A 57,671-nucleotide genomic window follows, 5' to 3' on the forward strand; every position below is an offset into this window, starting at 1 on the left:
AAACAAGAGAATCGTAAGAAGGTTCATTTAGTTAAAATCTACTTCGAGAACGCACTATTTTGTAGAAAAATTCCCAATTTTTCCAAGAACGATTAATTTATTCAAGAAACCAGCTTAAATTATAGAGGTATGAATTATTCAGGTTTATATATGATTTTAGGTTTTCTACCCATCGACCGTCTTATAGGTGGGGAATTTGGAGAGATATTTAGTCAAAATTACTATCGAGAAATTTTCTCTCAACCGATGATTGACTATATTCTCAATAACGATTGGATGTCGAATATCGGCATTGCTGTTGGAATTGTATTGGTTAGTGTCATACTAATATTCTTAGTTATTCAACTGAGAAACAGAAGGGAGTTGAAACCAATATGAAATTCATACAATTAGTTTGGTTTCATTTTAAACGCATATGCCAAAATTTTGGTCTCATCTCCATGTCTTTCATCATGCCGTTATTTATGGTCGGTGGTTTATTATTTATCACCACCTCTGATACGAATGCAATCTTAAGTGAAGAGTTTGTTATCGTAAATGATTCGGAGTTTGTCGAGGAGAATGTGTACCCAAGACTGAGTGAGAATTTACAAGCTAACTTTACGTCAGATTCTAAAAGGGCCTTTGAGCAATTGGAACAAAGTGAGTTAGCGATGATTTATGAAATCCCCGTTAACTTTCCAGAGGAAGGTTCCAGAATTAAAACGCGTAGTATCAATGGAGAAAATAATGATATATTCTTTGAATCTGAATTTACCTCTGTATTGAGTGAAGTAATGACAGAGAATGCTTTAAATGAAGCTGAGTTAGACTTTGAAAAAATTCAAGTTGCTGAACCAAGTATCAAACAAAGTTATACTCCCATTGACGGAAATTTAGTCATCGTAGTTTTTATGACTATATTCTTTATGAGTTACGCAAGTAGCTTAGTGAGTGCTGATTTGAATAAATTAAGAAGTGATGGAGTTTTAACCCGAAGTATTGTAACCAATGCACGAAGTTGGCAAATATTAGGCAGTGTTTTAGCAGCTTTCTCGCTTAATAATTTTATCTCTGCGATGTTAGTTATCTTGCTTATTTGTTTGATATTTGGAATTACAATAACGCAACTTCCAGTGATAATCGCTGCAATTCTTGCTTTTTGCATCTTTAACGCTGGCTTTACGATGGTACTATTCAGATTATTTAAAAATGATCAAGTCATCCTAATGGTAGGTATTGTCTTATCAATCGTCTTTGTGTTCTTAGGCATAGGTATTATAGATATACCAGGCTTGTCATTTTTCGAATATGTCTCACCATTTTATTGGTTGTTCGAATCATTGGATACAGGAGCAATCTTACCGAATATTCCAGTCATTGCGTTATATGGCTTGGTATTATTTACTGCAGGAAGCTTTAAAGTTGAAAGGTTAGTGAGAAGCTAGATAAATAAAGTGTGACTTGTGTAAATAAAAACAAGTCACACTTTTTTGTAGTTGAATGTATTAGGAATTTTCCTTTAGTTCAAGTTCAACAGAAATTATGAGTTCATTAATTGTTTTTTCATAAGCTCGACCTAATGTGTCGTTATTAAAACGATAGAGACACAATTTTTACACTCTGACTAATAAACAATTGATCTAACAGTTAAAAAGTAAGTATAAAAATATAACTTTACTTTAACTCTCAAGAGAATCTATAAAATCTTTTAATGCTTTTTTATGAGCCTGTGCAATGGAAAAAGCCTCTAAATTATACATGATATCTATGGATTTTTGAGCGATTTTAAGTCCATCTTCTATATTACCTTGCGCTATTGTTAACTTGCCTTTTAAATAGTTAAGTTTAGTTATTTCATAAAAATACTTGGTATTAATCAAATCTTTCATTATATTATCAATTAAGTCATTAGCGAATAATAACTCATTTTCTCGTATTAAATGATTTATAAAATTTATATATATTAAAACTACTGAATGTTTATAATTTTCTTTTCCAACATATTGGCTAGCAGATTTCTTAGATTTTTTTATTAAAATTTTATTTATTTTTAAAGGTATGAATTTAATGAAATTAGCATAAAGATGTATTTCATAATTACCCCAATTGTCATTATATAGGAGATATTGGCTAATAATATTGATTTCAGATGTGTTCAATGGTGTATTACTATATAAATTTATAGATTGTTCAATAAATATTCTAAAATGAGTATAAAATATGCTGTCGAAATTCTCTTTTTTTTCGTTTAATTCTTCTAATTTTTTATTCAAAAAGTAAATATCTTCATTTACTAATCCAGGGGCTAAGCTATTTAAAAACTCATATATTGAAACAGAATTGTAAAATGAAGCTAATCTATAAAACTCTTCAGGGCTTACCTTTAACCTTTGAAGTAAAGCAAATAATTTATCAGCTGAAATGCCAGATTTACCAGTTTCAAAATTTGAAAGAAATGGTTGTGAAACAATACCTTTGGCAGTATCTTTTAAAGTTAATTGTTTTTCTAATCGTAAATTTCTGAAAATTGGTCCTAATGATTGCATATGAATTTATCCTTCCCAAATAAATTAAAGTAAAATTAAATTATTAAAATCATAAAATGGTTGCATGATACTATAGAGTTGTTAAAACTCAAGAGGTGTAAGTATTAAAAGTAAGGCGTTAAAGCTTATTTGTCTGATTTTAGTGTGTTTAATTTCTGTTGATGGGTTTCAAAATGGCCAATTTATACCTACTGATGATGACGAAGTAATAGTGCTCCCAGAATGAGTAATATTGAGGAATAAAGTTTTATTGATTCCACATTAGTATAACTGTTACAGGTTTATTGTTATTTAGTTATCATTGTTATGCGACTCAATGATGATATTTGAATTTTGCAATAGAAGGAAAATTCAAAAGTATACATTAACAATTATACTTAAAAATTATATATTTTAAAAGGAGAATTCTGATGTTCGATTATATAAAAGATACGATATTAGAAAATAAGATATTAATAATTATTTTCATTATATTCATAATTATTAGAAGTCTTATATTTCCGTTCTATAGTATCGAAGGAGCTTCAATGGATTATACATTAGAACATGGAGAGAAGGTAATTGGAACAAATTATTTTGAAATCGATCGATTTGATATAGTCATTATGGATGTTCCAGAATTAGATAAGTACTATATTAAAAGAATTATTGGAATACCAGGTGATCGTATTGAATACAAAAATGATGAACTTTATATAAACAATGAGTTGGTAACAGAGCCATATTTAGAAACTAAAAAAGAAGAATGGTTGCAGTTTACAGAAGATCTTATTATTGAAAAAGTACCTGATGATGAATATTTTGTCCTAGGTGATAATCGGCGAAATTCAAAAGATAGTAGAGATATGGGAACTATACCTAAAGAAAATATTTTATCAGAAGCATTACTTATTTATTGGCCATTAAATAAAGTAAATTTAATAAAATGACTAAATAAACCATGTAATACTTTAAACTTACATAGAAAAGTATACTAGAGATTCACAAAAATATTCAAGAGGAGCACAAATGTTAATGCTAAATTAGATTCAACAATATTTGCTAGATAAGTTTCGGCACTTTATTTCATAAAAAAATAATTCAGTTATACTTTTACAGTATCAATTGAATTGGATGATGAAAGGTGAACGAAAAAAAGATGAGTATTTATCACGAAATCCATCGATTGCATCGATTGGGATTCAACAAAAGTCAAATTGAACGAAAGGTTGCGTAAATCGAGATACGGTGAGAAAATATCTAGAAAAAGACTTTGAGGAAATGACTGAATGGACATATACATTACAAAATCGAACCAAGAAAATGGATCCTTACGCAGATATTATTCTTGAGTGGCTGAAGGAGCTTAGATACTTCTATTACTTTCAAAATCAGCTTATATTTCAAGATATTTATTTTTCAGTTTGAATATATAACTATAAATTTGTAATTAAATAAAAATGAGATAGGAGACTAGAACATGAAAAAATAGTATTAGTATTGGGGATTATAGGTTTTCTGGTAGGAATGCCAGTGCATGAGGTTGAAACTGTAAGTGCTCAAGAAGTTGAATCCTCAAGTGAAGTAAATAATTCCGTTCCGAATAGTCAAGGTATTTACGTAAATGTATATGAAACCTTTTGGTTTCCACCTTCAAGCATTATTTACGATAAAAATGGGCTATATGGAACATTATATTTTAATGATAGAGTGAGCAATGACTTTTTTTACAATGCTTATAAATATTCTGGATGGGTTTATCCAAAAGGTGGTGGACCGTCAGTAGGATATAGTGTTATACCTGAATCAGAATAATTAAGCGTAATCGATTTTTTCCTTATTAATCAGTTTTAGATTAGAATTTGAATTTTACCAAGTTCTAATCTTTTTGTATGTTAAGATTAAGAACATAAAGGGTTTATGAAAAATTGATTTAGAAAAAAACATACTATTATAAATTGCGAAGCGTTGATTTAATAATGTATAAAGGAAGATAATATTGAATAGAAAAATTTTAAATTCATTTGTATGGAAATTACTAGAGAGAGGTGGAGCTCAGGCTGTACAAGTATCCATGCAACTCATTTTAGCTAGATTACTTGGTCCTGAAATTCTAGGAAGAATGGCTATAATATTAGTATTCACTAATATTTTTTTAGTTTTCATAGAAGGTGGATTCAATACTGCACTAATCCAGAAGAAGAAAGTGGATGCATTAGATTATTCAACAGTTCTAGTATTCAGTGTATTGGTGTCGATATTTTTTTATCTATTATTATATGTATTGGCTCCCATTATAGGAAACTTTTACAATGATAATGAACTCAGTACAATCATTCGAATTTTAGGCGTTGTATTGTTTCCACTAGGTTACATTTCAATCCAAATTGCTTATATATCTAGAAATCAGAATTTCAAACCACTTTTCTTATCAAGCTCGATGTCCTTGTTTATTTCTGGTGGTGTTGCTGTTGTATTAGCACTAAATGGTTTTGGTATATGGGTTTTAGTGATACAGCAAATTATAAGTAGTTATTTAAACCCGATATTATTAAATCGTATCATTAAATTTAAAGTGAATCTTAAATTCTCACTGAATCGCCTTAGGAGTATGTTTAAATTTGGGATTGGTATATTGGCAGGTAACTTAATCTACAGTCTTTATTTGGATTTGAGAAAATTATTAATTGGAAAAGTATATAGTACCGAAGATTTAGGTTTTTATCAAAGAGGTGAGCTAATACCAAAATCAGTCGTCACAAACTTTGATAAAGTTTTACAAAGTATTATTTTTCCAACGCTATCTTCATTACAAGATGAACACAGCAAAATGAAGCATATAATAAAAAAGACGATGGAAGTCTCAGCTTTTATTATTTATCCCATAGGTATTGGTTTATTTATAGTCTCTGAGCCGTTAATCATTGTTATATTAACGGACGAATGGCTGGAGGCGGTACCGTATTTAAGGGTATTTGCGATAACGTATGCTTTATGGCCCTTACTTTCATTAAATTTACAGTCAATTAAGGCACTTGGTAAAAGCGATTTAATTGTAAAAATGGAATTTACTAAAAGGGTCGTTGGTTTATTACTGATTATTATTACTCTCCCATATGGGCCTTATTATATCGCTTTAGGAACTTTGATAGAGAGAATTATTGAATTGTTTATCAATGCGTATCCCAATAGGAAATTGATTAATTTTACACTCTCTGAGCAGTTTATGGTAACATTACCCTCATTAACTTCAGCTATTGTGATGTTAATCATCGTTTACCCAATAAATTTTTTAACGATCAGTATGTACTATAAGTTAATCTTAGAAATTTCATTAGGCATCATTGTATACTTACTTGCCTCAACGCAAATAAATAAAAATTTGTTGAAATATTTTATCAAAGTGCTTAAACAAAAATGAGTATTTGTTTAATGGTTGATGATAGGAAATTGAGTTAGAATTGTAGGTAATAAGTAACCCATCAGTTGCGAGAAGTTATTCGTGAAAAAATTGGATAAACTATATTATTTATAATATGATGTTAAAGCGTTTTAACAATGGAATGGCTCTATTGATTAGTGGGAGGGTGGTCATCGCTAATAAGAGAGGCTTATTATTTCCTACCGTATCTAATTGAGGAAGAAGGGCACTGTAGATGAGTGGCATGCTTTCTAGCAGCAGTGGATATCATAACCACATCGATCGATTAGATATCGCCTGTAATAAACGTTTATATCAATGCTAATATAGGTAATGATTTTAGTAAAATAGAATGGAGGACATCATGAATCGAATGACATGGATTGGTTTGATATTATTGACCGCTGCACTTTTAATAGGACGTTTTTACCTATTTTGAATACCTGGATAACTGATATCTTATTAGTGTAAAGGGCAATTATAAAATGTCAAGTCTGTCATTCATACTGAAAGAGAGTCTGCGATTAACTTAGAACAAGAATTGCAGCAAATCATCCAATCTTTCACCACAGCACCGGTTGACTTTACTTACCGTAATACTAAAGCTCTGACTAATCAACTAACACATTCGATTGTTACGATCGTGACAGAGGCCTTTACGAATATTAATAAACATTCTGATGCGACCGCTGTAACCATTCGCTTTATTGAACTAGTTGATAAATGGACTTTACTTATCTTAGATAATGGGAAGAATTCCAGTCATAAAGATAGCCCATTAAAATCAGAGGGGATCGGACTTTTGAATATGGAAGAACGTGTGAAAATGTTAAATGGGACGCTATTTATAAGCAATGAGAAAGGCTTTAGAATATTCATTACAATACCTATGGAGGAAATGGAAGAATGAAGATTATAGTTATCGATGATGATGCGATGGTAACAAATGGTATTAAGACCATTATCGAGATGGCCACTCAAAACAATGACAATCCTTATAAAGTAGTAGCAACTGGTAAGACTGGGGAAGATGCACTAACATTATATCCACTACACAATCCTGATATAGTCTTATTAGATATTCGCATGCCGATTATGAATGGCATTGATGCAGGGCGAACCCTAATGCTAAGATTATTTACTTAACTACATTCTTGGAAGATGAGTATATAATTGAAGCGTTAAAGATAGGGGCTAAGGGTTACTTAATGAAGACAGACTTCGATAGCTTAATACCAGCAATTGAAGCTGTATCTAACGGACATAGAGTATACGGAGATGAGATTGTCGCAAAGATTCCATCATTTCTATCCTCAGATCAGAAAAAAGAAGGGCAGAATCAAATAGAACATCAATCCCTCAGTGAACAAGAAGTGGAGTTAATACATTGGGTAGCCCAAGGATTAAATAATAAAGAAATTGCTGAGCAAATGCACTTCTCAGAAGGAACAATCAGAAACTACTTATCGAACCTATTAGAGAAGTTAGAATTAAGAGACCGCACACAACTAGCGATTTATTATTTTAAGAATATGGGGGAGTAGGAGGAGCCAAGTGATTGCTTCTTTTTTTGTTTGATGAGCTAGGAACCTAGGTATTCAGGTTGAGTAACCTAGATTTTTTTGATGCAAAGAGAGGATGCAATCGGATTTGTTGAAATTGATGCTTACTAAAAAATGTAGGATACAAAAATGTTGTATTAGATATTAATAAGCAGTTAGTAGTTTCTTCTTTTAGGAATTTTCCTTTAGTTCAAGTTCAACAGAATTTATCAAATTATTGATTGTTTTTTCATAAGCCCGACCTAATGTGTCATTATTAAACTGGTAGATGATATCAATAGCGCGGTCTGTGTATTTTTTGCCTTCAGTAATCTTGCCTTGCGCAATCATTGCTTTGCCTTTTAGGTATTGTAATTTATTGATCTCATAGAAATAAGGTGTATTGTTTAAATCATCAAGCAGTTCGTTAATCATATCAATTGCTAGAAATGTTTCTCGTTCCTTAATTAATTTATTGATGAAGTTAGTTTGGATGATAACAACAGAGTGCTTATAATTTCCTTCATCAACATAATTGGCTGCAGATGTCTTAGCTTTCTTTAAGAGAAGCCTATTAATATCTAAGGGGATAAACTTAATAAAGTTAGTGTAGAGATATACTTCATAGCTCCCCCAGTAATCATTGGCCATCAAATAATTGATGATTGTGTTTGTATTTGTTTGATTGATGGGTAGATCAGTTAAGTGATCGATAAAGTGAGTTATAAGGATTTTGTAGTGAGTATAGAATAAGGAATCATATTTATTTTTATTCTCATCAAGCTCAGTTAATTTTTGATTAAGTAGGCGTACATCATCATTACGAAAAGCGGGTGTTAAACTCGCAATAAATTCTTGAATCGGTGTAGAATTATAATTAGACACTAAACGGTAGAACTCTTTGGGATCAACTTTTAATCGTTGAAGTAAAGCTAATAAGTTGGAGGCAGAAATATCATTTTTTTCATTTTCAAATTTAGAAAGAAAAGAGACAGATACAATATCCTTACTAACTTCTTCAAGAGTTAAGCCTTTCGATTTTCGAATTCGTTTAAAGAGTGGACCAATATGCTGCATGATATATACTCCTTTGCGTTTGAACTATAGTCAAATATTAGAATATGTTAATAATACTTATGATAAGATGAATTTATAAAATGTCAAGGAAGGATAATATAATCAAGCTTAAGTTTTTTACTGCCGTCTGTTTTTTATTAGTCACTCTCAATATCACTAGTTATTCAAAAGTAATATCATTTCCAATGGATGATGATGATTATGTCCCGTATATTATTAAACATTTATGACTTAAAAAGATCTTTAATAATATATTACAAGGAGAAGGTTGATGTTGGTTCTACTTTTTCTTAGTTCAATGTAACTTAGAATTCAATATACTATTCAAAATATTTAATTAGAACTATGCCAATTGTCATTAAAAAGTTCAGATAATTATTAGTAATCGATAAAATAAGTAACTGAATGTACATTAGGAGGAAAAAGATGAATAAATTAAGAAGTAACAATTATAAAATATTTAGATTATTAATTCTTGCGATAACATTAATTCAGCTTGGGACATTCACTACAACGGTATCTGCTAAATTAGTTCTCATATCATATAGATATGATGAAAACAAAATTACTGGAAATCTTACAAATTATCATAATTATTTATATCGCGATGTTCCAGATAATGCATATATATCTTCAACGATAACTCGTATTGTAGAAGAGGGATGGAATTACATTAGGTTTGAGAAAATTAATAATTATAATTGGTGATTTATGTAGTTTAAGTAGGTGTCATCAGTGATTGAGTTATTAGACATACCCATTAAATTTAAAAGTCCATTCTAATAAATGTTAGTGTTACGTTCCAAGAGGGCAATTTTTATGGTCTTGGTGGAGCCAATGGTTCAAGAATGAGCTCAGTCCTTAATGCTATAGTTAAGCTAATTGAGTATGAAGGATAGATTGAAGTGAGTGGTCTAAACGTAACGCAGGCTCAAAGTTCTATTCAAAAGGTAATGTATTTAGAATATTCCGAGTGGTTTGACTATAACTTAACAGCAATGGACTACCATAAGCTATATTCAAAATTATGGAAGTCTGAGCTTGACTTGGATGGAGAGATTAATTATTGGGGCATGAAAGACTATGTCAATCGAAAGATTGACAAATACTCTTTAGAAATGCGGAAAAAACTACTGCCAAGTTTATGTGCACTTTCCTCGGCAAGATATCTAATTATGGATGAACTGATTAACGACTTAAACTAGGATACAGTTGTCTTGTTCAAACGGTGGCTGGAAAAAAATATCAGGAAAACAAATCTTATTTACTTCGCACTATCATGATACTATTTTTGAATTGTGTGATGCGGTGTAGGAGATTGAAAACTATCAATTGAAGCCTGTAGAGCAGTGAGGAGGATAATCCATGATATTGTTAGAGTTTTATAGTAAAAAAATTTACCGTAATAAATTTAATTTGATTCTATTGGTGATTTTAGCTGTAATTATGGGACTTTCACTTTATTTTAATAACAATTCCAACTCACTGATTTCTACTGTTAAGATGGAGCAAAATGATTTAAAAGCGATGCAAAGCAATATAGCTAATAACGCAGAACAAAATGCAGCTTTTACAGAACAGATAGAAAATAATGAGCGGTTTTTTCATATTATGAATCAGGAGAGTATTCAAAAGCCTATGCGACGCGAATTGAAAAATTAGTCAAGATTAGAGAAATTAGTGCTAACACTACTAATATTGAAAGCGATTTAAGGGTTTTAGATGAGATAATAGCGGAGTTAGAAGCACTGGCTGAACATAACCTAGAGTATGATTCTGTCTTTACCCCAACCAAAGGATTTAACTTTATGGCCTATTCAACAGTTAATTCTCTGGTGCCGTATTTGTTAATTCCATCTTTAATATTAATAATGACTAGTTTGTTTACTGACTCTTATAAGCGTAATCTTAATATTGATCTGACGTATCCACTTAAGTTAACAGAATTAAGAATGAGTAAATTTGTCACTGCCTTATTCTATTCAATCATCAGTTACTTAATCTATATGTTAGTCAGTTTTGGGTTGTCTTCATTAATTTCTGGAATAGGGTCTTTTAATTACCCATTAGTAGCTTATGGTGAAGATGGCATATCAATGCATGTTTACGATACATTGACTATTATGCTAGGAAGTATTGCCATACATTTCTTATTGTTAGTACTATTGGTATTACTTGTTTTGTTGCTTTCAGATTATATCCGTAATCGTCTCTATTTATTTTTTGTAATTTTACTGATTGTCTATTCTCAAGTTTTAGTTGTACCTTTAATTCCGCCTTTATATGGAATAAGTCATTTATTTCCTTTCTACTATTTAAATGCGAAGTCCATCATTAGTTATGAATCAGCTTTCTTACTAGGTAATTTAAATTTGAATTTTAAAACAGGTATATTAGTGATTACAGGTTATATTGTTTTATTATCTTCGATAATTTTTACGAACAATTTTAAAAATCAGAAAAGGATGGAGAATTAAAATGAAAAAATTACTATGTTTATTATTTGTATTAGTTACAATTACAAGTGTAGGAGCTACTTCAGCTAGTGCACAAGTTACAAAAGAGGTTATAAGTTCTTACTATTATGAATATAATAAGTTCACTGGTAATACTAGAAATTATGGGTATACATGGATTTTTGTGCCTGCCTCAGCATACATCACTGAAATTGCTGACAATTTTATTAGTGAGAATTTAACTTATATCACTCACAAAAGAAATTACTTTTATTCAAGATATAACTAAAAATTTCATATAACTATTCAATGATTAGTACTATAAAGAATATTTACAAACTTAATAGATTGTGACAACTATTCTTTAGTTGATCACAAAATGTTTTGTTGCATTTTAGAGTGATTTGGTACATTCAAGATGATATTTAATACTATTACTATATAATTGTATTAGTAGACAATGGAGAATAGGAATTACTAAATTTAAGAATGTTCATTAAAATTGTTTCTTGTCAGTATTATCAGGGGAGGTATCATCAATGATTCAGTTATCGGATGTATCCATTCAATTTGAAGAGCCCATTCTAACGAATGTTAGTGTTACATTCCAAGAAGGGAAGATTTATGGTCTTGTTGGAGCTAATGGTTCCGGCAAGAGCTCAGTTCTTCGTGCTATTGCAAGGCTAATCAAGTATGAAGGGAAGATTGAGGTAGGTGGTTCAAACGTAACGCAGGCTCAGAGTGGATTTCAAAAGGTAATGTATTTTGAACATTCTGAGTGGTTTGACTATAACTTAACAGCAATGGACTACCTTAAGCTATATTCAAAATTATGGAAGTCTGAAGTAGAGTTGAAAGAAGTGGTATCTTATTGGGGTATGGAAGATTATGTTAATCGCAAGATTGGCAAATATTCTTTAGGGATGCGCCAAAAACTACTGCTAAGTTTATATGCACTTTCTACGTTAAGATATCTGATTATGGATGAACCGACTAATGGCTTAGATAAAGATGCTGTTATTTTATTCAAACAATGGCTAGAAAAAGAAAAAGTATCAGGCAAACTCATTGTATTTACCTCACACTATCATGATACTATTTTTGAATTGTGTGATGCAGTGTATGAGATTGAAAACCATCAATTGAATCTCGTAGATCAGTGAGGAGGGTAAGCTATGATATTATTAGATTTTTATAGTAAAAAGATTTATCGGAATAAGTTCAACTTGATCTTATTAGTGGTTCTAGGGGTAGTTATGGGTGTGTTGTTATATTTTAATACCTTATCCAATACGCTAGCTCTCTTTGTTGAATCAGAGCTTGGGGCTATGAACGAGCAACTAGCTACGACGACGAATCAAGAACAAATCGCATCTATTGAACAACAGATTGAAAATAATGAACTGTTTTTAGCTTATTATGAATCGGGTCAATATTCTGAAGCCTACAAGACGCGAATTGAAAAATTACACAGAGTAAGAGATATTACAGTGAGAACAACGAATAATGATAGCGAATTAAGACAATGGGATGAATCAATTGCTGAGCTTGAAGTACTTGCAGAGCATAACCTGCAATATGACTCAGTTCATTCTCCAACAAAAGGCTTTCAATTTATGACATATTCGACAGCCAATTCTTTGATTCCTTACTTATTAATCCCTTCTTTAATACTAATAATGGCAAGTTTGTTTACTGATTCTTATAAACGTAATCTCAATATTGATCTAACTTATCCACTTAAGTTAACAGAATTAAGAATGAGTAAATTCACCACTGCTTTATTTTACTCTGTAATCAGTTACTTACTTTATATGTTAATAAGCTTTGGTCTTTCCTCGTTAATCTCCGGGGTAGGGTCTTTAGACTATCCATTCGTAGCTTATGCTAAAGATGGTATATCAATGCATGTTTATGATACGTTGACCATTTTACAAGGAAGTATCATCCTACATTTCTTATTGTTAGTACTACTAGTCTTACTCGTTTTGTTGCTTTCTGATTATATCCGTAATCGTCTTTATTTATTCTTTGTAATGTTATTGCTTGTCTTTTCTCAAGTATTAGTGATACCTTTAGTTCCGCCATTATATGGTATAAGTCATTTATTTCCTTTCTTGTATTTGGATGCGAAGTCCATAATTAGTTACGAATCAGCATTCTTGCTGGGGAATTTAAACTTGAATTTCACCACTGGTATTATAGTGGTTGTGGGGTGGATTGTTGTCTTAGCTGCGATGATTCTTATAAAAGATTTGAAGAAACAAAAAGATATGTAATGCTAACTAGTATAAAAAATACATCGATCCATAAGAGAGCAAATCTCTATGAATTGATGTATTTTATTTATTAATATTCAGTTTGGTTATCTTGGCGTTGTCTTTTTTGCTCATTGGAGATAGCTAATAATTTATCACGTAGGTCATTTTCCATCTCAAGCAATTCTTGCTCTGCCAAACGGCGTTGTTGACGGCCTGTTTGTTGAATCTCTAATGTCTCTTCTAAAGTACTAATTAGATTGCTTTGCGTTTTGCGTAAGGTATCGATATCGATGACACCACGTTCTGCTTCACGAGCAATGTCGACAGTGCTTTGTTTCAACATTTCAGAATTCTTAAGTAACAAGTTGTTCGTTGTCTCAGACACTTGGCGTTGTGATGTGGCCGCGTTTTGTTGTCTAAGTAAGGCTAGGGCAATCGTAATTTGGTTCTCCCATAATGGGATAGCCGTATGGATGGATACTTGAATCTTTTCTGCCAGAACTTGGTTCGTGTTTTGAATCATTCGAATTTGTGGTGCTTGTTGAATAGTCATTTGACGTGTTAAGCGTAGATCATGTGTTCGCTTGTCCAAGCGGTCTAAGAATTGATTTAAGTCGTTCACTTTTTGAACTTCCATTTGATCTTGAGACTGACGTGCTTTTTCGATAGCTGCTGGGATGACTTCGTTTTGAAGTTGTTCCATCTTAACTTCTCCAGCAGCAATGTAGACATTTAAAGCGTCAAAGTAATCTTTATTCTTGTTGTAGAATTGTTCAAGCATTTGGTTGTCATTAAGCAATTCAGTTTTTTCGCGTTCAAGTCGAATGGCCACACGGTCAATTTGGCTCCCAATTTGTTGGTAACGCATTTGAGTTTCAGTAATTGAACTCTTTACACGTTTGAATACACGTTGGAAGATGTTTGGTTCAGCCGTTAGTTGACGTGGGTCAGATTCTTGTAGTTTAGTCATTAACTCTGTAAGAACATCACCGACTTCTCCCGTATCTTTTAATTGGACTTGTTGAAGTATTGAACGAGAAAATTCACTTAATTTTTTCTGAGCGTTTGATCCATAAGCGATGATGGCACCCATGTTCGCTTCATCAATTTGCTTAGCTAAGTCTTGCGCTTGTTTTTGACGATGCTCTGGTAAACGTTCAATTAACTTTTCATTGGATACTTGACGTTTAGCAAGCATTTCTTGATCAGCTAGGTCTTTTTCTAGCGTTTGCTCGATAGTTTCATCGAAGGGATTGGCTAGTAATTCATCAAATTCAGATGATTCTTGTTGCGTTGGTTGAACGGGATCATTGATAGAACCGTGTTCTTGTTCTAATAGTTCGTCGAATAAGTCTTTTTCTTCAGTCATATTTTTCTACTCCTTCGTCTCGATGTCATCATCTTTGTCCATATTATTCCAATCTTCTAATATTTCATCAACCGATTTAGACGGTTCATTTGCTTGCTGGCGATTTAAAGTACGGTTAGCTAAATTAATCTCGTCATCTAAATCTTGGTAAGTTGCTTTGTGGAAGCTAATATAATCTTCAGTTAAGCGTTCAGCTAATTCTTCAATCGTTTGAGCACTTTTTTCTAGAATCAGATACGTTTGTTTGTTCTTAGCAATGTGTTCGCTCACTTCATTGTATTTCTCAGTTAAATCATCTATGGAAGGGAGAATACGGTATATAACATCTCCGGCTTCACTGAAGCGTTTAGGTTCTTTGACAATATCTTGAAAGAATTGCTTACTTATTTCAATCGTATTGTGTCTAACATCAATGGCACGTAATTTAGCAGTAGCGTTCATTTGTTTTTCAATCGAGATAATATGCTCGCGTGTTTGGGCTAATTGTTCTCTAAAGTATGAGATTTCTTCATTAGATAAACCAGCTTCTTGATAATGTTGAATTTTATCTGTTGCTTTGGATCTATAAAAAGGGTTTTTAGTAAAAGATTTTGGCTGATTCACAAATATCTTATCAATGATAAAAGTCATAACTCCAAACCCAAAAAGGGTGGTTAGACATAAGATAAAGAGTGATATTATATTATTTATCATATGATAATCAACTTCAAAAATCGCATTAAGACCTGCCCCCGCAAGACTTAAAAGCGAAAATAAATAGACAATGGTTTGTAAGACATGAGGACTGTCATTAGTTAGATGGTTATATAGACGTGATAATGTTGAAATTGAGCCAAGGGTCATAACGATGACGATGGCTAGGTAAATAAGTGAATAGGGTGAAAATGTTGAGCCGGATAGCAGTATCCCAAGAAATAGTAAAATTACAATAATCATGGGAACATTTCTGTTCTTGCGACTTGATTTATTTGTATGTGGTCGTTTCATAATTAATCCTCCATTTAATTTTTTCTTTTTCATGTTCATCTTAACTAAAGTTTATCATAGAGCATTGAATCATTTATCGGACTAGAGACCCATATTTAAATATTGGGCATATAAATTTAACCGAAAAGTCATGCATTACACACAGAACATGTCTATACTTACAGTTAGAGAAGAATGAAAGGTGGATTGAAGTCTTTACTTGTATTATACAGGAAGAGGCGCTACAATTTGTCTTATATTTATTAGGAGGTACATGATGTATTCGAATCCAGAACATATCCCATTCTTACAAGATGAAGCTTTAAAAGAAAGTGAATTAATCTATGATGGGGCAATCTTACAATTATATCGAAATCAAATCGAATTAGAGAACGGGCAACTTACTTACCGTGAATTAATTAATCATCAATCAGCAGTCGGTATTTTAGCGATCACACCGCGTGATACTGCAATACTTGTGAAGCAATATCGACCTGCAGTAGTCGATCACATTATTGAGATACCTGCGGGTTTAAGAGATTTTATTGAGGGTAAAGAAGAAGATGCACTCCTAGCAGCTAAACGTGAACTTGAAGAAGAGACAGGCTATCAGGCGAACGATTGGACGGAATTAGGGAGTTATTATGTGTCTCCAGGCTTTATTAATGAAAAGGTAACCGTATTTGTTGCGGAAGGCTTAATTAAAGTCGAAAATCCACTTGCTCAAGATGAGGACGAACAGATTGAATTAGTTGAATATAATCGTCAAGAAGTGAAGACAATGCTCGATAATGACAAAGTGAGGGATATGAAGACTGCACTTGCTTTAAATTACTGGCTATATCAAAAGGGTGAATAAAATGTTTAATAGAAAACGAAATAATGACTATGAAGATTATTTAGATTATGATAATAATCAAGAAGAAGAGCTGGAATTTGATGAAACACGTGAGTATCAAAACAATCCAGATGAAACATATGAGGAGAATCAGTGGCCGAGTGAAGAGGATTACTCCTATTATCAAGAGCAACAAGATGACTTCAATCCTGAATATGAAACAAGAAGTCAAAGGTATGCAAATGATGAACAAGAAATTCCATATGAAACAAATTATGAAAGTGAAATACCAGAAGAATATACAGAAGATAATGACGAGCAAGAAGAATCAATAACGAGTCAAAACAAGGCAATGCCTAGACGTGCGAAGTATAATGCACGGATTGATCGCTTCTTAAACAATGGTATTATCATTGTTGGCGTATTATTAATTATCGTGTTAGTCATTGCATTCTTACTATAAAATACATAAAAGAAAGAGGAATAATTATGATTATTGGGCTAATTGGAGCGATGGAAGAAGAAATTCGCGAGTTAAAAAAAACGATTACAAATCAAGAACACACTGAGCAATTCGGTGTAGAATTTATTAAAGGTAATTTGGAAGGCAAAGAAGTTGTTCTCGTATTATCAGGGATTGGGAAAGTAAACGTAACAATCACAGTGACATTATTAAAGCAATTATTTAATGTGACACATATTATTAATACAGGATCAGCTGGAGCACTGGACTCTGCCTTAGAAGTTGGAGATATTGTAATTGCCCATTCATTAACTTATCATGATGTCGATGTAACCGGCTTTAATTATGAGCTTGGACAAATGGCTGGAATGCCAGCGCAATATTATCCAGATACTGAAATGGTAAGAATAGCTCAAAATGCATGTCGTGAGATTGGCTTAGAACCTTATATCGGACAAATTGTTTCGGGTGATCAATTTGTTTCTAAACAAGAACAGAAGTTAGAAATATTAAATAATTTCCCGTTAGCGCGAGCAGCTGAAATGGAATCTACTGCGATTGCTCAAGCTGCGTATGTTATGGATGTCCCATTTGTTATTATTCGTGCGATTTCAGATTCAGCTAATGATGAAGCTTCAGTTACATTCGATGAATTCATTGTTACTGCAGGTAAAGTATCTGCCACAATGGTGATGGCAACTGTTGCAGCCTTATAATATATAATGTAATGACAAAACCTCCTAAGAAATTAGGAGGTATTTTTGTGGATTAACAAAACTTCAATAGCGTTATTTATTAAAATAAAATTAAAACTCTTGACTTAAAAGATTATATATCTTATTATAAACTCATAAATAAAACAGATTATTCCAAAGGACGAAGAGATAGGCAAGGCTATGAAAGAGAATTTGCGGTAGCTGAGAAGCAAAGCATAGCCCCCTATGAAGACACACCCTTTGTATAATAATCAAGGTTGACCCTTTATCGTCAAAGTAATTCTATTACTTGCTGAGATAATTATTGCGAAATAATTATAAAAAAAGGTGGGACCACGTCGTAGACGTCCTTTAATCCAATTGGATTAAAGGACGTCTTTTGTTGCTTTGATTTATAAAAAGGAGATAAGAAAATGAAAAAATTTGTATCAAAAATTAGTATGGTATTTGTCGCTCTATTGTTATTATTATCCGTTTCAAAGCCAAGTTTTGCACAAGAAATAAATAAAGATGAAGGGGTAGTCATTGGTTTCGATGACACTTTTGCCCCTTTTGGTTTCAAGAATGAAGCAGGAGAAAATGTTGGTTTTGATATTGATTTAGCCAATGAAATTCTAGGTCGGCTGGATGTTGAATATTCTTTCCAGCCTATTGACTGGAGTATGAAAGAAACAGAGTTAAATACTGGAAACATTGATATGATCTGGAACGGTTATTCAGTGACACCACAACGTGAAGAAGTTGTCCTATTCTCAGAGCCATATATTCAAAACCGTCAAGTGATTGTTGTTAAAGCGGATAGTGATATTCAATCCAAAGAAGATTTTGCAGGTAGATTAATCGCAACTCAAGAGCAATCTGCTTCACTAGAAGCGATTATGAATGAAGCTGACTTTGCCGAAGCACTAGATGGCGCTCAACCAGTCACATATCCAACGTTTGTAGAAGTATTTAGTGACTTAGATAATGGCCGGGTAGAAGGTATTGTTGTTGATGAATTATTAGCAACTTACTTCCTAGAGCAAAATGGGACAGCAGATCAATATCGAATTTTAGAAGAGAACTTTGGTGAAGAAGATTACGCAGTCGGTTTTCGTAAGACAGATGAAGCGTTTGTTGAAGAGTTTAATGCTGTGTTAGCAGAAATTATTGAAGATGACACATTTACAGAAATTAAATCACAATGGTTTAGTGATGTAGATAGCGAATAATATAACTAATGAGTAAGCTATAAGGAGCGAAAAGAAATGAACTTATCAATGTTACAACCCCTATATAATGGTTTCGTTACAACCTTTCAATTTTTCATATTCACGCTAATATTAAGTATTCCCCTAGGGTTAATTATTGCCTTATTAGCGCAGAGATTTTCGAAAACATTAGGGCTAATAGTGAATGGGTACGTTTATCTTTTTCGCGGAACGCCTTTATTGCTTCAAATGATGTTTATGTTCTTTGGTCTTCCATTTATTGGCATAGTGTTAGGGCGGTTTGAAGCCGCCCTCATTACTCTAGTCTTGAATTATGCGGCTTATTTTGTTGAGATTTTTAGAGGCGGTTTAAATGCCATTCCAAAAGGGCAGTATGAAGCCTTACAAGTTCTTTCAATCAATCGTTTCAATGGGTTGAAAAACGTCATACTTCCACAACTATGGAAGATTGTCATGCCATCCGTGGGGAATGAAGTCATTAGTCTAATTAAAGATACATCATTAATCCATATTCTAGGTTTAGAAGAATTATTAAAAGTAGGTCGGACAATGTCGAACCAACAAGCCAGTTTAATGCCCTTTGTTTATGTAGCCATTATCTATTTATTATTTACAGGTGTGACAACATTGGCGCTGAGATTTATCGAAAGACGTATCGAAGTTTAAAATTAAAAAAAAATTAAAATCTTTGACTTTAACGTTGGTTTCTTTTACCATATTCTTAATAATGATTTATTTATGGATAGGTTTTAAAGATGGATTCCTTCATGAAAGAGAGTTTGCGGTAGCTGGAAAGCAAATCATGAAGCCATACTCACACACACCCTATCACAAAACATAAAACGTTTGACGCGTTATCGTCTCACTTTTGCTCATGTAGTATAAGTGATCAAGTTAATTACCGTGAGGTAATTATAAATGAAGGTGGAACCACGTCTCGACGTCCTTTGCTCCCAAACAGAGTGAAGGGCGTTTTTTAATTTGTTTAAAGGAGTTTGAAAATGAAAAAATGGCTTAATTTATTAATACTTATTATGTTAGTATTTGTACCCATCCAAGCAGCGGCTCAATCAGATATTACAATCCAACCAGGTGAGACGGTTACAGTTGGACTCGATTCAACTTTCGCACCCTATGGGTTTTTAGATGATGGTGAATATACAGGCTTTGACATTGAATTAGCTGAAGAAGTCTTTGGCACAATGGGAGTTGATTATGAGTTCCAATCCATTGACTGGTCAATGAAAGAAGCGGAATTGAATAACGGAAATATTGATATGATCTGGAACGGTTATTCAAAAACACCTGAGAGAGAAGAATTAGTACTTTTTTCTGATAATTATGTCGAAGGTCGTGTCGGTGTATTAGTTAAGAATGAAAGTGATATTCAAACGATCGGAGATTTAGAAGGAAAAAAGGTTGCGACTCAAGAAGGTTCCTCTCAATTAGAAGCAATTAGACAGCAACCAGGCTTAGAGGAATCTTTAGATGGCGGTCGAGTGATTACTTTTTCATCTTTCAATGAAGTCCTTCAAGAATTAGCAACAGGACGGGTGGATGCGATTGTTGTTGCAGAATTAGTAACAAGATATTATTTCTCACAAAATGGTCAAACAGGTGAGTATCGCATGTTAGATGAAGATTTTGGTATTACTGAAACTGCCGTAGGTTTCAGACAAAATGAAACAGCTTTTGTTGAAGACTTTAATGTCGCTTTAAATGATGTATTAAATAGTGAAGCTTATGAAGAAATAGAAAATCGTTGGTTCGCTGAATTAGGTGGTGATGAGTCTGCTGAAGAAGCCAATATGCTTGCACCTTTATTGGATGCAGCCAAGACAACTTTACTCGTATTTTTTGTTGTTTTAATTGTAAGTATTCCACTTGGTTTGATTATCGCCTTATTAGAACAACGAGCACCAGCTTGGATAAAAGCAATCATCCAAGTATATGTTTACGTCTTTAGAGGGTCACCATTACTCCTTCAATTAATGGTTGTATATTTCGGCTTACCGTTTTTAGGTATTACACTAGACCGTGTGCCCGCAGCCTTAGCGACCATGATTATTAACTATGCTGCTTATCTAGTGGAGATTTTCCGAGGAGGCTTAAATGCCATTCCTCAAGGTCAGTACGAATCATTAAAAGTATTATCCATTAATAAACTAACGGGATATCGTCGAGTGATTCTTCCGCAACTTTGGAAAGTGGTAATGCCTTCCGTAGGTAATGAAGTCATCAGTTTAGTAAAAGACACATCACTTATTTATATTCTTGGTTTAGACGAATTACTAAAAGTAGGGCGTTCATTATCAAATCAGTACGCAAGTATGATGCCGTATTTATATGTCGGTGTGATTTACTTAGCTTTAACAGGAATTGTCACAATTGTATTAAATCAAATTGAGAAGAGAATTGACTATTAGGAGGATTACAAATGAGTTTAATCGTAAAAGACGTTAGTAAACAGTTCGGGAATAATGTCGTAATAAGTAATTATAGTATGGAAGTTGCCCCAGGAGAAATTACAGTCATTCTAGGGGAGTCGGGAAGCGGGAAGACAACATTACTGCGTATGATCAATCACTTGGAAGAAGTTGATAAAGGTTCTATCTCGATTGATAATACTTACTTAGTTAAAGACGGAGAATATCAAGATAATCAATCCATTAAAGATTATCAATACAAGATCGGACTTGTGTTCCAAGATTATCAATTATTCCCAAACTTAAGTGTGACTGAGAATTTATTATTAGCCCCACTTTCGAATAAATTTGCTGACAAAGCAGTTTTAGAAGAAAGAGCGGCTTCATTGTTGGAACAAATGGGTGTCGGAGACAAAGGGGATTCTAAACCGAGCCAGTTATCAGGTGGACAAAAGCAACGTGTTGCGATTGCGCGAGCGATGATGATGAATCCAAGCTTACTTTGCTTCGATGAACCAACCTCTGCCTTAGATGAGAAAACTGTCGGTAAAATTGCGGAATTAATTACTCAACTATCTAATCAAGGGATTATGATTTTGATTATTACCCATGATAATGAATTAGTAAAATTATTAGGAGACGCAAGAGTGATTCGAACGACAGAATTTATCAAATAATGCTTGCTTTTGATACACCTGTTTGGTACACTAGCTCTTGTGTAAAATAATGCAGCGTTAAAACAGAAAGCGCGTCAACATTCTAAAACCTAATGAAATAAGTAGGGCATCGAGTAACCGCGGCTGCTAATGGTGAAAGTGAAAAGCGGAATGCACGCATTCGAGTTTTAAACAGAATTATTTTACTCCAAAAAAACTTATTGGAGGAATTAAATTATGTCAAGATATACAGGACCATCATGGAAATTATCACGTCGTTTAGGAATCTCTTTAACTGAAACAGGGAAAGAAATCGCAAAACGTAACTACGCACCAGGACAACACGGGAACAACTCTCGTAGAAAAATCTCTGAGTACGGATCTCAATTACAAGAGAAACAAAAATTACGTTTCATGTACGGATTAAACGAACGTCAATTCGCAACATTATACCTACGTGCAGGTAAAATGGAAGGAAAACACGGTGAGAACTTCATGGTGTTATTAGAAACTCGTTTAGATAACTTAGTATACCGTTTAGGATTTGCTAATACACGTCGTCAAGCACGTCAATTAGTTAACCACGGTCACGTTACTGTAGATGGTAAACGTGTTGATATTCCATCATACTTAGTATCACCAGACCAAGTGATTGGTTTACGTGAAAAATCTCAAGAATTAGCATTAATCAAAAACAACTTAGAAAACGTTGTTTCTCGTTTAGACTTCATCTCATATGACGAAAACTCTAAAGAAGGTACTTTAACTCGTTTACCAGAACGTAGCGAATTAAATGCTGAAATTGATGAGTCATTAGTTGTTGAGTACTACAACAAATTAGGCTAATCTTTAGTAAAGATTTAATAACACAGAGTAATTTATATAACGGGTGTCAGTTTAGAGCTTATTCTAAACGGCACTCGTTATTTTCTGTCATAGGGTATAATAATAGGCTTACTTATTGCTTAAAATGAATGGATTCTTAAAAAAGACAATCGAATATTAAAAAAGACAAAAAATATCAGGACCACAAAAGTGATCCTGATATTTAAATTATTAGTATATATTATTCTGGAGCATCTGGAACTTCAATGTCTCCGTCTATAATTTGTTGTTTGTAATCTTCGATGACTTCTGATGCTTCATCGGTTAATCTTCCTTCTGCGATACCTACACCATCGTTAGCAAGGTTAAACCATTGGATGCCAGGTTCAAAGCCTTCTTCCATCATAGTATTACTGAAAGAGTGAATGGCATTCCCAGTGTTCTTTAAAGTAGAAGTTAAGTTGATATTGCGAGTTTCACCATCAATATCTACTTCACCTTCAGCACTTTGGTCTAAATCAACACCGATGACCCATAAATCTCGGTCAGGTTCAATACTTACTAAGTCTTTAGCTTCTGAGAATACACCGTTACCAGTAGGGCCTGAAGCATGGAAGATGACGTCAATATCATTCGAATACATCGTCGCAGCAATTGTACGACCAATTGATGGATCGGTAAAACTTCCTGCATATTGAATTTCGATATCAATAGAATCGTCGACGGCTTGAACACCCGCAACGAAGCCGGCTTCAAACTTATCAATAACAACGCCCTCAACACCGCCAACGAATCCAACTTTATTCGTTTGAGTCGTAGTCGCTGCAGCTACACCAGCAAGAAAAGCAGCTTCTTCATCGGCGAAGTTTAAAGAAGCAACGTTTGGTAAGTCAACGACTGAATCGACCATACCGAAGTATTGATCAGGATATTGTTCTGCAGTTTCCTGAACAGCTGGCTGTAATTTGTAGCCAATGGCAAAGATAATATCGATATTGTTTTGAGCAGCTAGATTTAGGTTTGTAATGTAATCAGCTTCAGTATCTGATTGGAAATAAGAAAAGCCATTCAAACCTTGTTCTTTGCTGTGTTCTTCACCCCAACGTTGCATGCCTTCCCAGGCACCTTGGTTGAAGGATTTATCATCAATACCTCCAACGTCCGTGACCATCCCGATACTAAAATCATCCTGGGCTTGAACACTTACAGTGGAGAGCATAAGTAAACTTGAGAAAAGTAATAAAGATTTCATTTATTTACCCAACCTTTCAAATATAATAAATATAGTATAGCATGTTTCTATAATAGAATTAGTATTTTTAATATAATAAATCGAATTTCAGTAATTTATTGAATTATTTACATATATAGTGATAATTTATAATCATTTCTGTTATTATAGTAAGTGTATGGGTGTACTATAGAACAATTTGACAGGTTTGGAATGATTTATATATACAAGTAGTATGATGACAAGTAAATATCTTGTCTATATTAGTACAGAAATAAGGTTGATTTAGATAAAAAGATGGAACATCGAGAACATAAACGATGTCATTAACGCTAATGCCTTTATTTATCTAGATAAATACTTTAATTAATGACTTGTAAATGCTATAATCTAGATTGACAATTTATGTAGTAAATTTAAAACACATATATATACTGATTGATGAGGAGCGAGACAATGAATTTAACCTTTACTGATATTTTATTTATCATCGTTATCCTCTTTCTTGTTGCATCGGGGGTTATTTTTTATCTAAGAACGCAGCGTGCGAAAGAGATTCGAGAACTAGAGAATCGTAAAGACGAGATGATGAGCATTTCAATTGCTGATCAGTTGTTTACGTTAAAGAATATGGACTTAGCGGGCCAAACGAAACGTAAATACGAAAGCCTTGTAGCAACTTGGCAAACTCTAACAAACTTCCAATTTACTGAAATTGAAGCGATGTTAGTTGGTGCTGAGCAATACAGCGAACAAATGAACTTAATGAAGGCTAAGACAGCTTTAGACGAAGCACGTGACTTACTTGATGAAACAGAAGTCCAAGTACACGATTTACATGATGAGTTAACGGCTTTACTAAAGATTAGTGAAGATAATCATGAACGTAATGAAGCGCTACTTGAACGATACAACACTGCTCGTAAAAGTATCATGAATCATTCATTTGACTATGGACCAGCCATTGAAACGTTAGAGAAAAACTTACAATATTTAGAGTTAAACTTTACTCGTTACAATGAATTAACAACAGCGGGCGATCATATTGAAGCGGATGATATGTTAGATACAATAGAAGCAGACTTAGGTAGCTTAGAAGACATTCTTGAGAAACTACCTTCAATGTATAACAAGATTAAGAAAGATTACGAAGATGCTTTAGAAGATATTCTTGATGGACACCAAAAAATGCTTGAAAGTCACTTTAACTTCGAAGGCGTGGACGTTCCTGAGAAAGCAGAAGAAATTCAAGAAAAACTGAACGAAGCGAAAAATCACATTAAAAATGCCGACTTAGTTGACGCGCAAACATTAATGGATAAAGCAGACCGTGAAATTAATTCATTATATGACTTTATGGAAGCTGAAATTGAAGCGAAGAATTATGTGAATACACATATTAATCAATTGCGCACGCGTTTCGAAGAAGTAAGAGAAAATAATCGTTATGCAGGGATTGAAGTAGACCGCATCGCGCAAAGTTATATCTTACACGAGAACGAAGTTGATCAAATCGGTGAACTAACTGAACAAATTAACGCAGAGTATGGACGATTTACTGACACTGCCGGAACGATTGAATCCGATGGTGCAGTCTTTACTCAAGTTGCAGAACAATTAAGTCGTATTGAAAAGAATTTAAATGAATACGATAGCAAGCAACAAAAAATCGTTAAAGATTTAGGACAACTTAATGCACGCGAGCGTGAAGCGAAAACAAACTTAGATTCATATGAACTTGATTTACGTAACATGAAGCGACGCTTAGAGAAGCAACATTTACCAGGTTTAAGTTCTAATTACTATGAGATATTCTACAAAGTGACAGACGAGATTGAATATTTATCTAAACAACTAAATCGTGTTCGCATTGATATGGTTGAAATTGAAGGCTTAGAGAAACAATTAGCTGAAAACTTAAATAAATTAGATGAATTAACTGAGTCTACTGTCGATAGTGCAACACTAACTGAATATATGATTCAACATAGTAACCGATTCCGTTTTGACTATCCTGAGATGGATCAAGCCATTCATGAAGCAGAATACTTATTCTATGATGAATTCCGCTACGACGAAGCTTTAAATGTTATTGAAAAAGCTTTATACCGTGTTGACCGTGAAGGTCCGACTCAAGTTAGACGTATGTATCAACAAGAAAAACAAAATCGCGTATTCTAAACAATACAATAACCTTTGAATTTTGACTTTTAGTCGATTCAAAGGTTATTTTTTAAGTTTAGTAAATATTATATATACACTGACATCTAATCTAAGCTATGTTATAATGTTTGGTGCTGTTTTTAGAATATTTTTATAGATAAGAAAAATTGTAGAAGGAGAAATGCCATGTATTATTTCGATAATAGTGCAACAACAAAGCCGACACCTGAGATTCTGAATATATATCAGAAAGTGTCATTAAATTACTTTGGAAATCCCTCAAGTGCACATAAACTTGGAGAAGAAGCTAAAGCATTAATGACATCCGCACGCAAACAAATTGCTGCGATATTAGGCTTTGAAAGCAATGAGATTTACTTTGCTTCAAGTGGGACTGAAGTGAATAACTGGGTCATGCAACCGATCTTAAAAGCAATTAAACAAATTCATCCCAATAGAAATAAAGTATTAATCTCTTCGATTGAGCATCCAGCTACAATGAAACAAATCCCACTGTTAGAATCATTAGGCTACCAAGTGGAACTAATAAAAGTTGATGCCAACGGACAGATTGACTTGGCCCACTTTGAAACTTTATTAGATAATGAAGTTCTACTAGTGTCAGTCATGGGAGTAAACAATGAAGTTGGAGCAATCCAACCTGTTAAAGAAATGGCCACTTTTTTACAAAAATACCCACAAGTGATTTGGCATATGGACGGCGTTCAGACCATCACTTCGCAAATCGCATTGCTGCGTGAGCCACGCATTGATATGATTACTTTATCAAGTCATAAATTCCATTCAGTACGCGGAGTAGGTATACTAGCCCAACGTCAACGCGTTCCTAATATGCCTTTACTTCATGGTGGTGGGCAAGAGACTGGTCGACGCAGTAGTACTGAGAATTTAGCGGGAATCGTTGCGACAAGTCGAGCGCTAAGAAAAATGAATGAAATCCAAGCGGATACAAAAGAAAGATTAGCAACTTACCGCGGTAGAATCATTGAAACTTTAAAAAATCTTGATTGGCAAGTATTTGCTGAGACAACAAGTAGTGAACATATTGTTTGTGCAGCTTTAGCACCCGTTCCCGGAGAAGTGCTATTACATGCTTTAGAAGCACACGATATCTTTGTTTCGACAACAAGTGCCTGTGCTAGTCGCTCGCACCAAGAGCATGCGACATTAAAAGCCATGGAAATACCCGACGAGATCAGTAAATCAGCGATCAGGCTAAGTATGGCTCATTCAACTACAGATGAAGACGTAGATTATTTACTTAAGACCTTAGAACAAGTAACTGAACAGTTTAAAAATTACGCCTAAAGGGGGGTTATAATGGAAGAAAAGCAAATTAAAATTCATTACGGAGAGTTATCAACAAAAGGTAAAAACCGTAAAATGTTCCAACAGAAGATGGCGGAACAAATTAGACATAAGACTAAACATATTGAGCGCATTAAAATTTTCCCTAATCGTGATTTTATGTTTATCAAATGGGAAGAAGCAAGATATGAAGAGCTCATTGAAGTATTAAAAGATATCCCAGGTATTTCACGTTTTGAACCAGTTTATCCTGTAGCAAAAGACATGGATGCTATTAAAAAAAGAGCATTAGAATTATTCAGTGAGTTAAATATTCAAGACGGTGAATCTTTTAAAGTCGTTGCTAAACGTTCTGATAAGGAATTTGAACTAGATACTTACGAAATTCAACGTGAAGTTGGAGATGTTATTGGGGAAGTTTATCAAAACCTAGCTGTTAAGATGACAAGACCGACATATAAACTGACAGTCAGTATTCATCTGAAAGATGAAGCATACTTAAGTTTATTATCATACCAAGGACTCCAAGGGATGCCTTATGGATCAAGTGGGCGTGGGATGTTAATGTTATCAGGTGGTTTTGACTCACCTATCGCAGGTTACTTAATGATGCGTCGAGGAATGGAGATTGAAGCCGTTCACTTTAGTAGCCCACCATATACAAGTCCCCAAGCTCTAGAAAAAGCGAAAAAATTAACAGCTAAATTAGCACACTTTGGAATGCCAATTAAGTTTCATAACGTTCCGTTCGCTAAAATCCAAGAAGAAATTAAAGCACATGTACCAGACAGTGAATCGATGACCGTGATGAGACGCTTTATGTTGCGAATCATGGATCAGCTTATTGAACGAAATAATGCTGATGCTATTGTCAATGGAGAGTCTCTAGGACAAGTTGCTTCTCAAACTATCAAGAGTATGCGTGTAATCAACGAAGTAACTTCAACACCCATCTTTAGACCATTAATTGCGACAGATAAAAATGAAATTATTAATTTAGCCGAGAAAATTGATACCTTTGATATTTCTAATGAACCTTATGAAGATTGCTGTACAGTATTTGCACCAACGGCACCTCATACAAAACCAAAACAAGAAAAAATCGAAGACTATGAAAGTGCACTAGATATCGAAGGCTTAGTGAAAGATGCCGTTGAAAATACTCATATTGAGAAGATTGATGAAGACTATATAAAAAACCAAGAAGCAGATTTTGCTGATTTACTGTAAGCAATAATCAGAATCTTTGAAGTATTCACTTGCAAGCGATATAATGACAATAGTATTAAAATATGAAAGGGAGTTATATCATGCAAGTAACATTTAAAGGCGATCCAATCGAAGTAAAAGGTACTCAACCTTCAGTAGGGGACAAAGCACCTAACGCAACTGTTACTAACAACAAAGGTGACAAAGTAGAATTAGAAGATGTAATTAAAGGCAATGTAACAATTCTAAGTGTTGTACCTGATGTATTAACTCGTACATGTGAATTACAAACTAAGAACTTTGCTGAAAAGACTGCAGATAAAGGTTATAAATACATTACACTTGGTCGTAATACTGTAGACGAATTCAATGAGTGGAACAAAGAAAACAATCTAAATGTTGATACTTATACAGATGCTGACGGAGAATTCGGTAAAGCATATGGTTTAGATATTGAATTAGGTGGAGACGTTCGTACAACGCGTTCTGTATTTGTTGTAGATAAAGATGGAGTCATCCAATACAAACAAATCGTCGACGAGGTTGCTGACGAACCTGATTATGACTCAGCTTTAGAAGCTGCAGATAAACTATAAGATTAGTTAAATCTCAAAATATATTGATTCATAAACCGCCCAAGAATTTTTTTGGGTGGTTTATTTTGCTATGAGTTATGTTTTGACTTGGAATATGGAGATTAGACAAATTTTAAAAAGGAATAAAATAATATTATAAGAAAACTAAAGCCATTTTGTACAAAATGTACTATTATATATTAAAGGGGTGATGAGGAATGAGTAATAAATATTATGCACTTTTAAAGGAAAAATTTCCGACTAAGGAAAGTGTCTTAACAGAAATTATTAATTTAGAAGCAATTATGCAATTACCTAAAGGGACTGAGCACTTTGTGAGTGACTTGCATGGTGAGTATGTTGCTTTTAACCACGTTATGCGTAACGGTTCAGGGAGTATTAAGGAAAAGGTAACGAACTGCTTTAAAGACCGTGATAATATCGATATTGATGATTTAAGCGTATTAATCTATTATCCAACAGGCAAGATAATATTGGAAGAAAATCGATTAAATAGTGAAGAGATTAAAAAATGGTATCGTAAGCAAATTCATTTATTAATTGAGGTAACTTTATTCTCAAGTACAAAATATACTCGTTCAAAAGTGAGAAAAACGTTAGACTCACAATACCGTTATATTATTGATGAATTATTATCAGAATCTAACCCAAGTTTAAATAAAGAAGATTATTTTGATACAATTATTGATAAAATCATAGAATTAGGACAAGCGAAGCCTCTAATTCGTTCTCTATGTATCGCCATTCAACATTTAGTTGTTGATCACCTACACGTTGTTGGGGATATATTTGATAGAGGTCCAGCGCCAGATAAGATTATTGATCGTTTAATGGCCGTACCAAGTATCGATATCCAATGGGGGAACCATGATATTATTTGGATGGCAGCGATGGCAGGGTCCCTTGTGTCAATTATGAATGTGATTCGAATCTCAGCGCGTTATAATAATTTAGATGTCATTGAAGAATCATATGGAATTAATATCAGACCATTAATTGAGTATGCAGATAAATACTATGAGCCTATTGATAAATTCAAACCTAGACTGAGCGATATCAACGAAGTTTCTGAATTAGAATATCGAATTTTAAATATTATCCAACAAGCAACAAGTATTCTTCAATTGAAACTAGAGGGTCAACTTTATACTAGACGACCTGATTTTATGATGGAAAATCGTGACATGTTGAGTGTCATTAATCCAGAAAAAGAGACTATTACAATTGACGGAAAAGAGTATGCATTAAATAATTTTCATGCACCCACTGTGAATTGGGATAATCCTAATGAATTAACAGAAGAGGAAGAAATCTTACTTGAAAAGCTAAAAGATTCATTTATAGGTAGTGAAAAACTTAGACGGCATATTAACTTCTTATTAGATAATGGAGGAATGTATTTAGTTTACAATAATAACCTACTTATTCATGGTGGAATTCCTATGCATGAAAATGGCGATTTTAAATCATTACGGATTGATAATAAGTCGTATGCTGGGAAAGAATTACTCGATTTCTTTGAGTTGCATGTATACAAAGCTTTCATGAACAGAGAAGTTTCAGATGACTTTTCAACAGATATTATGTGGTATTTATGGTGCGGGGATTCGTCGTCATTATTCGGAAAAGGTGCGATGAAGACGTTTGAACGTTATTACATCGAAGATAAAGAAACGCATAAAGAACCTAAGAATCCATATTACCAATTAAGAAATAATGAGATTAATTGTTTAGACATATTACATGAATTCGGGCTAGATAAGACAGCACATATTATCAATGGTCACACACCAGTCAAAGCTAAAGACGGTGAAAGCCCAATTAAAGGGAATGGTCGCCTAATTGTTATTGATGGAGGTTTCTCAAAACCTTATCATTCACAAACTGGTATTGCTGGTTACACTTTATTATCAAACAGTTGGGGTATGCAGTTAGTAGCTCACCAGCCATTTGATTCAATCGATGATGCGGTGATGAACAAGAAAGATATCGTGTCAGTTAAACGATTGGTTGATCGTGTAGAAAATCGAACAAGAGTAAAAGAAACAACTGTTGGCGAGAAACTTCAAAAAGAGATTGCTGATTTAGAAGAACTCTTTAAAAATTACGAGCGTTATTAACATCTACTCTTTATTTTTCAGCAAAGTGATTTGTATGAAAAATAAAGAGTTTTTTTGTAATATGAATATGTACAATAAATTAAGGAGGCTATTATGAATAAGATTGAAAAGTTACAACAACAAATAAAAGATTCAAAGCATATCGTCTTCTTCGGTGGGGCAGGAGTTTCGACTGAAAGTGGGATTCCTGATTTTCGTTCGGCCGAAGGAATCTTTGTTCAAGAGGCAGGTTACCAATATTCACCCGAAGAAATTATTTCACATTCATTCTTTCTACAACATCCTAAAGTATTCTTTGATTTTTATTTTGATAAATTAATTTATCCTGATGCAAAACCAAATTCAACGCACCAATTTATTGCTGATCTAGAAAAGGTAAATAAAGACGTCACAGTCATTACACAAAACATTGACGGCTTGCATCAAGATGCTGGAAGTACGACAGTCTATGAACTTCATGGAACGGTGAGAGAAAATTACTGCCTAAATTGTCATCGAGAATTTACAATTTCAGAGTTAGAAAGAGATGCTGATGGCATTCCAAGATGCCCGGATGATCAAGGAATCGTTCGACCGAATATTGTCTTGTACCAAGAAGGTTTAGATCAAGATATTCTCAATCATGCGATTAAAGCGATTCAAGAAGCAGACATGCTAATCATTGGAGGAACTTCTTTAGTCGTATATCCTGCTGCTGGTTTAGTAAATTATTTTGGTGGCGAATATTTAGTGGTTATTAATAAAACAATCATTCAAGCAGGACAATATGGGGCTTTAACTTTCGAGGATAGTTTATCAAATGTGTTTAACCAAATTAACTTAAGATAAGTTTAATAAACAGTATAAAATGAGCCATCGGCTACTTGTGAAATCTAGTCAGATTTGATACACTATGTCTATATTTGAATACATTGCTAAGAAGAGAAGAGTAATTGACAGCACACTACAGAGAAGGGACAAATGGTGAAAGTTCCTAATGTTGATGAAGGTAGCTTGGAGCAATAAAGTGCGAAGATATTTTTGAGTGCTTTACGGAGATGACACTTCGATACAAACAAAGAGAATGAGTAATCATTAAATTAGGTGGTACCACGATAACGTCGTCCTATGTCCAGACATAGGACTTTTTTTGTGAGAAAAATAAGTGATACGCTTTAAAAATGCATACTAAAAATAATTATACTTAGAAAGGATTGACAGAATGAGTAAAAAAGTATTATCAACTAAGTACCAACCGCAAGAAGTTGAAGCGGGCAAATATGAACAATGGCTAGAAAAGGGTGTTTTTAAACCGAGTGAGAATCCGAATGCAGAACCTTATTCAATCGTTATTCCACCACCAAACGTGACAGGTAAACTCCATTTAGGACATGCTTGGGACGTTACATTACAAGATATGATTATCCGTCAAAAACGTATGCAAGGATATGATACGTTATGGTTACCAGGAATGGACCACGCTGGAATCGCCACTCAAGCAAAAGTTGAAGCCAGATTACGTGAACAAGGTATTTCAAGACATGACTTAGGACGTGAGAAATTCTTAGAAAAAACGTGGGAATGGAAAGAGGAATATGCTTCACATATTCGCGAGCAATGGGGAAAAATGGGGGTATCAGTCGATTACTCTCGTGAACGCTTCACGCTAGATAAAGGTTTAAACACAGCAGTAAATAAAGTATTTGTTAAATTATACGAGAAAGATTTAATTTATCGCGGTGAATACATCATTAACTGGGATCCAGTAGCACAAACAGCTTTATCTGATATTGAAGTTATCCATAAAGATGTTCAAGGAGCATTCTACCATGTTGAATATCCAGTTGTTGGTTCAGATGAGCGTGTAGAAATTGCGACCACTCGTCCTGAGACGATGTTAGGAGATACTGCAATTGCAGTTCATCCTGAAGATGAACGTTACCAACACTTAATCGGTAAGACTGTTCTATTACCTCTAATGAACCGTGAAATACCAGTTGTAGCCGATGAATACGTGGAACGTGAGTTCGGAACAGGTGTGGTTAAGATTACACCAGCGCATGACCCTAATGACTTTGAAGTAGGAAATCGTCATGACTTAGAACGTCTAAATGTGATGCATAAAGATGGATCAATTAATGCGAACGGTGGAAAATACGAAGGCATGGACCGTTTCCAAGCACGTAAAGAAGTAGTTAAAGACTTAAAAGAACAAGGTTACTTAATAAAAGTTGAAGAGCACTTACACTCTGTGGGTCACTCTGAAAGAAGTGGGGCTGTTGTAGAACCATATCTTTCAACTCAATGGTTCGTAAGAATGGAACCTTTAGCTAAGCAAGCGATCGATAATCAAAAGACTAATGATGCGGTAGAATTCTTCCCACCAAGATTCAATGATACATTTATTACTTGGATGGAGAATGTTCATGACTGGGTTATCTCACGTCAATTATGGTGGGGACACCAAATTCCAGCTTGGTATCATAAAGAAACAAATGAAGTATATGTTGGTGAAGAAGCACCATCGGATATCGAAAACTGGGAGCGTGATGAAGACGTATTAGATACTTGGTTCTCATCTGCATTATGGCCATTTTCAACGATGGGTTGGCCCGAAGAAACTGACGATCTTAATCGTTACTTCCCAACTAATACGCTAGTAACGGGCTATGATATTATCTTCTTCTGGGTAAGTCGTATGATTTTCCAATCATTAGAATTTACTGGAGAAAGACCATTTAAGAATGTTTTAATGCATGGGTTAATTCGTGATCCTGAAGGTCGTAAGATGAGTAAATCATTAGGGAACGGAATTGATCCAATGGATGTGATTGAAGAGTATGGTGTGGATGCTTTACGTTGGTTCTTAGCGAACGGCTCAGCACCAGGGCAAGATGTTCGTTATATTCCAGAAAAATTAGCATCAGCATGGAACTTTATTAATAAGATATGGAACGCAAGCCGTTATGTATTAATGAATGTGGATGATATGACGCTTGAAGAAGTTCAAATTGGTGACGATATGTCCTTAGCGGATCGTTGGATTTTATCACGCCTACAATCTGTAACAGAGAATGTTACTCGCTTATTCGATAAGTTTGAGTTTGGTGAAGCGGGTCGTGTGTTATACCACTTTATTTGGGATGATTACTGCGATTGGTATATCGAAATGACAAAAGAAAACTTACAAGATGATAGTACAGATAACACAACAACGAAAAGTATTTTAGTCTATGTACTAGACCAATTCTTACGTCTATTACATCCAATTATGCCATTCGTGACTGAAGAAATTTGGCAACAAATTGCTCCCGCAGAAGAGTCAATTGTTGTATCAAACTATCCAACTGTACAAGATAAGTTCATTGACAAAGATAGTGAAGAAGCAATGACGAAATTAATTGATATTATTCGTTCGGTTCGTCAAATTCGTAATGAAATGAATACCCCACTTTCAAAAGCGGTCGATTTATATATAAAAGTAACAGACGAATCAGATCGTAACGTATTAGAAGAAAACATTGCTTACATTCAACGATTCTGTAACCCAGAGCATTTAGAAATTGGTAGCGAAGTTGAAACACCGAGTGAAGTTGTAACACAAACTTTACCGTTCGCACAAGTCTTAATGCCATTAGAGGGCTTAATTAAAATTGAAGACGAAATTAAACGTCTTGAACAAGAAAAAGCTAAACTAGGAAAAGAAGTTGAACGTTTAGTTAAAAAATTAGGTAACGAAAACTTTGTTAAAAAAGCTCCTGAAGCCGTTGTCAATGAAGAACGCGCTAAAGAAGCAGACTATAACAAACAATTAACTGCAGTTACCGAAAGAATTGCACAATTAAAAGCACTATAAAAAACAACGAGTATTCCCTAAAAGAAACAATTGGGCAATGAACAAGAAGTATTATTTTCAGGGGAGTTAATATTCGAATTATATTAACGGGGAGTCTTGATTATAAAATGAAATTTACTAGTGTCGAACAAGCAACTGCTTGGCTAGATGCACAAACAAATCCTAAACAAAGAATTGGTCTTAAGAAAATTGAAACAGCAATGAACTATGTTAATAATCCACACCTAGGACTTCCAGTTATTCATATAACTGGAACGAATGGTAAAGGATCAACAACTACTTTTCTTAAAGAATTGTTACTAAGCCAAGGATTAGCTGTTGGAACTTTTACATCACCACATATTATGCGCTTTAACGAAAGAATCAGTTACAATGGCGAAAATATTAGTGATGATAATTTAATTCGAATTATCGAACAAATGGTTGAAGTTAATGAATATATGGAAACAACAGAATATGGACGTCTAATTTTCTTTGAACTTTATACTGTCATGATGGCTCTGTACTTCCAGGAAAAACAACCTGATGTTTGTTTAATTGAAGTAGGTATTGGTGGGGAAAATGATTGTACCAATGTATTTAAAGCTGATTTAGCGATTCTTACAACTATTGGTTTAGATCATGAAGATTTATTGGGAGATACTGTTGAAGCAGTCGCTTCTGAAAAGTCAGGAATTATTAAAGAGAAATCGATTGTAGTCACTGGCCCCATCCAAGCCTCTCCCTTAAATGTTGTAAGTGAACGTGCAAAATTAAAGAATGGCTCGCATGTGAAATTTGGTGTCGATTATGGTTTTGACTCTATCCAAAACTTAAAGGAAAATGGGTCTTCATTTGACTTTTGGCAAATCGTTGACAGTCAAAAACAAGTTCGAAATTGGCATATTACGATGCTAGGACGTTATCAAATAGATAATGCCACAATTGCTTTAAAAGCATTTATTGCTTGGATGTCACATCTTGACCAACACATTAATTTTGAAGATGCTGCCTATGCGTTAAAACATACAAAATGGATGGCCCGAATGGAGAAAATTTCGGATACCCCAATTATATATATCGACGGTGCTCATAATGCGCATGGTTTAACTGCACTAAAAACTATGGTCGATGAATACTTCTATGATAAAGAAATAACAATTTTGTACGCAGGCTTATCGACGAAAAATCAAGATGAACAATTGCCAATATTACAAGCCTTTGAAGCTGAAAAACTTTATTTAACTCAATTTGATCATCGAAAAGCGATGTCGATTGATGATTTTGAAGAGTTAGCAGATGAATTGCTCAATACTTCATTTACAATGGTTGAGGACTGGCAAGGTTTTCTTTTAGAATTTGTCGAAAAAGCTGATGAAACTAAGGATAGAATCCTATTAGTTACAGGATCATTGTACTTTGTTTCAGATGTGAGACAATTATTTTTGAAAAAAGTGAAAATAAAATAATGGAAATGCCTCTTTTTTGCGTATTTATATATATACACAAAAAGGAGGTATTTTTTATGTACATTTCAAAATCATTTATTCGAGAAGTTCCAAAAAATTTGCAACCGAGGGAAAGATTACTGACCTATGGTGAAAAAGCCTTGTCAGATCAGGAATTGTTAGCAATATTGTTTAGAACTGGAACACGAGAAGAGAATGTACTCAATCTTTCGCTGCGTTTTATCGATCACTTTCAAAATTTAAATGAATTAAAACATTCCAGCATTGAAGAGTTTCAACAAGTCAAAGGTGTCGGACCGGTGAAGGCCATTGAGCTTAAAGCCGCGATAGAATTAGGTTACCGGATTGCGACGAGTGCAGTACCAAAGTATGGACATATTGTGTCTACCAAGTCTGCTGGGGAATGGCTCATTACAGAAATGGCTGATTTACATCAAGAACATCTTGTTGTATTATTTCTTAATACCAAAAATGAAATTATTAAGAAACAGACTATCTTTATTGGCTCCGTAAATAGTTCTGTCGCGCATCCTAGAGAGATTTTCAAAGAAGCGGTAAAGTATCCAACGGCTCGAATTATCATCGCTCATAATCATCCAAGTGGGGATACACAACCAAGCCCAGCAGACTTACACTTTACTAGGCGAATGATTGCGTGTGGTGAGTTAATGGGGATTAATGTTTTGGATCATTTGATTATAGGGCAGCATGAATATTTAAGTATTCATGAAACCACGAACTTATTTGATTAAAATTTTAAATAAAAATGTAAAAATATTGCATTTTTTATCCATTGTGATAACATTAACATATGTTTTTGTCAGAGGTAAGAAAGATTTTTAAATAATTCAATTCGTACCATCAGCAAGAATATAATACAAGTGCTAGGCACGAAGAGGAGGCTATGAAAATGGCAGAAGGAAAAGTAAAATGGTTTGACGCTGGTAAAGGATTCGGATTCATCGAACGTGATGGAGAAGAGGACGTATTTGTACATTTCTCAGCAATCCAAGGTGACGGATTCAAATCTTTAGAAGAAGGTCAAGAAGTATCTTTCGATATTGAAGAAGGAGCTCGCGGACCTCAAGCAGCTAACGTTAATAAACTATAATTTTGTTAACAATGACTAATTAAAATCTCTTTAAAGAGTAAGGCTCAGGACATTTGTCTTGAGCTTTTTTATATGCATATAAATTGAATGAAAGTGCTTCCGATGATAGACTGAATTGTGAACAGAGTAAATATTAAACCATTATATTGATAGTGACTCATGTATTTATTGAATGAATTTAAACATATGATGCTTATAATCATGAAAGGGGAAATATTAGTGAAGACTTACCAAATTTATATCGATGGTTCTTGGACAAATAGTCAAAGCCCAGAGACAAAAGATGTTATTAACCCTACAACCGAGGAAGTCATTGCGAAAGTTCCAATTGGAAATAAAGAGGACGCGAATAAAGCTGTTGAAGCTGCAAAAAGAGCATTCCCAAGTTGGAACACGTTATCACCTGAAGAACGCGCGGAATATGTCTTAAAAATTGGAAAAGGCATTCGTGAAAGAGCAGAGGAAATTACAGACTCAGTCGTAGCAGAACTAGGATCTGCTCGTAGTTTTAGTGAATATTCTCAAGTCGTTCGTTCAGCTGAAGAACTAGAGGCTTCTGTTGAAGCATTAAAACAATTTGATTTTACAGAAGAAATTGAGAATGCGACCATTATGAAAGAGGGCGTTGGTGTTGTTGCAGCTATTACACCTTGGAACTATCCTTTAAACCAAATTCAGCGTAAAATTACACCCGCACTTTTAGCAGGGAATACAGTTGTTGTTAAACCTGCTTCGGATACACCGATAACTGCAATGATACTAGCTGAAATCATTGATGAAGCTAGGTTACCTAAAGGTGTTTTCAACTTAATTACAGGTAGCGGGAGTGATTTAGGGGACTACTTAGCAGGACATACTGATGTCGGCTTAATTTCCTTCACAGGTTCGACGGATGTCGGTCGTAATTTATTCGACAGAGCTAAAGGTGGCATTAAAAAGCTTGTACTTGAACTAGGTGGTAAATCTGCCTTAGTTTATTTAAAAAATGGTGATTTACAAACAGCAGTGAAATCTTCAATGGATACGGTATTAAATAATACAGGACAATCGTGTTCTGCGTTAACTCGCTTACTTGTGCCAGAAGATGAACTTGACGCCGTGAAAAAGGCACTTGTTGAATATGTCGAAGAGGCTAAAGTCGGCGATCCAAATGATAAAGAGATTGTTGTTGGTCCCCTAGTTTCAAAAGGACAAAAAGAAACAGTTCTTGAATACATTGAAAAAGGAAAACAAGAAGGAGCGGAAGTTCTTATTGGTGGGAATGAAATTGGCCGTAAAGGATACTTTGTTGAACCAACTGTATTTGTGAATGTTTCTAACGATATGACTATCGCACAAGAAGAAATTTTTGGCCCAGTGCTTTCAGTTATTACTTATAAAGATGTCGCTGAAGCCATTGAAATCGCGAACGACTCAGAATACGGTCTAAGCGGCGCTGTTGTGGGTGTCGAAGAAGAAGCTTTAGAAGTAGCTCGTCAACTTAGAACAGGAAATGTTATTGTTAACGGAGCGACAGTTAACAATGCGGCACCTTTCGGAGGTTATAAACAATCGGGTGTTGGCCGGGAGAAAGGCCATTACGGAATTGAAGATTACTTAGAAATTAAAGCGATATTTAAATAAGTTTTATTAGGGGCTAGCAAGACAGCCCCTTTTTTATGGGAAAAATTAGAAGAATAATAAGTCTTACTTAAGAAGTTCGAGTAATCCTATTTATTTAGTTTACAAATTGAAAAAAACTTATATAATTTTATTAAGAGTGTGAAGATTGGTAGCTTTTTGATTGATTGGTTTGCTATAATGTTTTGGTATGATTATATTCTTGTCAAAAGGAGGAGAAGCAATGTTTTGGAATAAGCAAAGACTAGGCATTGACCTCGGTACTGCTAACACCATCATTTATATTGAGAAAAAAGGCATTGCGCTGAGAGAACCTTCCATTGTTGCCAAGCAAATAGAAACCGGTGAAATTGTTGCCTTTGGAAAAGAAGCTGAGCAGTTAGTTGGAAGAACCTCTGACAAATATGAAATTATTCGGCCAATGCGTGATGGGGTTATTGCAAATTTCGGATTAACAAAACAGATGTTATCGCACTATATAAAACAAGCTGTTCATCGGTCCATTTCACGGCCAGAAGTAGTTATCTGTGTGCCAAGTAATATTTCAAAAGTTGAAAGACGAGCAATGATTGACGCCATTAAAGACTTAGGAATTTCACGTGCTATGATCATTGAGGAGCCGTTTGCAGCAGCTTTAGGTGCTGACTTATCAATATCCGAACCCCGCGGAAAGATGGTGGTCGATATTGGTGGTGGAACAACGGATGTTGCGACCATCTCTTATGGTGAAGTTGTAGATAATATTACAACTCGTGCTGGTGGGAATCGCATGAATGAAGCGATTCAAGCATTTGTTCGTGAAAATTATCAATTAGCCATTGGTTACGGTGAAGCAGAAGCATTGAAGATAGAAATTGGGAATGCGAAATTTACTGAATATGATAAAAATGATAAGATGGTCGTTAAAGGTCGTAATATCGCAACTGGTGTTCCTGATGAGCGAATTATATATGCTAAGGTTGTTTCTGAAGCCTTAGATGAAGTCATCTCGATGATCGTAACGTCAATTAAACAAGTGTTAGAAGTGACGAAACCTGAGCTTTCTGTTGATATAATGGAATCTGGCATTGTCCTATCGGGCGGTGGCGCCTTATTGAAGCGTCTACCTGAAAGATTGTATGACGAAATTGGTATCCCTGTGCACTTATCTAAGATACCTCTCGATAGTGTCGCAATTGGTGCAGGAAAGATGCTGAAAGAACTAAATAAACAAGGTAAAGAACACGAGCGTCGCTCACGCTAGAGTTTTTTAGGTAAGGAAGAGGAATGAATGTTAAATAATAAGAAATTAATCGGATTACTTATCTCAGGTATAGCCGTAATTTCATTGGTATTCTTTTCACTGAATAATGGGACTACTAATGTTGTCAGTAGTGCAGTCAATGAAACCGGTGCGTGGGTAGGAAGAGTCTTCTCTGCTCCCGTGAATATCGTAGTGAATTTTGTTGATTCAGTTGATGAATTAATAAATACCTTTGAAGAAAATCAAAGTTTAAAATCTAAAATTGATGAAATCGATGAGATGCAAGTAAGAATTGCAGATTTAGAAACAGAAAATGAAAAAATGCGTCAAGAATTAGATTTATCAGAGACGTTAAGTGACTTTACTCGTGTCAATGCCACGGTCATTTCTAGAAACCCTGACCAATGGATGGAAACTCTAACAATTAATGTTGGGGCCAATGAAGGTATCAAAAAAGACATGTCTGTCATGGCTGGGAATGGTTTAATTGGACGTATTGTCGAAGTAAACCCAATGAGTTCTAAAGTGATGTTATTAACAACACAACAACAAAACGAAAGCATGGTCTCTGCAAGAATCCAAACGCAAGGTGATTCATCAGCCAATGGTATCGTGAGTTCATATGATCCAAGAACCGGACATTATATTATGACTCAAGTCGATCCAGCAGCAGAAGTGGCAAGTGGTGATATGGTTATTACATCAGGTCTTGGTGGAATCACACCTGCTACTTTATTAATTGGGGAAGTAGCTGAATCTTATATGGATGATTATGGCTTATTCCAAGTTGTTGAAATTGAACCTGCGGGTGAGATGACTGATATTCGTTTTGTCACAGTGATTATCGGTGAAGGGCAGAGTGAATAGATGAGAATCAATCGTTGGCAAAGATTAAAGTGGACAATTCCTGTAATTTTATTCCTAACAACAATTATTGATGCAGCCTTACCAGCCATATTTCCAGCTGCATTTTTAGGGAATGGCCAAGTGATCGTATCACATATCACTTTGTACTATATTGTGACATTTGCTTTTTATTTTCGTGAAAGTAATATTTTAATTTATAGTTTTATGTTTGGGTTATTCTATGATTCGTATAACACAACCGTTTTAGGTGTTTATGCTACTTTATATTTCATCATCGCTTATTCAATTATTAAAGTTAAAAAGTATTTTCCAAAGAAGATGCCAGTTCATGCGATGTTATTCTTTGTAGGGATTGTAATCCTCGATGCCTTAGTTTACGTCTTTTATAATGAATTAGGCACGTCAATGATTTCTATGACTGGCTTTTTAGTTTCAAGATTAAGCCCGACATTGATTTTTAATATTGTGATGGCGATTATTCTTTATTTCCCAACACGAAGCTTATTAAATTGGTTAGGTTACGAAGATTACATAATATTCTAATTATTAGAATGAAATGATAAAAAAACGGCAGAATGAAAGTTTTTTTAATAAAATGATAAAAACAGTTGACTTATCTTATAAGAATTGCTAAACTCATTTCAAGTTAATAAATTAAGTCTGAGATTAAGAGAGTAGACAATAAAGCTCATCAAAGCGAGGTAAGGTAGAGTGGAAGCTTACCGATGAATTATTGTTGAACCGCACTTATGAGACAGGCAAGTGAATAAGTAGCTTGCTTCGCTGTCTGAGCGTTAACAATTTTGAGGGAATTCTTCTAGTTTATTTAGAGGAGTTAACTAGAGTGGTACCGCGGTCTCAAACCCGTCTCTATGTTCGAAGGAACTAGAGACGGGTATTTTTGTATGCATTTGTAAATAAGGCTTAATATTTAACAGTCGCGTTGAAGTTGAATTAAATAGAAAAACAAAAAGGAGAAATAAAAATGAAAAAAATGATGAAAGTATTATTATCTGTCGTAGTCGTAATAGGTTTATTCGCATCAGTGAAACCAGCAGAAGCACAAAAAACATTAGCTGATATTCAAGAAGCAGGTGAATTAGTCGTAGGTACAAGCGCTGATTTCCCACCATTTGAATGGGTAGTCCTAGATGGAGGCGAAGCACAAGTCGTTGGGATTGATGCGGATCTAGCACAATTAATTGCCGATGAAATTGGTGTTGAGTTAGTTATTGAAGATACATCATTCGATGGTTTAATTCCTTCAGTTAGCTCAGGCCGTGTAGACATGGTTCTTGCAGGAATGACTTATTCTGAAGAACGTGCTGAGCAAGTGGATTTTTCAGAAGTTTATTATGAAACAAATAGTAAATTCGTTGTCCCTGTTGGAGAAGAAGGAAACTTTGAGTCAATTGAAGATTTCGCTAATTTAAAGATTGGTGTTCAAAAAGGTACAATTCAAGAAAGTTTACTAAATGATGTTCTTCCTGATGCTGAATTAGTATCAATGAACAAAAATGGCGATCTTATCGAAGCTCTAAAATCAAAACGAGTGGATGCAGTCTTAATGGACGGTATCGTCGTTGGTGAATTCGTTAACTTAAACAGTGACGCAATTGTCTTACTAGACGACATCCAAGTTGAAGAAGAAAACGAAGGTTTCGCTGCTGTAACGGCTAAAGGTAACACTGAGTTAATGGAAGCCATCAATGAAGTTATCGCTGATGTGACTGAATCAGAACAAATGGAAGAAATCGTAACTAAGAATACAGAATTAAACGCTGAACAAACGGAAGAATAGGCGATAAAGAAAGCATCAGCGGACAATATCAGGAGGCGTAACAATGAAAAAAATAATGAAAGTTATCACAGCTGTGATGTTATTAGCATCACTTGTCTTACCATTATCAAACGCAAAAGCACAAACAACGCTAAAGAGCATTAAAGAAAAAGGGCAACTTGTTGTTGGAACATCGGCTGATTATCCGCCTTTCGAATGGATTTCTATCGAAGATGGGCAAGAGGAAATTATTGGAGCAGATATTGATTTAGCACAAAAGATTGCCGACGAAATTGGGGTAGAGCTCGTTATTGAAAATATGGGCTTTGACGGTTTAATCCCTTCGTTAAAGACAAATCGTGTGGATATCTTAATTGCTGGTATGGGTTATACTGAAGACCGTGCTGAGCAAGTTGATTTCTCAACACCTTATTATGAAACAACAGATTACTTCGTTGTTCGTGCTGAAGACGCAGAACAGTTTGAAGATGTCTCAGCTTTTGCTGAGAAACGCTTAGGTGCTCAAAAAGCTTCAATTCAAGAAGGAATCATTCTAAGTGAATTCCCTGATGCAAATTTAACTTCTCTAGGGAAAAATAATGATTTAATTCAATCACTATTAACAAACCGTTTAGATGCTGTTTTATTAGACGAAGTCGCAGCAGCTCAATTTATAAAGCAAAATGATGGTAAACTAGTTCTTTTAGAAGAATTCCCATTCATTGATGAAGAAGCTCAGACAGGTCAATCAGTTATTTTGAATAAAGATAACGAAGATTTGTTAGAAGTCATTAATGGCGTTGTTGAAGAAATGGTTGAAAATGGCGAGTATGATGAGTTAATTGAAAAATATATAGAGTTAATCTAAAGAAATATCAAAGAAGCCGTTTGTAATATTACTGACGGCTCTTTTTTTAAATGAATATAAATATGTTAAACTTAATAAGAATGTAAGCCTTTATATCATATTTATAATTGAAGATAAGTATTTACGGGAGGATTTGGTTGAATGGATTTAGCAGAACGAATTAAACAATTGACAGAACAGCACAATGATATGATCATTGAAGGAATGGTTGACTTATTACAGATTCCCACAATATACGAAGAAAAGACTGTTTCTGAAGAAGCACCTTACGGTGAAGGTATCGCGAACGGACTTGCTTGGATGAAGGAAAGAGCCGATCAGGATGGCTTTAATACTTTTAACGATAAAGGCCAGTATTTAGTTATCGAACTACCTGCATCTGAAAAGACTGACAAACGTATTGACGTTGTTGGACACATGGATGTCGTTTCAGTTGGAGATGGTTGGAATTACGATCCATTTGGAGCAGAAATTGTAGGAGATCATCTCTACGCACGTGGTGCTCAAGATATGAAAGTGGCTGTTTGGTTGTCCTATGTATCTTTACTAATGATTAAAGAAATGGATTTAACTTTAAGCCATAATTTACGTCTCGTAGTAGGAACAGATGAAGAGAGTTCATTCGAAGATATTGTATACTATGTAGAACAAAATGGCTTACCAAACTTTATGTTTACACCAGATTCATCATTCCAAATAACACTTGGTGAAAAAGGGGATGCAGCCTTTTCATTAGAAGGGGAAATTCAATCAACGATAGTTGACACAATCGAAACAATTAACTCTGAAAATGCGATTAATGATCGTGTTGATGTCATTCTTAAAGAAGAAGCGATAGATAAAGTCACTGAAGCACTTGAGGAATTAACTTTCAAACATGCGTTAGTTGGTAATAGTTTAACTATTTATGGGAAATCTGCACACAGTTCTAAGCCTGAATTAGGAGAAAATGCACTCGCACACTTATTCAAATTGCTAGCGGAGAAATTAGATGAAGAATGGGCAGTGCCATTTAATGCAGCTTTTAATGACTACAACGGTGCTGGTTTAGACTTAAAATCACACTATGAACCTATGGGGTCACCGACTGTGAATCCGTCACAATGTCATTTAACAGATGGTGAACTTAGACTTGTGGTAGATATTCGTTTCCCTAATCCGGTTACTAAAGACCAATTACAAACAACTTTAGAAAGTAAGTTTCCAAATTTTATTATTGGGAACCATTTCCACTTCCCACCTACTGAAATTTCAATGGATAATCCCTATGTAAATCAATTAATGGGAGTTTATGATGATTGGATTTCAGAGGATCAGCCTGCATTTTATAGTGGGGGCATTACTTATGCCAAATTATTCCAGGGAGTTGGTGTCGCATTCGGAATCACATACTTAAATGATGGTATGGAAAACCGCGCACATCAGGCAGATGAATACTTTAATTTATCAGCCATACCTACCGTTTTGGGTGCTCTAACAGATGCAATGGTTCGTTTAATTCAATTATAGAAAGTAGGGTTTATGTATGAAGTTCATTGATTTACATGCAGACACACTTATGCATACGTCGTTATCAGGTGCCGATTCTTTAATGCACAATTCTCTAACACACCTTGATATTCAACGATTAAGTCAAGGCGGAGCGATGGCACAATTTTTAGCTGTTTTCATGCTAAATGAAGCCATATTTAAAAAGCAAAATAGACCAATAATTAGCGATAAAGAATACATCGATCAACTATACAAACATTTACAAGAAAGTATTGATAAGTTTAGTAATAGCATTCAATTAGCAACTAACTATGAGACACTTGGAAGCAACCAAATGGCTAATAATATCTCGATATTCTTAACTTTAGAAGACGGCAGACCGATTGGGGAAGATCTCACTCGCTTAGAAGATCTATACGAGATGGGCTTTAGATTAGTCACACTTACTTGGAATAAAGAAAATTCTATTGGATACCCGAATAGTTTTGACAAGAACGACATGCGAAAAGGCTTAAAGAAATTCGGCTTTGAAGCTATCGAATTAATGAATAGCCTAGGCATGGTAATTGATGTCTCGCATCTATCTGATGGTGGGTTCTATGATGTGATTGAAACGTCAACGAAACCAATCATTGCGAGCCACTCAAATGCAAGAGCTCTTTCACCGCATCCAAGAAACTTATCAGACGATATGATCAAGAAAATCGCTGAGTCTGGTGGAGTCATTGGTCTGAATTTCTTTGGCAAATTCTTAAATAAAGATATAACGCAAAATCAATCGACCATTAAAGTTATGATTGAACACTTGGACCACATTCGTAACATTGGTGGTGCAGAAGTCCTCGCTTTAGGAACAGACTTTGACGGCATGAGCGGTGAGTTAGAAATTGATGGCCCAGATAAGATGAATCTGTTATTTGATGCCTTATGGCATTCAGGCTGGGATTACGGAACTATTGAAAAATTTGGTTTCCAAAATGCCATGCGTGTAATTAAAGATGTAATGAAATAGGGGAATGTGATGGAAAATATTTTTACAGAAGAGGAATTCAATCTCTTCAATATTAAAGGCTTAGACACACAGATGGCTTTGATTCGCTCAGAAATCCAACCATTATTTAGATATTATGGTCATTTCATTTCGGAGCATATTCAAACAAAATTGAATTCAACTGAATCCTTGCCAGTTCATGTCGCAAAGCATATCCAACGCTCAGTTCACGAGCTAGAATCAACTTGGTGTGCCATTGGTGGAGATAACCGTGGTTATAAGAAATATCCTCATTTTCAAATTGGGATTAAGGGAGAGTATCTTTTTATTATGTTGTCTTTTATTGATAATATCTTATATCAAAAAGATATTGCGAAACTCTTTCAGGACGATATTGAAGTGTTTCAATCTTTACCTGAGGATATAATGATTATTCCCAATCATACCAAATTGGCTTATGAAACGATTCAAGAAGCGGATTTAGCTAAGTTATTCGAACGTCTAGAAATAGTTAAAAGTGCAGAGTTTATGATTGGGAGAATTGAACCTAAGATGAACCATCAATTACAGTCTGAAGAAGACTATAAAGTTTGGCTAGCAAAGACAGTTGATGAGCTTTTACCTATGTATCAAAAAGCAATGAAATTTTATGAATAATTATTAAAAATAGTTGACGCTTATCTATTATTTTGCTATGATACTACTGTTGTATTTGTGCACCCATCTGCAACCGCACATCTTAAGTATATAAGTGATGGAAACATCCACTTAAAATGGCGAGTCTCGGTGTAGGAGTAAGTGATTACTCTGACAATAAAAATATAGGAGGTGCTTGAATGTACGCAATTATTAAAACTGGCGGAAAACAAGTAAAAGTTGAAGAAGGACAAACAATCTTCATTGAGAAGTTAGACGTTAACGAAGGTGACACAGTCACTTTTGATGAAGTTGTATTAGTAGGTGGAGAAGACACTAAAATTGGTGCTCCATTTGTAGAAGGTGCTACTGTTGAAGCGACTGTTGAAAAACAAGGTCGCGGTAAAAAAGTAACAATCTTCAAATACAGACGTCGTAAAGACTCTCATACTAAACAGGGTCACCGTCAACCTTATACAAAAGTTACAATTAACTCAATTAACGCATAATAATGATTAACATATCATTTTATCGCGATACTCATAAGCACATTAAACAAGTCTTAATGACGGGTCACGCAGGTTATGCTGATCCAGGTTATGATATTGTTTGTGCGGCAGTATCGAGTCAAGTTATTTCAGTTGAGAATTCATTAGTTCAATTGTTGAACATTGAAGTTGAAACGGAAGTAAACGAAATTGAGGGAGGTTACTTAAAAGTAACGCTACCTTCAAATTTAAGTAAATCAGTGACTCATGATGCGCAGTTATTACTTCAACATTTGCATTTTGCTTTTGAAGTGCTGGCAGAAAGTTATCCTGAATTTATAAATATATACGAAAAAGAATTCATATCATAGGAGGTGCATTGGAATGTTAAAACTTAATTTACAAATGTTCGCTACGAAAAAAGGTGGAGGTTCGACACAAAACGGTCGTGACTCAATCGCTAAACGTTTAGGTGCAAAAGCATCTGACGGACAAACTGTTACAGGTGGATCAATCATTTTCCGCCAACGTGGAACTAAAATCCACCCAGGTAACAACGTAGGTCGTGGTGGGGATGATACATTATTCGCACTAGTTGACGGTGTTGTTAAATTTGAGCGCAAAGGACACAGCAAAAAGCAAGTTTCTGTATACCCTGCAGTTCAAGAAGCTTAATTAGTATTAATTAAGAATCAATTGAAATAAGCCAGTTTAGACGATTTAAAAGTCTAAACTGGCTTATTTTTTTATTTTGTTTTTGGCAGATTTATACTGGTCCTATGAACGTGGACAACCAGAGATATGTCCATTTCATTAGTGGGCTCATTTCATTTCTGAAAAAATTTAAGCAGATTCCTATATAGAACCCAAAAGCTTATGAAGACTAATCAAAGTCGTCTACTCCTTCAACATATCACTTCGATCAACAAAGCCATCTGGTGTTAATTCAACAATACGATTACATACAGCTTGTAAAAAGCGGCGGTCATGCGATACCGTGATGATTACACCAGGAAAGTCTTTAAAGTTTTGTCTTAATTCACCCTGCGATGTAGCTGAAAAGTTTCTTGACGGCTCATCTAATAACAATACATTTTGTTTTTGTAGGTCAAATTTTAGTAAGAATAGTTTTGCTCTTTGGCCACCAGAAAGGGCGTTGAAAGAATGCGACATTTCATCAGGCAAAAACTTCATGCTACCTAAGTAAGTCATAATTTGTGTTCTTTCTTCAGCCGAACCAGTTTCACTTAAGAAACTAATGGGAGTATCTTCGGGTGAAAGGATGTCTTCATAATTTTGTGGCATATAACCAACTTTTACTGCATCAGTATTCACCAATTTTTGCTCAATTTTCTTTAAGAAGGTACTTTTACCGATACCATTTTGTCCTATAATACCGATTTTGTCAGACCCATTCACAGTTAGTTTAAGGTTTTTGGCTAAAACTTTGTCATCAATTTCTATCGTTTCATTATATAGATTAAGAATTTGTTTACCTTGAGGAACAGGCTGGGTATTCGAAAAACGAATATCAATAGGATCTTCTTTTATTGGGACTTCGTCAAAATTTTCAGTTTCGCGGTCATAGCGATTCCCCGTAGATTTGACTGCTTTCATTTTCTTGGCAAGCAATCTACCAGCAGTTGCATCATGCGCAGCTCTTAACTGTTGTGTCACACTTTGTTCGATGCGATGATGACGTGCCATCTTTTTATCGTGTTCTTCGCGTTGCTTCAATGAAACTTTCATTTGTTGATTAAACTTGGATTCTTTTTGGCTAATATAGTCACTATAGGGTAAGTTGGCGAAGGTTGCTACAGGGCGTTCTTTGTGTTGCAATCTTTCAAGATGTAAGACACTTGTAGCAGTTTCTTCTAACAGGGCTTCATCATGGGAGATAAAGATGACCGTTTGTGTTGTATTTTTTATAAAATTCGTCAACCAATTCAAAGTTTCGATATCTAAATCATTGGATGGTTCATCTAATAGTAATAAATCACAGCCGATCATGAGCAATTTAAGAAGTTGAACTTTAATGCGTTCACCACCAGAAAGTGATTTCAGTGTTTGTTGGGAGTATAATCTGTCAATATCAAAGGCAAGTTGACTCCCAAATTTATATAATTCAGTGTAATCAAGTGTTGCGACGTCTATATCCGCAAAGAAAAATGATTCAATCTCTTCTTCTAATAATTCTTCCGGTAGAGCTTGTGGTAGATAGCCTACTTTACTAAACTGATTGACCAGCTCACCAGAAATATCTAAGTAACTGTGGATGTGATTTTGTTGTAAGATATAGTGCAGCAATGTTGATTTACCATTACCTTCTTGTCCAATAATCGCGAGTTTATCACCCGAATTCACCACGAAGTTGACATTTTCCATTAAAATCGATAAATCATATCGATGTCGTATAGTTAAATTTTTAATTTGTAACATAAATATTCACCTCATATTCAAAAAAACGGCCGACTACAATGAGATTGCAGCACGGCCGTTTTTAGGAAAGGGCATATTAGTAGGCAGTTTGGTATACCAAAAAAGCCTGTAGGATGCACAATTATCATCTAAAAAAGACCGCAGAAAATAAACCTTGTGTGTCTATTTTCCTAAAGCTGCTTTTTTAGATAATAATCATTTGTACACCACCTATCTTTTTATTATTCAAAATGTACCACAAAGTCAGATTTTTTACAAATATTTTCTTAAAAAGGGATTAATTAATGTAGAGTCAATAAATCAGTGGTAAAGTAAAAGGTGGACATAAATTCAATCTTAAAATATATATAAAGGAAGTGAAGTATGCTAGAGTTAAAAAATCTCAAAAAAGTATACAAAGTAGGAAATACAGTTACGAAAGCATTAGATGATGTATCTGTTGCGTTTCGTCAAAAAGAATTCGTAGCAATTCTTGGGCCAAGTGGTTCAGGGAAGACAACATTTCTAAACGTGGTCGGTGGACTTGACCGCTACGATAGTGGAGATATGATTATTAATGGGCAATCAACTAAATCTTTTAAAGATACAGATTGGGATGCTTATCGAAATAACTCTATTGGTTTTGTTTTCCAGAGTTACAATTTAATTAGTCACCTAGGCATTACTGATAATGTGGAATTAGGTATGACATTAAGTGGTGTTTCGAAAGAGGAAAAACGTCAAAAAGCGGAAGATGCCTTAAGACGAGTTGGCTTAGGAGATCACTTAAATAAAAAACCAAATCAATTATCCGGAGGACAAATGCAGCGTGTAGCCATTGCACGTGCGTTAGCAAATGATCCAGATATTTTACTATGTGATGAACCCACAGGGGCATTAGATTCAGATACTGGTATTCAAATTATGGAGTTAATTCAAGAACTATCACTTGAGAAATTAGTGATTATGGTCACACATAACCCTGAATTAGCTGAAAATTATGCCAATCGCGTTATTGAATTTAGCGATGGTCAAATGGTTAATGACTCAAATCCATATGACAATACGGTTGAAGCAGATAAATTAAATTTAAAACGTACTAAGATGAGCTATTTTACAGCATTAAGCTTATCATTTAAAAATATTTGGACTAAAAAAGGACGGACGTTCCTAACTGCATTTGCATCCAGTATCGGAATCATCGGAATAGCAGTCGTCCTATCTTTATCAAATGGTTTCCAAAAGCAAATTGACCAAACACAAGCAGAAACATTAGCGCAGTTTCCGATTACGATTTCTCAAATTGCTCAAGATACATCCGCAGAGAATCTGACGAATATTCAAGATAGCGGCGAACCTTTTCCTGAGACATCAGAAGTAGTCGCAGATGTGGATCCGAGAGAGAATTTACAACATATTAATCCAATTGATGAAGAATTTATTGATTATGTGGAAAATATTGATCCGGCGTTAAGTCAACATATTAACTATGCGCGTAGCACGCAGTTGAATTTAATGCGTGAAATTGATGGCGAGCCACAAATGGTTCGATTTTCAAATGTTGATAGCGAAAATCAAATCACTGGTGATATGATGAATATGGTCTCAAGCATGACGGGTGTTGGTGTCTCAACATTCCCGCATAACTTAGATTCTGGCAACAATACATTCTTACAAGATAACTATGATGTCCTTTCTGGAAATTATCCAGCCAATGAAAATGAAGTCGTCCTAATTGTCGATGAGAATAACGAAGCGAACTTACATGGCTTGAATAATTTAGGATTTGAAGTAGAAGAAGGTGACGCGATTCCATTTGAAGATATTGTCGGAACTAAAATTGCATTAGTTTATAATAATGCTTATTATGAAGAGTTACCTACAGGTAATTATGTACCAAACCAAGATTTAGAAGAGGTTTACAATAATGATTCAAATGAAATAATCACAGTTTCAGGCGTTCTTCGAATTAAAGAAGACTCACCAATGGACTTATTAGCTCCAGGTATTGCGTACAGTGATTTACTCGCTCAAAAAGTTGTAAACGAAAATCAAGAATCTGATGTCGTTCAAGCACAAGAAGAATCCGATGTTAATGTGATGACAAATGAACCTTTAGAAGGTGAATCAAAAGATCAATTAATGACTTTCTTAAGTGCCAATGAAATACCAAATACAATTATGATTTACCCGAACAATTTCGAAGCTAAAGATGAAGTGTTGGCATACCTTGATGAATTTAATGAAGGTAAGGCTAATGAAGATAAAATTATTTACTCTGACTTAGCTGGTACGATGACAGAATTAACTGGAGGCTTAATGGATGCGATCACGTATGTGTTAATCGCCTTTGCAGCTATTTCATTAATTACAAGTATGATTATGATTAGTATAATTACTTACACGTCTGTACTTGAAAGAACGAAGGAGATTGGTGTACTGAAAGCCTTAGGTGCTCGTAAGAAAGATATCACACGTGTATTTGACGCTGAAACATTAATTCTTGGGGTCTTCTCAGGTGTTATAGGAATCGTCGTCGCTTACTTACTGACTTTCCCAATAAACTCAGTAATCGAATCGTTGACGGAATTACCTAATGTTGCCCAACTAGATCCAGTACACGCACTCGTATTAGTAATCATCAGCACGATCCTAACTGTACTAGGTGGACACATTCCTGCTAAAATGGCAGCTAATAAAGACGCGGCGATTGCTTTACGAGCAGATTAATCGGTTTATGGTTGGTGAGCGATACTATGGAAACTCAAAGTGTCACTTCCACGCAGAAAATCAATAAATTAAGAAGGATTCACATTAAATTTCCTACCTAAACCAAAAAAACGACTCAACCGCATAGGATTGAGTCGTTTTTTGCTATTTAAACTCTTTAAAGTAACTTGTGTCGTCTTGTTGAGTCAGTTTACGGAATTCATCGCGCGTTTCTTGAGGTAACGATCCACCGAAGTCCATAAATTCGATTAAATCTTTGAAAGCGCGTCTCGGAATCGCTAAATCAGCCAGCTCATCTAATTCAAAGCCAAGTCTGATGTCACCTTCTTTACCAATTTCCAATTTTTGAACAAAATCTGGTTCAGTAACAAACACAGATGACATTCCGATCATGTCAGCATTTTCTAAAGCTTCTAGTGCTTTATCGGGGTCATTTATCCCACCTGTTGCTATGACTGGAACACGTCCATTAATATGATCATAAACTGCTTTGTTAACTAATTCGCCTTCGTGTTTTCCAGCGCGGGCAGTTGCTTTATAAATGTCGCGCCCCCAGCTAGCAATCGCATAGTATTGAATATCTGACACTTCTAATAGCCAATCAAAATATTGATTAAACTCATCTACAGTATAGCCAACTTCAGATCCACGCGTTTCCTCAGGTGTTCCTCTAAAGCCAAGAATAAAGTTTTCAACACCTGACTCATCAATAGCACCTTGAACAGCTTTCATCACTTCAACACCGAAACGTGCACGATTTTCCAATGTTTGAGAACCGTATTCGTCATCGCGTTCATTTGAGAAAGGTGAGAAGAACTGTTGTGGTAATAGGCGTTGAGCATTCGAAATTTCAACTCCGTCAAATCCAGCTTCAATGGCACGGCGTGTCGCGTCAGCATATTGTTGAATCACGTGGTTAATTTTTCTTTTAGACATAGGTAAAACTTCGTGTTCAATCGGAGTTTTTAAACTCATTTGGCTTGGACCATATACTACGCCGTAATCGCGCAAAGTTACTTTCGCAAAACGACCGGCATGAGTTAATTGTAGTATGGCTTTCGCACCATCTTTTTTCATAGCTTCGGCCCATTTAGATAAACCATAGATATAACTGTCGTCACGAACACTCGGTCCAAACTCGAACAATTGTGCATAATCTTCGATATACGCAGCAGTTGTTATTTGAAGAGGCGCAGATTTGCTACGTCTTTCGGCATAAAGAGTTTCTTCCTCAGTGACATAGCCTTCACGGGATGATGCATTCGTTGTTAATGGATTTAACGAAAAGCGGTTAGCAATCTCAATTCCATTAGGTAAACGCAAGGGTTCGAAAAGTGGCGCATATTTTTTGTTAATTTGGTTTGACATTTGATCCTCCTATTAATTTATATTATATCAATTGTATCATAGAGATAATAAAGCGACCACTCACACGGTTACAAAATAACTCATATTAGTACCACTATGAAAGGGATTTCAGTATAATAAAACAAGATAGGTTGCTGCTTTATATGGAAGGGTGGAAATAAAAATGAAAAATATGAAAAAAAGTTTAGTCATGTTACTTCTATTCACGATGTTTGGTCCCCTAATAAATCATGTTCATGCAACATCAGAAACAACAAGCACAGACTTTGAAATGATACCTGATTGGGCACTCACATTGTTTGAAGACACAGCTCAGGAGAATAAAATGTTAGATCAAGCTTGGGAAGATTATCAAACTGCTATCGAAGAGTATCAATTAGCAGATTTAGAAACAATGGATCCAGGAACATCTTACACTCAAGTTCTTGAAACATATAATCCAGATGAGGATATTGAAGTTGCTGAGGAATCGGCAGAAGATGGAACTGCAACGATTAGTTTTATTTATCGGGCTGAAGAAGGGGATTTAAATCCGACCACCGGTATTGAAGACTGGGCTCAAGTTGATTTTTATTTTGTGAATGAGAATTTAATTTATACGGGGATTACTACTTTATCACTTGCCTTTATGGCAGACGGATTAGTTTCAACTACTGACCATTCAGCTCTAGTATCTGACAATGCAAGTGTGGATGAATTGGTAGAGGTTGAAAATTTTGAATTAAATGGGTTTGGACAAATAAAAGTAGACGGTGAGTATGCGTACGGAGTAGGCTATCCAAAAGAGTCAACAAATATTGGCGAAGGTGGTTTATTAATTATTCAAGATGGGCAAGTTGTGGGTGACTCAACAGCTACTTTTGAAGATTTAATGGCCTATAGTTTTTCAGGATTCATATATTTAATGCTTGTTTCGCAAGTGGATAATCAAGTCTTTGAACCTGCGCAATAAATAAAGAGGAGGTCGTTTATGCTTTCAGTTGGAATTATGTCGGGGACATCTTTAGACGGAATTGATGTCGCCTTATGTGAAATATTAGGCTCCGGAACGGATACGAGTGTGCGTTTAATTGAATTTGATACGTATGATTTACCTCAAGCAATTCAAGAAAAAGTTCGTCAATGTGCTGCAAATGAGTTCATTCGACCAGCCGATTTGTCATCGCTAAACTTTGAATTAGGTGAATTGTTTGCTGATGGAGTTAAACAAATTTGTCAAAAAGCTAGGATCGAAACAACTGAGTTGGACTTTGTTGCCAGTCACGGTCAAACAATTTACCACCATCCTTTTCCTAATAATGAATACGTTGCAAATACAATGCAATTGGGTGAAAGTGGCGTCATCGCAGCACGTTGTGGCTGTACAGTGATTAGTGATTTTCGCGTGATCGATGTTGCATTAGGTGGGCAAGGAGCCCCTTTAGTTCCATATTCTGAGTACGTAGTGTACGCAGATAAGAATAAATCCAGAGGTTTACAAAATCTTGGTGGCATAGGAAATATTACAATCGTCCCAAATACAATGGATTCCAACGATATTGTAGCATTTGATACAGGACCAGCAAATATGATGATTGACTCGGCAATGAAACATTATTTTCAGAAAAACTATGATAATGGGGGAGAATCAGCCTTGAGTGGTGAATTCATTCCTCAACTCCAAGCTGAATTGAAAGGTCATCCATATTTAAAGTTACCCATTCCAAAATCAACAGGTCGAGAAATGTTTGGCGATGATTATGTGGCGCCTATATTAAAAAGATATAAATCAAGTAAAGCAGAAGATGTCGTGGCGACACTAACTTGGTTCACAGCGTATTGCATCAGTTATCACTACTACGAATACGTAGAGAAAATACATACTCTCGATGAATTAATCATTTCTGGTGGGGGAAGTCATAATAAAGCCATAAGAAAGTACTTGTCAGAATTAATGCCAGAAGTGTCTATTTTAGTTCAGGAGGATATTGGGTTCAATTCAGATGCGAAAGAAGCGATTGCGTTTGTTATATTAGCCAACGAAACTCTTCATAAACAACCGTCAAATGTCCCAAGTGCCACTGGCGCTTCAAAACCAGCCATCTTAGGTAAAATTCAATACGCACCTTAAATATTATAATAGCTCAACAAGCTCAAAATCTTGTTGAGTTTTTTTGCTGATTATTGAAGAAAATTTCATTTATTTTTAAAATACACGAAATGATATTTCAATTTAAGTAAATGTATGTTATTATCAATGTGTGAAAACGTATTCATTAAAAATGAGACAGGAGCGATGAAATGGAAGAAATTATTTTCGAGATTATTTCTAATGGAGGCAATGCGAAGTCATTAGCCTATGAAGCAATCGAAGCGTCAGAAAAAGGGGAGTACGAGAAAGCCGAGGAATTACTTGTTGAGGCGAATGAGTTTTTGAAAAAAGCACATAAAGTACAAACAAGCATTATTACGGATGAAGTGAATGGAAACCATATTACGGTTTCAGTTTTATTCGTCCATGCCCAAGATCACTTGATGACTGCGATGGAAGTAAGGGATTTAGCGAATATACTCATTAGACAGAATAAACGATTGAATGAGTTGGAGAAGAAATTAAGTTAAGCATAAAAGGTGAAAGGTGATGATGATGGCTAAAAACAGATCAGAAACAAAAGCAAGAACGCAAGTTCCAACACTCAGTTTCAAAAATGCCTTTTTACTGATGTTGTATATATTTATAACATTTACCATTGGAATGACTATTATTGAATACATTCCAAGAAATATGCTTTTAGTAGTAATTACACTATTAAGTCTAGTCATTGGTTATGGTATAGGTTTTATCCAAGAAAAAATTCAAAACAAAAAGAAATTAGGTAAAGCTTTTCTTTGGTTAGGGGGCGTGTTTTCAGTCTTAGCTTTTGTCATGTTATTTGGAATTTATTATGCTGCTGTCTTATTTTAAGGAGGAATTAGAATGAAAATATTATTAGTTTGTGCCGGTGGAATGTCGAGTGCCATTGCTGCGAAGTCGTTAAAAGAAGCAGCTCAAAAAGATGGATTGGATTTTGAAGTAAATGAAATAAGTACTTCTGCCTTTTCTGATGAAGTAGGAAGAGAGTATGATTTAGCATTAGTAGCACCGCAAGTGCGTCACAGATTTGATACGTTTAAAGCAGATGCTGACAAAGCCAATGTGCCAATCTTATTAATTGCACCTAAAGGTTATTCACCCATCGGTGGGAAATTTTTATTAGAGCAAATTAAAAATGAAGCCAGTGATTTATTCAACTAAGGAGGATAAAAAATGTTTGAAAACATAGCGAATTGGATTGATTCACATCTTTCGACACCGATGGCAAAATTAGGTGAGCAACGTCACTTAAGAGCCATTCGTGATGGTATTGTTGCGACATT

59 protein-coding genes and 3 other annotated features (1 of these 62 running past the window's edge) are annotated in these 57,671 nt (G+C 34.8%); of the genes, 52 read left to right on the forward strand and 7 right to left on the reverse strand.

The window, feature by feature from the left end; translation table 11 throughout:
• Window positions 1–150 precede the first annotated feature (150 nt).
• Together ACEN3Z_RS02995 and ACEN3Z_RS03000 are read left to right on the forward strand one after the other, a co-directional pair.
• Window positions 151–378 (forward strand): hypothetical protein, encoded by a 228-nt coding sequence (locus ACEN3Z_RS02995; protein ID WP_407089556.1) that lies wholly within the window; start codon window positions 151–153, stop codon window positions 376–378.
• Window positions 375–1,427: an ABC transporter permease gene (locus tag ACEN3Z_RS03000; protein ID WP_407089557.1), complete on the forward strand. Its 1,053-nt coding sequence runs from the start codon at window positions 375–377 to the stop codon at window positions 1,425–1,427. Before ACEN3Z_RS02995 ends, ACEN3Z_RS03000 begins: the two co-directional genes overlap by 4 nt.
• Before the next feature lie 234 nt (window positions 1,428–1,661).
• On the opposite strand, the gene ACEN3Z_RS03005 is transcribed toward ACEN3Z_RS03000, so the two are convergent.
• Window positions 1,662–2,528, reverse strand: coding sequence for a helix-turn-helix domain-containing protein (locus ACEN3Z_RS03005; RefSeq protein WP_407089558.1), 867 nt, complete (start codon window positions 2,526–2,528; stop codon window positions 1,662–1,664).
• A 410-nt stretch (window positions 2,529–2,938) separates the two neighbouring features.
• On the opposite strand from ACEN3Z_RS03005, the gene lepB reads away from it, so the two are divergent.
• From lepB to ACEN3Z_RS03035, 6 genes are all read left to right on the forward strand, one after another.
• On the forward strand, window positions 2,939–3,457 hold the full coding sequence (gene lepB / locus ACEN3Z_RS03010) for a signal peptidase I (protein ID WP_407089559.1): 519 nt from the start codon (window positions 2,939–2,941) through the stop codon (window positions 3,455–3,457).
• Window positions 3,458–4,040: 583 nt separating this feature from the next.
• Window positions 4,041–4,322 carry a hypothetical protein gene (locus ACEN3Z_RS03015; RefSeq protein WP_407089560.1) on the forward strand — a complete coding sequence of 94 codons (282 nt, stop codon included), beginning with the start codon at window positions 4,041–4,043 and terminating at the stop codon, window positions 4,320–4,322.
• Between the two features lie 184 nt (window positions 4,323–4,506).
• Window positions 4,507–5,928, forward strand: coding sequence for a lipopolysaccharide biosynthesis protein (locus ACEN3Z_RS03020; RefSeq protein ID WP_407089561.1), 1,422 nt, complete (start codon window positions 4,507–4,509; stop codon window positions 5,926–5,928).
• A 541-nt stretch (window positions 5,929–6,469) separates the two neighbouring features.
• Entirely contained in the window at window positions 6,470–6,838 is a 369-nt protein-coding gene (locus ACEN3Z_RS03025; RefSeq protein WP_407089562.1) for a sensor histidine kinase, read from the forward strand.
• On the forward strand, window positions 6,835–7,074 hold the full coding sequence (locus tag ACEN3Z_RS03030) for a response regulator transcription factor (RefSeq protein ID WP_407089563.1): 240 nt from the start codon (window positions 6,835–6,837) through the stop codon (window positions 7,072–7,074). Before ACEN3Z_RS03025 ends, ACEN3Z_RS03030 begins: the two co-directional genes overlap by 4 nt.
• A gap of 62 nt (window positions 7,075–7,136) precedes the next feature.
• Window positions 7,137–7,472: a response regulator transcription factor gene (locus tag ACEN3Z_RS03035; protein WP_407089564.1), complete on the forward strand. Its 336-nt coding sequence runs from the start codon at window positions 7,137–7,139 to the stop codon at window positions 7,470–7,472.
• Between the two features lie 189 nt (window positions 7,473–7,661).
• Here the strand turns inward: ACEN3Z_RS03035 and ACEN3Z_RS03040 are convergent, their stop codons facing one another.
• A complete protein-coding gene (locus ACEN3Z_RS03040; RefSeq protein WP_218931771.1) occupies window positions 7,662–8,546 on the reverse strand; it encodes a helix-turn-helix domain-containing protein in 885 nt (294 codons plus the stop codon).
• Between the two features lie 426 nt (window positions 8,547–8,972).
• Here ACEN3Z_RS03040 and ACEN3Z_RS03045 point away from each other — a divergent pair, with 426 nt between their 5' ends.
• From ACEN3Z_RS03045 to ACEN3Z_RS03075, 7 genes are all read left to right on the forward strand, one after another.
• The gene (locus tag ACEN3Z_RS03045; RefSeq protein WP_218931772.1) at window positions 8,973–9,254 is read left to right on the forward strand and encodes a hypothetical protein; all 282 of its coding nucleotides are present in this window, start codon (window positions 8,973–8,975) and stop codon (window positions 9,252–9,254) included.
• Window positions 9,255–9,451: 197 nt separating this feature from the next.
• Entirely contained in the window at window positions 9,452–9,751 is a 300-nt protein-coding gene (locus ACEN3Z_RS03050; RefSeq protein ID WP_407089565.1) for a hypothetical protein, read from the forward strand.
• A gap of 160 nt (window positions 9,752–9,911) precedes the next feature.
• A complete protein-coding gene (locus ACEN3Z_RS03055; protein ID WP_407089566.1) occupies window positions 9,912–10,208 on the forward strand; it encodes a hypothetical protein in 297 nt (98 codons plus the stop codon).
• Between the two features lie 209 nt (window positions 10,209–10,417).
• Entirely contained in the window at window positions 10,418–11,023 is a 606-nt protein-coding gene (locus tag ACEN3Z_RS03060; RefSeq protein ID WP_407089567.1) for a hypothetical protein, read from the forward strand.
• A gap of 1 nt (window position 11,024) precedes the next feature.
• Window positions 11,025–11,291 (forward strand): hypothetical protein, encoded by a 267-nt coding sequence (locus tag ACEN3Z_RS03065; protein ID WP_218931774.1) that lies wholly within the window; start codon window positions 11,025–11,027, stop codon window positions 11,289–11,291.
• 250 nt (window positions 11,292–11,541) lie between these two features.
• Window positions 11,542–12,165 (forward strand): ATP-binding cassette domain-containing protein, encoded by a 624-nt coding sequence (locus ACEN3Z_RS03070; RefSeq protein ID WP_407089568.1) that lies wholly within the window; start codon window positions 11,542–11,544, stop codon window positions 12,163–12,165.
• 12 nt (window positions 12,166–12,177) lie between these two features.
• Window positions 12,178–13,281 carry a hypothetical protein gene (locus ACEN3Z_RS03075; RefSeq protein ID WP_218931776.1) on the forward strand — a complete coding sequence of 368 codons (1,104 nt, stop codon included), beginning with the start codon at window positions 12,178–12,180 and terminating at the stop codon, window positions 13,279–13,281.
• A gap of 70 nt (window positions 13,282–13,351) precedes the next feature.
• Here the strand turns inward: ACEN3Z_RS03075 and ACEN3Z_RS03080 are convergent, their stop codons facing one another.
• Window positions 13,352–14,632, reverse strand: coding sequence for a toxic anion resistance protein (locus ACEN3Z_RS03080; RefSeq protein WP_407089569.1), 1,281 nt, complete (start codon window positions 14,630–14,632; stop codon window positions 13,352–13,354).
• Between the two features lie 6 nt (window positions 14,633–14,638).
• A complete protein-coding gene (locus ACEN3Z_RS03085; RefSeq protein WP_407089570.1) occupies window positions 14,639–15,619 on the reverse strand; it encodes a 5-bromo-4-chloroindolyl phosphate hydrolysis family protein in 981 nt (326 codons plus the stop codon).
• A gap of 253 nt (window positions 15,620–15,872) precedes the next feature.
• On the opposite strand from ACEN3Z_RS03085, the gene ACEN3Z_RS03090 reads away from it, so the two are divergent.
• The 8 genes from ACEN3Z_RS03090 to rpsD all read left to right on the forward strand — a co-directional run bounded on the left by ACEN3Z_RS03090 (window position 15,873) and on the right by rpsD (window position 22,754).
• The gene (locus ACEN3Z_RS03090; RefSeq protein ID WP_407089571.1) at window positions 15,873–16,457 is read left to right on the forward strand and encodes an NUDIX hydrolase; all 585 of its coding nucleotides are present in this window, start codon (window positions 15,873–15,875) and stop codon (window positions 16,455–16,457) included.
• A gap of 1 nt (window position 16,458) precedes the next feature.
• On the forward strand, window positions 16,459–16,899 hold the full coding sequence (locus ACEN3Z_RS03095; RefSeq protein ID WP_407089572.1) for a hypothetical protein: 441 nt from the start codon (window positions 16,459–16,461) through the stop codon (window positions 16,897–16,899).
• A gap of 26 nt (window positions 16,900–16,925) precedes the next feature.
• Window positions 16,926–17,615 carry a 5'-methylthioadenosine/adenosylhomocysteine nucleosidase gene (locus tag ACEN3Z_RS03100; protein ID WP_407089573.1) on the forward strand — a complete coding sequence of 230 codons (690 nt, stop codon included), beginning with the start codon at window positions 16,926–16,928 and terminating at the stop codon, window positions 17,613–17,615.
• A gap of 413 nt (window positions 17,616–18,028) precedes the next feature.
• Entirely contained in the window at window positions 18,029–18,826 is a 798-nt protein-coding gene (locus ACEN3Z_RS03105; RefSeq protein ID WP_407089574.1) for an amino acid ABC transporter substrate-binding protein, read from the forward strand.
• A 36-nt stretch (window positions 18,827–18,862) separates the two neighbouring features.
• Window positions 18,863–19,492 (forward strand): amino acid ABC transporter permease, encoded by a 630-nt coding sequence (locus ACEN3Z_RS03110; protein WP_407089575.1) that lies wholly within the window; start codon window positions 18,863–18,865, stop codon window positions 19,490–19,492.
• 335 nt (window positions 19,493–19,827) lie between these two features.
• Window positions 19,828–21,252, forward strand: coding sequence for an ABC transporter permease subunit (locus ACEN3Z_RS03115; protein WP_407089577.1), 1,425 nt, complete (start codon window positions 19,828–19,830; stop codon window positions 21,250–21,252).
• An 11-nt stretch (window positions 21,253–21,263) separates the two neighbouring features.
• Window positions 21,264–21,929: an amino acid ABC transporter ATP-binding protein gene (locus ACEN3Z_RS03120; protein ID WP_407089578.1), complete on the forward strand. Its 666-nt coding sequence runs from the start codon at window positions 21,264–21,266 to the stop codon at window positions 21,927–21,929.
• A gap of 216 nt (window positions 21,930–22,145) precedes the next feature.
• A complete protein-coding gene (gene rpsD, locus ACEN3Z_RS03125; protein WP_197104534.1) occupies window positions 22,146–22,754 on the forward strand; it encodes a 30S ribosomal protein S4 in 609 nt (202 codons plus the stop codon).
• Window positions 22,755–22,974: 220 nt separating this feature from the next.
• Here rpsD and ACEN3Z_RS03130 read toward each other — a convergent pair whose 3' ends face one another.
• Window positions 22,975–23,985 (reverse strand): BMP family protein, encoded by a 1,011-nt coding sequence (locus tag ACEN3Z_RS03130; protein WP_407089579.1) that lies wholly within the window; start codon window positions 23,983–23,985, stop codon window positions 22,975–22,977.
• 435 nt (window positions 23,986–24,420) lie between these two features.
• On the opposite strand from ACEN3Z_RS03130, the gene ACEN3Z_RS03135 reads away from it, so the two are divergent.
• The 22 genes from ACEN3Z_RS03135 to rpmA all read left to right on the forward strand — a co-directional run bounded on the left by ACEN3Z_RS03135 (window position 24,421) and on the right by rpmA (window position 48,434).
• Entirely contained in the window at window positions 24,421–26,145 is a 1,725-nt protein-coding gene (locus ACEN3Z_RS03135) for a septation ring formation regulator EzrA (protein WP_138403621.1), read from the forward strand.
• Between the two features lie 168 nt (window positions 26,146–26,313).
• Window positions 26,314–27,456, forward strand: a complete 1,143-nt coding sequence (locus tag ACEN3Z_RS03140; RefSeq protein WP_407089580.1) for a cysteine desulfurase family protein — start codon at window positions 26,314–26,316, stop codon at window positions 27,454–27,456.
• A 12-nt stretch (window positions 27,457–27,468) separates the two neighbouring features.
• The gene (thiI, locus tag ACEN3Z_RS03145; RefSeq protein WP_407089581.1) at window positions 27,469–28,686 is read left to right on the forward strand and encodes a tRNA uracil 4-sulfurtransferase ThiI; all 1,218 of its coding nucleotides are present in this window, start codon (window positions 27,469–27,471) and stop codon (window positions 28,684–28,686) included.
• A gap of 80 nt (window positions 28,687–28,766) precedes the next feature.
• A complete protein-coding gene (locus ACEN3Z_RS03150; RefSeq protein ID WP_338489372.1) occupies window positions 28,767–29,261 on the forward strand; it encodes a redoxin family protein in 495 nt (164 codons plus the stop codon).
• A 197-nt stretch (window positions 29,262–29,458) separates the two neighbouring features.
• Window positions 29,459–31,381, forward strand: coding sequence for a fructose-1,6-bisphosphatase (locus ACEN3Z_RS03155; RefSeq protein ID WP_407089582.1), 1,923 nt, complete (start codon window positions 29,459–29,461; stop codon window positions 31,379–31,381).
• A gap of 90 nt (window positions 31,382–31,471) precedes the next feature.
• On the forward strand, window positions 31,472–32,209 hold the full coding sequence (locus ACEN3Z_RS03160) for an NAD-dependent protein deacylase (protein WP_407089615.1): 738 nt from the start codon (window positions 31,472–31,474) through the stop codon (window positions 32,207–32,209).
• Between the two features lie 79 nt (window positions 32,210–32,288).
• Window positions 32,289–32,492 (forward strand) — a binding site (T-box leader).
• 90 nt (window positions 32,493–32,582) lie between these two features.
• The gene (locus ACEN3Z_RS03165) at window positions 32,583–35,216 is read left to right on the forward strand and encodes a valine--tRNA ligase (protein WP_407089583.1); all 2,634 of its coding nucleotides are present in this window, start codon (window positions 32,583–32,585) and stop codon (window positions 35,214–35,216) included.
• Window positions 35,217–35,323: 107 nt separating this feature from the next.
• On the forward strand, window positions 35,324–36,664 hold the full coding sequence (locus tag ACEN3Z_RS03170) for a bifunctional folylpolyglutamate synthase/dihydrofolate synthase (RefSeq protein WP_407089584.1): 1,341 nt from the start codon (window positions 35,324–35,326) through the stop codon (window positions 36,662–36,664).
• 56 nt (window positions 36,665–36,720) lie between these two features.
• Entirely contained in the window at window positions 36,721–37,416 is a 696-nt protein-coding gene (gene radC, locus ACEN3Z_RS03175) for a DNA repair protein RadC (protein WP_338489363.1), read from the forward strand.
• Between the two features lie 158 nt (window positions 37,417–37,574).
• Window positions 37,575–37,775: a cold-shock protein gene (locus ACEN3Z_RS03180; RefSeq protein ID WP_338489361.1), complete on the forward strand. Its 201-nt coding sequence runs from the start codon at window positions 37,575–37,577 to the stop codon at window positions 37,773–37,775.
• Window positions 37,776–37,994: 219 nt separating this feature from the next.
• Window positions 37,995–39,398: an aldehyde dehydrogenase family protein gene (locus ACEN3Z_RS03185; protein WP_407089585.1), complete on the forward strand. Its 1,404-nt coding sequence runs from the start codon at window positions 37,995–37,997 to the stop codon at window positions 39,396–39,398.
• 220 nt (window positions 39,399–39,618) lie between these two features.
• Window positions 39,619–40,638, forward strand: a complete 1,020-nt coding sequence (locus ACEN3Z_RS03190) for a rod shape-determining protein (protein ID WP_407089586.1) — start codon at window positions 39,619–39,621, stop codon at window positions 40,636–40,638.
• 27 nt (window positions 40,639–40,665) lie between these two features.
• On the forward strand, window positions 40,666–41,505 hold the full coding sequence (gene mreC, locus ACEN3Z_RS03195; RefSeq protein WP_407089587.1) for a rod shape-determining protein MreC: 840 nt from the start codon (window positions 40,666–40,668) through the stop codon (window positions 41,503–41,505).
• Window positions 41,506–42,048, forward strand: coding sequence for a rod shape-determining protein MreD (gene mreD / locus ACEN3Z_RS03200; RefSeq protein ID WP_407089588.1), 543 nt, complete (start codon window positions 41,506–41,508; stop codon window positions 42,046–42,048).
• A gap of 110 nt (window positions 42,049–42,158) precedes the next feature.
• Window positions 42,159–42,380, forward strand: a binding site (T-box leader).
• A 110-nt stretch (window positions 42,381–42,490) separates the two neighbouring features.
• Entirely contained in the window at window positions 42,491–43,306 is an 816-nt protein-coding gene (locus ACEN3Z_RS03205) for a transporter substrate-binding domain-containing protein (protein WP_407089589.1), read from the forward strand.
• A 43-nt stretch (window positions 43,307–43,349) separates the two neighbouring features.
• On the forward strand, window positions 43,350–44,153 hold the full coding sequence (locus ACEN3Z_RS03210) for a transporter substrate-binding domain-containing protein (RefSeq protein WP_407089590.1): 804 nt from the start codon (window positions 43,350–43,352) through the stop codon (window positions 44,151–44,153).
• A gap of 141 nt (window positions 44,154–44,294) precedes the next feature.
• Window positions 44,295–45,662 carry a Sapep family Mn(2+)-dependent dipeptidase gene (locus ACEN3Z_RS03215; protein WP_407089591.1) on the forward strand — a complete coding sequence of 456 codons (1,368 nt, stop codon included), beginning with the start codon at window positions 44,295–44,297 and terminating at the stop codon, window positions 45,660–45,662.
• 16 nt (window positions 45,663–45,678) lie between these two features.
• Window positions 45,679–46,656, forward strand: a complete 978-nt coding sequence (locus ACEN3Z_RS03220; RefSeq protein ID WP_407089592.1) for a dipeptidase — start codon at window positions 45,679–45,681, stop codon at window positions 46,654–46,656.
• A 9-nt stretch (window positions 46,657–46,665) separates the two neighbouring features.
• On the forward strand, window positions 46,666–47,292 hold the full coding sequence (locus ACEN3Z_RS03225; RefSeq protein WP_407089593.1) for a DUF1054 family protein: 627 nt from the start codon (window positions 46,666–46,668) through the stop codon (window positions 47,290–47,292).
• A gap of 61 nt (window positions 47,293–47,353) precedes the next feature.
• Window positions 47,354–47,429: a sequence feature (ribosomal protein L21 leader region), on the forward strand.
• A 42-nt stretch (window positions 47,430–47,471) separates the two neighbouring features.
• On the forward strand, window positions 47,472–47,780 hold the full coding sequence (gene rplU / locus ACEN3Z_RS03230; RefSeq protein ID WP_138403602.1) for a 50S ribosomal protein L21: 309 nt from the start codon (window positions 47,472–47,474) through the stop codon (window positions 47,778–47,780).
• Window positions 47,781–47,782: 2 nt separating this feature from the next.
• Window positions 47,783–48,130, forward strand: a complete 348-nt coding sequence (locus tag ACEN3Z_RS03235; protein WP_138403601.1) for a ribosomal-processing cysteine protease Prp — start codon at window positions 47,783–47,785, stop codon at window positions 48,128–48,130.
• A gap of 13 nt (window positions 48,131–48,143) precedes the next feature.
• Window positions 48,144–48,434, forward strand: a complete 291-nt coding sequence (gene rpmA, locus ACEN3Z_RS03240; protein ID WP_197105071.1) for a 50S ribosomal protein L27 — start codon at window positions 48,144–48,146, stop codon at window positions 48,432–48,434.
• A 222-nt stretch (window positions 48,435–48,656) separates the two neighbouring features.
• Here the strand turns inward: rpmA and ACEN3Z_RS03245 are convergent, their stop codons facing one another.
• A complete protein-coding gene (locus ACEN3Z_RS03245) occupies window positions 48,657–50,198 on the reverse strand; it encodes an ATP-binding cassette domain-containing protein (RefSeq protein ID WP_407089594.1) in 1,542 nt (513 codons plus the stop codon).
• A 363-nt stretch (window positions 50,199–50,561) separates the two neighbouring features.
• On the opposite strand from ACEN3Z_RS03245, the gene ACEN3Z_RS03250 reads away from it, so the two are divergent.
• Window positions 50,562–52,907, forward strand: a complete 2,346-nt coding sequence (locus tag ACEN3Z_RS03250) for an ATP-binding cassette domain-containing protein (RefSeq protein WP_407089595.1) — start codon at window positions 50,562–50,564, stop codon at window positions 52,905–52,907.
• Window positions 52,908–53,051: 144 nt separating this feature from the next.
• On the opposite strand, the gene ACEN3Z_RS03255 is transcribed toward ACEN3Z_RS03250, so the two are convergent.
• Window positions 53,052–54,275 carry an NADH-dependent flavin oxidoreductase gene (locus tag ACEN3Z_RS03255; RefSeq protein ID WP_407089596.1) on the reverse strand — a complete coding sequence of 408 codons (1,224 nt, stop codon included), beginning with the start codon at window positions 54,273–54,275 and terminating at the stop codon, window positions 53,052–53,054.
• Between the two features lie 163 nt (window positions 54,276–54,438).
• Between ACEN3Z_RS03255 and ACEN3Z_RS03260 the strand changes: the two genes are divergently transcribed.
• The 6 genes from ACEN3Z_RS03260 to ACEN3Z_RS03285 form a co-directional block, all read left to right on the forward strand.
• Window positions 54,439–55,227 (forward strand): hypothetical protein, encoded by a 789-nt coding sequence (locus ACEN3Z_RS03260; RefSeq protein WP_407089597.1) that lies wholly within the window; start codon window positions 54,439–54,441, stop codon window positions 55,225–55,227.
• A gap of 18 nt (window positions 55,228–55,245) precedes the next feature.
• Complete coding sequence (anmK, locus tag ACEN3Z_RS03265; protein WP_407089598.1) at window positions 55,246–56,385, forward strand: anhydro-N-acetylmuramic acid kinase AnmK; 1,140 nt, start codon at window positions 55,246–55,248, stop codon at window positions 56,383–56,385.
• Between the two features lie 170 nt (window positions 56,386–56,555).
• Complete coding sequence (locus ACEN3Z_RS03270; protein WP_407089599.1) at window positions 56,556–56,876, forward strand: PTS lactose/cellobiose transporter subunit IIA; 321 nt, start codon at window positions 56,556–56,558, stop codon at window positions 56,874–56,876.
• A 19-nt stretch (window positions 56,877–56,895) separates the two neighbouring features.
• Entirely contained in the window at window positions 56,896–57,219 is a 324-nt protein-coding gene (locus ACEN3Z_RS03275) for a hypothetical protein (RefSeq protein ID WP_407089600.1), read from the forward strand.
• A gap of 12 nt (window positions 57,220–57,231) precedes the next feature.
• The gene (locus ACEN3Z_RS03280; protein ID WP_407089601.1) at window positions 57,232–57,549 is read left to right on the forward strand and encodes a PTS sugar transporter subunit IIB; all 318 of its coding nucleotides are present in this window, start codon (window positions 57,232–57,234) and stop codon (window positions 57,547–57,549) included.
• Window positions 57,550–57,561: 12 nt separating this feature from the next.
• Window positions 57,562–57,671, forward strand: partial view of a PTS sugar transporter subunit IIC gene (locus ACEN3Z_RS03285; protein WP_407089602.1) — the start only. It continues 1,240 nt past the right edge of the window; 110 of the gene's 1,350 nt are visible here — the first part of the coding sequence; its start codon is at window positions 57,562–57,564; its stop codon lies off the right edge, out of view.

The sequence above is a fragment of the Ruoffia sp. FAM 26254 genome (assembly GCF_045528545.1).
Taxonomy (GTDB): domain Bacteria; phylum Bacillota; class Bacilli; order Lactobacillales; family Aerococcaceae; genus Ruoffia; species Ruoffia halotolerans.

Bases quoted from the DNA above. Each gene is read 5' to 3' on its own strand.
- ACEN3Z_RS03250 (WP_407089595.1), top strand. From the start codon at position 50,562: ATGCTAGAGTTAAAAAATCTCAAAAAAGTATACAAAGTAGGAAATACA.
- rplU (WP_138403602.1), top strand. From the start codon at position 47,472: ATGTACGCAATTATTAAAACTGGCGGAAAACAAGTAAAAGTTGAAGAA.
- ACEN3Z_RS03135 (WP_138403621.1), top strand. From the start codon at position 24,421: ATGAATTTAACCTTTACTGATATTTTATTTATCATCGTTATCCTCTTT.
- ACEN3Z_RS03090 (WP_407089571.1), top strand. From the start codon at position 15,873: ATGATGTATTCGAATCCAGAACATATCCCATTCTTACAAGATGAAGCT.
- rpsD (WP_197104534.1), top strand. From the start codon at position 22,146: ATGTCAAGATATACAGGACCATCATGGAAATTATCACGTCGTTTAGGA.
- ACEN3Z_RS03190 (WP_407089586.1), top strand. From the start codon at position 39,619: ATGTTTTGGAATAAGCAAAGACTAGGCATTGACCTCGGTACTGCTAAC.
- ACEN3Z_RS02995 (WP_407089556.1), top strand. From the start codon at position 151: ATGATTTTAGGTTTTCTACCCATCGACCGTCTTATAGGTGGGGAATTT.
- ACEN3Z_RS03070 (WP_407089568.1), top strand. From the start codon at position 11,542: ATGATTCAGTTATCGGATGTATCCATTCAATTTGAAGAGCCCATTCTA.
- mreC (WP_407089587.1), top strand. From the start codon at position 40,666: ATGTTAAATAATAAGAAATTAATCGGATTACTTATCTCAGGTATAGCC.
- lepB (WP_407089559.1), top strand. From the start codon at position 2,939: ATGTTCGATTATATAAAAGATACGATATTAGAAAATAAGATATTAATA.
- ACEN3Z_RS03205 (WP_407089589.1), top strand. From the start codon at position 42,491: ATGAAAAAAATGATGAAAGTATTATTATCTGTCGTAGTCGTAATAGGT.
- ACEN3Z_RS03120 (WP_407089578.1), top strand. From the start codon at position 21,264: ATGAGTTTAATCGTAAAAGACGTTAGTAAACAGTTCGGGAATAATGTC.
- ACEN3Z_RS03220 (WP_407089592.1), top strand. From the start codon at position 45,679: ATGAAGTTCATTGATTTACATGCAGACACACTTATGCATACGTCGTTA.
- ACEN3Z_RS03115 (WP_407089577.1), top strand. From the start codon at position 19,828: ATGAAAAAATGGCTTAATTTATTAATACTTATTATGTTAGTATTTGTA.
- radC (WP_338489363.1), top strand. From the start codon at position 36,721: ATGTACATTTCAAAATCATTTATTCGAGAAGTTCCAAAAAATTTGCAA.
- ACEN3Z_RS03030 (WP_407089563.1), top strand. From the start codon at position 6,835: ATGAAGATTATAGTTATCGATGATGATGCGATGGTAACAAATGGTATT.
- ACEN3Z_RS03245 (WP_407089594.1), bottom strand. From the start codon at position 50,198: ATGTTACAAATTAAAAATTTAACTATACGACATCGATATGATTTATCG.
- ACEN3Z_RS03215 (WP_407089591.1), top strand. From the start codon at position 44,295: ATGGATTTAGCAGAACGAATTAAACAATTGACAGAACAGCACAATGAT.
- ACEN3Z_RS03035 (WP_407089564.1), top strand. From the start codon at position 7,137: ATGAAGACAGACTTCGATAGCTTAATACCAGCAATTGAAGCTGTATCT.
- anmK (WP_407089598.1), top strand. From the start codon at position 55,246: ATGCTTTCAGTTGGAATTATGTCGGGGACATCTTTAGACGGAATTGAT.
- ACEN3Z_RS03255 (WP_407089596.1), bottom strand. From the start codon at position 54,275: ATGTCAAACCAAATTAACAAAAAATATGCGCCACTTTTCGAACCCTTG.
- ACEN3Z_RS03140 (WP_407089580.1), top strand. From the start codon at position 26,314: ATGTATTATTTCGATAATAGTGCAACAACAAAGCCGACACCTGAGATT.
- ACEN3Z_RS03095 (WP_407089572.1), top strand. From the start codon at position 16,459: ATGTTTAATAGAAAACGAAATAATGACTATGAAGATTATTTAGATTAT.
- ACEN3Z_RS03110 (WP_407089575.1), top strand. From the start codon at position 18,863: ATGAACTTATCAATGTTACAACCCCTATATAATGGTTTCGTTACAACC.
- ACEN3Z_RS03280 (WP_407089601.1), top strand. From the start codon at position 57,232: ATGAAAATATTATTAGTTTGTGCCGGTGGAATGTCGAGTGCCATTGCT.
- ACEN3Z_RS03075 (WP_218931776.1), top strand. From the start codon at position 12,178: ATGATATTATTAGATTTTTATAGTAAAAAGATTTATCGGAATAAGTTC.
- ACEN3Z_RS03040 (WP_218931771.1), bottom strand. From the start codon at position 8,546: ATGCAGCATATTGGTCCACTCTTTAAACGAATTCGAAAATCGAAAGGC.
- ACEN3Z_RS03165 (WP_407089583.1), top strand. From the start codon at position 32,583: ATGAGTAAAAAAGTATTATCAACTAAGTACCAACCGCAAGAAGTTGAA.
- ACEN3Z_RS03270 (WP_407089599.1), top strand. From the start codon at position 56,556: ATGGAAGAAATTATTTTCGAGATTATTTCTAATGGAGGCAATGCGAAG.
- rpmA (WP_197105071.1), top strand. From the start codon at position 48,144: ATGTTAAAACTTAATTTACAAATGTTCGCTACGAAAAAAGGTGGAGGT.
- ACEN3Z_RS03045 (WP_218931772.1), top strand. From the start codon at position 8,973: ATGAATAAATTAAGAAGTAACAATTATAAAATATTTAGATTATTAATT.
- ACEN3Z_RS03180 (WP_338489361.1), top strand. From the start codon at position 37,575: ATGGCAGAAGGAAAAGTAAAATGGTTTGACGCTGGTAAAGGATTCGGA.
- ACEN3Z_RS03150 (WP_338489372.1), top strand. From the start codon at position 28,767: ATGCAAGTAACATTTAAAGGCGATCCAATCGAAGTAAAAGGTACTCAA.
- ACEN3Z_RS03085 (WP_407089570.1), bottom strand. From the start codon at position 15,619: ATGAAACGACCACATACAAATAAATCAAGTCGCAAGAACAGAAATGTT.
- ACEN3Z_RS03235 (WP_138403601.1), top strand. From the start codon at position 47,783: ATGATTAACATATCATTTTATCGCGATACTCATAAGCACATTAAACAA.
- ACEN3Z_RS03210 (WP_407089590.1), top strand. From the start codon at position 43,350: ATGAAAAAAATAATGAAAGTTATCACAGCTGTGATGTTATTAGCATCA.
- ACEN3Z_RS03260 (WP_407089597.1), top strand. From the start codon at position 54,439: ATGAAAAATATGAAAAAAAGTTTAGTCATGTTACTTCTATTCACGATG.
- ACEN3Z_RS03060 (WP_407089567.1), top strand. From the start codon at position 10,418: ATGACTAGTTTGTTTACTGACTCTTATAAGCGTAATCTTAATATTGAT.
- ACEN3Z_RS03105 (WP_407089574.1), top strand. From the start codon at position 18,029: ATGAAAAAATTTGTATCAAAAATTAGTATGGTATTTGTCGCTCTATTG.
- ACEN3Z_RS03000 (WP_407089557.1), top strand. From the start codon at position 375: ATGAAATTCATACAATTAGTTTGGTTTCATTTTAAACGCATATGCCAA.
- mreD (WP_407089588.1), top strand. From the start codon at position 41,506: ATGAGAATCAATCGTTGGCAAAGATTAAAGTGGACAATTCCTGTAATT.
- ACEN3Z_RS03170 (WP_407089584.1), top strand. From the start codon at position 35,324: ATGAAATTTACTAGTGTCGAACAAGCAACTGCTTGGCTAGATGCACAA.
- ACEN3Z_RS03100 (WP_407089573.1), top strand. From the start codon at position 16,926: ATGATTATTGGGCTAATTGGAGCGATGGAAGAAGAAATTCGCGAGTTA.
- ACEN3Z_RS03080 (WP_407089569.1), bottom strand. From the start codon at position 14,632: ATGACTGAAGAAAAAGACTTATTCGACGAACTATTAGAACAAGAACAC.
- thiI (WP_407089581.1), top strand. From the start codon at position 27,469: ATGGAAGAAAAGCAAATTAAAATTCATTACGGAGAGTTATCAACAAAA.
- ACEN3Z_RS03275 (WP_407089600.1), top strand. From the start codon at position 56,896: ATGATGATGGCTAAAAACAGATCAGAAACAAAAGCAAGAACGCAAGTT.
- ACEN3Z_RS03130 (WP_407089579.1), bottom strand. From the start codon at position 23,985: ATGAAATCTTTATTACTTTTCTCAAGTTTACTTATGCTCTCCACTGTA.
- ACEN3Z_RS03055 (WP_407089566.1), top strand. From the start codon at position 9,912: ATGATATTGTTAGAGTTTTATAGTAAAAAAATTTACCGTAATAAATTT.
- ACEN3Z_RS03065 (WP_218931774.1), top strand. From the start codon at position 11,025: ATGAAAAAATTACTATGTTTATTATTTGTATTAGTTACAATTACAAGT.
- ACEN3Z_RS03225 (WP_407089593.1), top strand. From the start codon at position 46,666: ATGGAAAATATTTTTACAGAAGAGGAATTCAATCTCTTCAATATTAAA.
- ACEN3Z_RS03005 (WP_407089558.1), bottom strand. From the start codon at position 2,528: ATGCAATCATTAGGACCAATTTTCAGAAATTTACGATTAGAAAAACAA.
- ACEN3Z_RS03155 (WP_407089582.1), top strand. From the start codon at position 29,459: ATGAGTAATAAATATTATGCACTTTTAAAGGAAAAATTTCCGACTAAG.